Below are 56,129 nucleotides of genomic sequence, written 5' to 3'. Positions count from 1 at the left end.
CAATGCCGCGCGCATGGTGGGGCCGGCGGTGGCCGGGCTGGTGATCGCGGCCACCGGGCCGGGCGAGGCCTTCCTGCTCAATGCGCTGTCCTTCGTGGCGGTGCTGACCTCGCTGGCCTGCCTGCGCCAGGGCGAGCTCTATCCGCGTCACGGCACGGCGGGGCGCAACAAGGGCAGCCTGATGGAGGGCTTCCGCCATGTCTGGCGCCGCCCCGACCTGCGCGCCCTGCTGGCCATGCTGTTCCTGGTGGCCACCTTCGGCCTGAACTTCCCCATCTTCATTTCCACCATGTCGGTCGGCGCCTTCCACGGCGGCCCCGGCCAGTACGGCCTGCTCTCTTCGACGATGGCCATCGGCTCGGTCACCGGCGCGCTGCTGGCGGCGCGCCGCGCCCAGCCGCGTTTCGGCCTGCTGCTGGTGGGATCGGCGGTGTTCGGCTTCGGCTGCCTGGCGGCGGCGCTGATGCCCAACGTGGTCGGCTTCGGCATCGCCCTGGTCGTGACCGGCGCGGCGGCGCAGACGCTCACCACCTCGACCAACGGCATGGTGCAGATGTCCACCGACCCGGCCCTGCGCGGCCGCGTCATCGCCATCCTGCTGGCGATCCTCCTGGGCAGCACGCCCATCGGGGCGCCGATGGTGGGCTGGGTGGCCGATACCTTCGGCCCGCGCTGGGCCATGGGCGTGGCGGCCGCCGCGGGCTTCGGCTCCCTGGCGATCGGCCTGCGCTACCTGTTCAGGCACCACGGCCTGCGATTGCGACTCGAAGGGCGCCGGCTGCGCTACAGCTTCGTGCCGCCCCCGCCCTGAGGTCCGAGTCCGCCGGCGCCGCGTCTGGACGGACAATATGCGCTGTCGAGACAACCGCCACACGCGCCACCATGGACCTCAGCAAATTCCCCAAGGACCTGATGCACGCCATCGGATTCACCGAAGTGCTTCGCGTCGACCACGAAGCCGGCATCGCCCGCGTTCGCTACACCGCGCGTCCCGAGTTCGCCCACACGAAGGGCACCGTGGTGCAGGGCGGCCTGATCACGGCCTGGCTCGACAGCGCGATGGCCTTCGCCGTCATAGCGCGCGATCCCGATGCCAGCCTGGCGAGCCTGGAGCTCAAGGTGTCGTTCCTCGAGCGGGTCGGGGTCGCCGCCTACGAGGTCGAGGCGCGGGTGCTGCGCTGGGGCCGCAGCGTCGTCTTCCTCGAGGCCGATCTCTTCTCCGAGAGCGGTGTCCTGCTGGTGCGCGCCTCGTCGACCGGGAAGCTGCTGAGAACGGCCCGCGCATGAGCCTGCTGCAAAGCGTCGAATTCGGCAACGCCGGCGACCTGGACACCCACGGCACCGGCTGGTTCGTCGGCTTCGGCGAATGGACCCACGGCCCGGCGACGGCCCTGCGCCATGTGGCCGACGGCACGACGTCGAGCGGACCGTGCATCAAGTACTTCCGGCATCCGGCGGGCCATCCGAACGGCGACCCCAAGCCGCTCAGCGAAGGCCGGACCCTGTCGATGCTGGTCGATGCAGAAGGCGAGTTCCGCATCGAGTTCTCGACCCGCGCCGACTTCGCGCCCGCGGACAGCCTCGCGCACACCCTGCGCCGCCACGGCGACTTCGTGATCTGGGGCCCCGGCATCCATCACCGCGCCTTCGGCATCCAGGCCGCGTGCATCCTGACGGTGCGTTGGGCATAGCCCCTCGATATGGACACTTCGTTTCGCATCCGCCCCGTCTCGGAGCCCGACTTCGCGGCCTGGAAGCCTCTCTGGGACGGCTACAACGCCTTCTATGGCCGCAGCGGTCCGACCGCGCTGCCGGCCGAATTCACGGCCACCACGTGGTCGCGCTTCCTGGACCCCGCCGAACCGGTGCACGCGCTGGTCGCGGAGGGTGCCCACGGCCTGCTCGGCCTGGCGCATTTCCTCTACCACCGCAGCACCACCCAGATCCGCATGAGCTGCTACCTGCAGGACCTGTTCACGGTCGAGGCGGCCAGGGGCCGGGGCGTCGCGCGCGCCTTGATCGAAGCGGTATGCGAACGTGCAGCGGCGGCCGACTCGCCACGGGTGTACTGGCAGACCCACGAGACCAACACCACGGCGATGAAGCTCTACGACAAGGTGGCTGAGAAATCCGGCTTCGTGGTCTATCGCAAGCTGCTCTGACGCGCGCCTGTCCCGCCGCCGCGCCGCGGCGGTCAGCGTTCGACCGGCGCCGTCTCGGCGGCTTCCTCTGCCTGCGCAGCGCCGTCCCTGCGCAGCATCGTGATCAGTTCGTCCAGCGCGGCCACGGCACCCTCGGCGTCCCGCGCCCGCAGGCACTGGACCACCTTGCGCCGCAGCGGAAACACGTCCGGCCTGGGCCGCACCGGGATCACGTGCGTCATGCGCTCGCGCAGCACGGTGGTCATCGTCTGGGCCATGAGCCGCAGCGCTTCGTTGTGTCCGGCCAGGCTGATCGATGAGAAGAAGCGTGCCGTCGCCTCGATGCGCCGCGGCAGCGCGTCCGCGCCCTGGTGCTGCTCGATCTCTTCCACGGCGGCCTCGATCGCGTCCACCTCCTCGGGAGTGGCCCGCTCGCAGGCCAGCCGCAGCAGCTTGCCGTAGAGCGCGCGGTAGGCCTCGTCGATGTCGACCGTACCCAGCTGCCCTTCGAGCACCCGCTGGCGCAGCGACTCGGCCAGCATCATGTAGGCGCCCTTGTAGAACACCAGCGCATGGTCGGCGCAGCCGCTGCGCATGTGCTTGACCTCGCCGATGAAGATCTCGTGGTCGCCGGCCTCGTGGCGGGCATGGACCCGGCACTCGAAGCTCGCCAGGCAGTCGTCGACCAGCGGCGTCCCCAGCGGGCCGGGACGCCAGGCCACGCCCTCGAACTTGTCGGCGATCCTGCTCGATGCGAAACGCCCGGACAGCTGGTCCTGGCTCTGCGACAGGATGTTGATGGCGAAGCTGTCGGCCTCGACGAAGGTGCCCAGCAGGCTGCTCGCCTTGCGCAGGCTGAACAGCACCAGCGGCGGCTCAAGCGAGACCGAACTGAAGGAGTTGCAGGTCAGCCCCACGGGCGTGCCGTCCGGCGTGCGGGTCGTGATGACGGCCACCCCGGTGGGGAAGCAGCCCAGCAGCTGGCGGAACAGCTTGGGATCGATGGGCTCTGCGTGCGGCGTCGGCTGGTTCATTGCTTGCTCCCCTGGCGCTTGAAGAGTTGGACGATGTTGCCCTCGGGGTCGCGCAGCGACAGCACCGCGCCATGCGCTCCCATGTCGCGCACGCCGAGCACCTCGCCGCCCGAGGCGGCGACCCGTTGCGAGGTGGCGGCGAAGTCGTCGACCTCGAACACCATGACGACGCCGGAGGTTGCCGGCACGGCTTCTTCACGGCAGGCCAGCGCAACGCTGGTGTTGCCCACCCCGTACTGGATCCAGCGGTCCTGGTCGCGGAACTTGAGCTGGAGCCCGAGCGCCGATTCGTAGAAGGCATGGAGCTCGGCGGGCCGTTCGGCCACCACGAAAACGTTCTGCAGCCGCTTGGGCGATTCGATGGCGGGGTTCATTGCGAGCTTCCGTAGAGATTGTTCAGCGATGCCTTCAGGAAGCCGCCGTCGACCACGATGTCCTGCCCGTTGACGTACGCGGACGCATCGCTGGCGAGGAAGCACACGGCATCCGCGATATCCGCCGGCAGGCCGAGTCGGCGGGCGGGAATCCTGGCGGTGCGGGCCGCCAGCGCGCCTTCGTCGCGGTAGTGCGGCTCCGACAGGGGCGTGCGGATCATGCCGGGACTGACCGCGTTGGCACGGATGCCGCGCGGGCCCCATTCCACGGCCATCTGGCGGGTCAGCGCCTGCAGCGCCGCCTTGGTCGGCCCATAGGCACCGACCCGCGTGGGCACCTGCGCGGCGATCGACGCCACGTTGACGATGCTGCCCGCCTCGCGCTCGAACATCATCGGCACCAGGGCCTGCGCGCACAGCAGGGCACCGCGCAGGTTGACCCGGAAGATGCGGTCCCAGAGGTCGATCGGGAGGTCCTCCAGGCCCACCGGCGCCCCGCTGATGGCCGCGTTGTTGACCAGCACGTCGCAGCGGCCGAAGCGCGAACGCGTCAGCGCCGCCATCGCGGCGACGGAGGCCGGCTCGGCGATGTCGCAGTGCACCGACAGCAGGCCATCGGCCTCGGTCGGCGTGGCCGCATGGCTGATGTCGGCCTGCACCACCTGCGCGCCGATCGCGCGCAGCTGCTGGCAGATGGCCAGGCCCAGGCCGCCGGAGGCGCCGGTGACCACGGCCACCCGGCCCTGCAGGGCAGCGTTGTCGAAAGCGAGGGGAGCGCGCATCGGTGACGGTGCCTCAGGCAGCGACGGCATGCATCGATGCGACTTCCTTGCGGATCGCCGGAATGATCTTCTCGCCCCACAGCTCGATCTGGCGCAGCATGGTCTTCTGGTCGCAGTCGCCCAGCTGGGTCTGCAGCGCGATGTGCTTGGGCCGCAGGATGGCGATTTCTTCCAGCATCTTGTCGATCACCTGGTTCACCGAACCCACCGGCAGGTTCTTGCGGAGCTGCTCGAAGCTCGGGTCGGTGGGCGACGGCACTTCCTTGACCATGTAGCCGTCGTCCGATTGGGCGCGGCGGAACTTGAGGCTCTCCGAGATGCGGCGCTGGAAGCGCGCGTTGTCCAGGTAGGCGTCGATCTCGGAGGCCTTGTCGGAGGCGAAGGCGCAGCGCAGGAAGCCGAACTTCACGTCCTCGTCGAGGTCGGCGCCGTTGTCCGCCGCGACCTTGTCGAGCCGCTGGCGCAGCGCCACGATCGCGTCGGTGCCGTTGAGCAGCGCGGTCACGAACAGGTTGTGGCCTTCGCGCACGCCGCGGCCCAGCGTGACGGGGTTGCCCGAGGTGATCCACAGCGGCGGCATCGGGTCTTGCACCGGACGCACGGCGATCGAGCTCGGCGGCAGCTTCAGGTACTGGCCGTCGTATTCGACGACCTTCTGGGTCAGGCCCTTGGGCAGGATGTCCAGGAACTCGTTGTAGATCGCGCCCGACTCCTCGATCTTCACGCCGAAGCGCTCGAACTCGAACTCCTGGTAGCCCGATCCGATGCCGAGCTCCAGGCGGCCGTTGGACACCGTGTCCACGAAGCCCACCTCGGCCAGGAAGCGCGCGGGGTGGTACAGCGGGAGAATGCACACGGCCGATCCCAGGCGGATGCGCCGGGTCTTGGCCGCCATGTGCGCGATCATCATCAGCGGCGAGGGCGACAGCGAGTAGTTGTTGAAGTGGTGCTCCGCATACCAGGCGGTGTCGAAGCCGGCCTGCTCTGCGACCACGCTCTGCTCGATCGAGTTCTGGATCACCTGCTGCGAAGTCTGGTGATAGCCGCGCTGCTGCGCCAGGATGAATACGCCGAATTCCATGTCTTGCCCCGCTTCCGAAGAGTGATGTGCGATGCAGGAATTCTCCGGTCGCACCTGTCGTTCGGGAATACGGCCGGCGCGCGATTCAGTCCTGCAAAAAAGCGCAGGATCGACCGCCGGAGGCAAAAAAAACGGGGCCCAGAGGCCCCGTTTATCGTCGCTTGCGCGCTGCTTATTTTTCGCTCAGGTCGGTCACCTTCGCGAGGCCCTGCCAGATGGCGGCGTCCTTCTTGACCGAGGCGGCGAACTGCTTGGCCGAGCGGCTCGGCGGCACGATCATGTTCTGGCCTTCGATCTTCTGGCGCACCTCGTCGGTCTTCTGCAGGCGGTTGATCTCCTCGTTGAGCCGGTCGATGATGGCCGTCGGGGTTCCGGCCGGGGCGAACACGCCGTACCAGCCGTCGGCCTCGAACTTGTAGCCCTGTTCGGCCAGCGTCGGCACGTCGCGCGTGGCCGGCCAGCGCTGCGAGCCCGTCTGGCCCAGCGCCACCAGCCGCCCATTGCGCATGTGCGGAATGGGCGATGCGATGTCGGTGAAGGCGACGCTGATGTTGTTGGCGATCAGGTCGGTGACTTCGGTGACGATCGTCTTGTACGGCACGTGGGGCATGTCCAGTCCGTAGTGCGCCTTGATGCCTTCCATGGCCAGGTGGCCGGACGAGCCCGTGCCCCACGAGCCGTAGGCGAGCTTGCCGGGATGCGCCTTGGCGTAGGCGACCATGTCGGCCAGATTCTTGAAGCCGGTGCTCGGATTCGTCATCAGCAGGATGCCCGCCGCGCCGACCTGCGCGACCGGCACCAGGTCCGTTTCCGCGTTGTAGGGCAGCTTCGGGTGAATCACGGGATTGATGAGGATGGACGACGACGGCGCGAACAGCAGCGTGTAGCCGTCGCCCGGCGCCTTGGCCACCGTGTCGCACGCGATCAGGCCGTTGGCGCCCGGCTTGGCGTCGACCACCACCGGCTGCTTCAGCGTCTTGCCCAAGGGATCGGCGATCAGGCGGGCGAAGATGTCGCCACCCGCGCCGGCCGAGCCGGCCACCACCAGGCGGATCGGTCGCGAAGGCCACGGCTCCGGGGCGGCCATGGCCTTGACGCCGGCGCCGAGCAGCATGCCGCCGAGCAAGACCGTGCGGCGCTGGATGAGTGTGTTGTTCATGGTTGTCTCCTGATTCGACTGCGCGAAGCGTTGGGGGATGGGGGTCGCCGTGCGCGACCCGGTGCAGGCGCCCCGGGCCAGAGGCGCGCCGATTGAATTCGGGTCAGGCAGCCAGTGCGTCGATCGCCGGCTGCTGGCGTCCCAACTCCTTCTGGATGGCGGGGATGATTTTTTCACCCCACAGGTCGATCTGCCTGAGCATGGTCTTCTGGTCGAAATCGCCCAGCTGGGTCTGCAGTGCGATGTGCTTGGGACGCAGGATGCTGATCTCCTCCAGCATCTTGTCGATGACCTGGTTGACCGAGCCCACCGGCAGGTTCTTGCGCAGCTGCTCCATCGTGGGGTCGGTCTCGGACGGCACTTCCTTGATCATGTAGCCGTCGTCGGACTGCGAGCGGCGGAACTTCAGGCTCTCGGAAATGCGGCGCTGGAAGCGCGCGCAATCCAGGTAGGCGTCGATCTCGGCCTGGTTGTCGGAGGCATAAGCGCAGCGCAGGAAGCCGAACTTGACGTCGCGGTCCAGGTCCTTGCCGTTGTCGTCGGCCACCTTGTCGAGGCGTTGGCGCAGTCCCTGGATGGCCTCGTTGCCGTTGAGCAGCGCGGTCACGAACAGGTTGTGGTTCTCGCGCACGCCGCGGCCCAGCGCGACCGGATTGCCCGAAGTGATCCAAACCGGCGGCATCGGGTCCTGGACGCAGCGCACCGCGATCGAGCTGGGAGGCACCTTCAGGAAGCGGCCTTCGTACTCGAAGATCTTCTGGGTCAGGCCCTTCGGCAGGATGTCCAGGAACTCGTTGTAGATCGCGCTGGCGTCGGCGATCCGGACGCCGAAACGCTCGAACTCGAACTCCTGGTAGCCCGAGCCCACGCCCAGGTCCAGGCGGCCGTTGGACACCGTGTCCACGAAACCGACCTCCGCCAGGAAACGGGCCGGCTGGTAGAGTGGAAGAATGCAGACCGCCGTACCCAGGCGGATGCGCGTCGTCTTGGCGGCCATGTGGGCGACCATCATCAACGGCGACGGCGAGAGCGAATAATTGTTGAAATGATGCTCCGCATACCAGGCATTGCAAAAGCCGGCCTGCTCCGCAGCGACAGTCTGCTCGATGGAGTTGTTGATGACCTGCTGCGAAGTCTGGTGATAGCCCCGTTGCTGGGCGAGAATGAATATTCCGAAATCCATGTGTGCTGTCTCCGCGAAAAATCGGGCCCGCGAGGGGTCAGCAAATTCTCGGGCAGACCAGCTGAATTGATAATGGATGAAATTGCAGATCTGAACTGCGGAGACTGGAGGACTGATGGATAGATTGCGCGCCATGGAGCTGTTCCTGTCCATCTCCCAGACCCGTAACTTTTCCGAGACCGCGCGCCGCTTCGGGATCTCCGCCACTGGCGTGTCGCGCATGATCACCGACATCGAGGACGAGCTGAAGGTCAAGCTCCTGCTGCGCTCCACGCGCCAGGTCGCGCTGACCGAGTCGGGACAGGAATACGCGCGCCAGCTGGAGGGCATCCTGTGGCGCATCAACGAGCTGCAGGCCAACATCACCGCCATCAGCAGCGCGCCGCAGGGCCTGCTGCGCGTGCATTCGCGCATGATGTTCGGCCTGGGCGTGCTGCCGCACCTGATCGCATCGTTCCGCAAGCTCTACCCGGAGATCCACATCGAGCTCACGCTGGGCGAGACCGCGGCCGACCTGCGGCGCAGCCAGATCGACATCGACTTCCGGATCTCGCCCCCGGTGGAGGCCGGCGTCAAGCGCCGCATGCTGTTCCAGAGCGATCGCTACCTGGTGGCGGCGCCCGCCTACCTGGCCGGCAAGCCCGCCCTGCAGGCGCCCGAAGACATCCTGGCGCACGAGTGCCTGGCCTACCAGCTGCCCGGCGACGAATACACCTGGCTGTTCAAGCAGCCGGCGCAGACCAGCGCCATCGCGTTCAAGCCGCGGCATGTCAGCAACAACGGCATCGCCTTGCTCGAGCTCGCGCGCCTGGGCGAAGGCCTGGCGCTGCTCGACGACTACACCGTGCACAACGACCTGCGCCAGGGCCGGCTGGTCCGGGTGCTGGACGACCATCGCATCAGCAACAAGGGCTTCGACGAGGGCATGTACGCCACCATCCTCGACACCCCCATCATCCCGGCCAAGATCCGCCTGTTCCTGGATTTCGTGGCCGAGCACGTGGCGGGGCCGGAGCTGCGCTTCTCCGCCCACAGCAAGCCCGCCGGGCTCGACGCCCCGCCCGCGGCCTGAGCGCCGCGCGGCCTACAGCGGCATCCGGCACTCGGGGCGGGCCGCGCCGCTGAAGCCCAGGCCGGTCAGCTTGAGCACGGCGCCGTCCAGGGGCCCGGAGGCGCTCAGGCGGCCGCTGTCGCTGATGGTCGTGACGAACAGATCGTCCATCGCCGGCCCGCCGAAGCACAGTGCGCTCGGGTGGGCCACCGGCAGCGCGACCTGGTGGGTGAGCCGGCCCTGCAGATCGAAGCGAGCCAGCGCCCCCACGCGCACCAGCGCCGTCCACAGGCCCCCTTCGCTGTCGAAGCAGCAGCCGTCCGGTCCGGAGTCCTGGGCGTCGGTGCGCACGAACACCTGCTTGTCGGCCAGGCTGCCATCGGCTGCGATCGCATACGAATAGACGACCCGTGCGGCGCTGTCGGCCACGTGCAGGCGGCCGTTGACCGGGTTCACGCAGGGGCCGTTGGTGATGCCCAGGCCGTCGTCGAGCTTGTGCAATTGCAGCCGGGTATCGAGCCGGTACAGGCCGCCCAGGGGCGGCTCGTCGGCCTCGCGGAACACATGCATGGTGCCGACCACGAAGCTGCCGTCGGCCAGCGCGATGCCATCGTTCAGCCGCAGGTGGGGGTGGCTGTGCTCGATGCGCGCCAGCGGGCGCAACTGCCCGCTGCGCAGGTCCAGCGCCGCGATCTCCTCCTTCAGGGCCAGCACGATGCGGTCGTGGCCGTTGAAGGCGAACGCGCCCAGGGGCGCGGGCGCCTGGTGGCGCGCCGTCACCGCCCCGGTGTCGGGGTCCAGCGCCAGCACCATGCCGGCGCGGCAGTCCAGCAGCCAGAGCTGCTGTCCATGCCACACCGGGCATTCGCCCAATGCGGTTTTCAGATCTCCGAGGCGCTGGATATTCATTTTTCACTCGTTAATTGAATTGGATCGGCCAAATCAATTCAATTGCACAAATAAGAATGGCGATCCATGAACAGGATGAAGCCCATGTTAGCGACCCTCTGCCGGCCTACCCAACAGCGAATCCTTCATTTTTTGCAGAACACTCTCCCGGAAAAACGAGAAATCAAATTCAATGCGATTTCTATAATCGATCGAGCGTATTAAAACCGGGACAAACGTCTTTTTATCGAAGAGGTGGCGTATGAGTGATGAATGGGTTCGTCTGGAAGTCGAAGGCGGCGTGGGACTGGTCACCATGGACCGCAAGCCGGTCAACGCGCTGAGCCGCGAGATGCGCCACGCGCTGGTGGCCACCTTCGACGCCATCTCCGAGCGCACGGACATCCGGTGCGCCGTCCTGACCGGCGCGGGCAGCGTGTTCTGTGCCGGCGCCGACCTGAAAGACCGCCCCGACGCCGAGGTCGCCGGCGACTTCCTCGCACACAACCGCATCACCCGCGAAACCGGCAACGCGATCCGCGAGTGCGCCAAGCCCGTGATCGCCGCCATCAATGGCGCGGCGCTGGGCGCCGGCTTCGGCCTGGCGGCCGCCTGCGACATCCTGTATGCCTCCGAAAACGCGACCGTGGGCATGCCCGAGATCAATGTCGGCCTGGCCGGCGGCGCCTCCATGCTCAAGACCCTGTTCGGCCGCTCGACCCTGCGCCGCATGTTCTTCACCGGCCAGCGCCTGAGCGCGCACGACCTGCTGAAGCGCAACGTGGTCGACGACGTGCTGTCCGAGAAGGACCTGCTGCCCTTCACGATGGCACTGGCGCGCGAGATCGCATCCAAGGCCCCGCTGGCCATCGCCTACGCCAAGCGCGCGGCCAACATGGTGGATGTGATGCCCCAGCGCGACGCCTATCGCTTCGAGCAGGAGTTCACCATGGCCCTGTCGAAGACCGAGGACGCCCGCGAAGCGCGCATGGCCTTCCTCGAGAAGCGCGCGCCCGTCTTCAAGGGACGCTGAAACCATGCTGACCCAGGTTCAAGCCGCCCCGGGCACCGGGCTCGACGCCTTCTTCAAGGCCGACGGCGTGGCCGTCATCGGCGCCTCCGACGACATCACCAAGATCGGCGGCCGACCGGTGCAGCTGCTGCGCAAGTACGGCTACGCCGGGCCGATCTATCCGATCAATCCCAAGGGCGGCACCCTCCAGGGCCTGCAGGCCTACGCCTCGATCCTGGACACGCCCACGGCGCCGGAACTGGCGATCCTGGCGGTGCCGGTGGAAGCCACGCTGCAGGCGGTGCGCGACTGCGGCAGCCGCGGCGTGCGCGGCGTGATCGTGCTCACCGCGGGCTTCGCAGAGGCCGGTCCCGAAGGCGCGGCGCTGCAGGCCGAGCTGGTATGGGTCGCGCGCAACCATGGCATGCGGCTCCTTGGCCCGAACTGCCTGGGCACCGTCAACGTGGTCGACCGGCTGGTGGGCTCGTTCTCGATCGCGCTGGAACAGAGCCTGCCGCCGGCCGGGCAAGTGGGCATCGTCTCGCAGTCGGGCAACATCGGCAGCTTCACCATGCGCAACATGGCCGATCGCGGCCTGGGCGTGAGCCGCTTCATCGCGACCGGCAACGAAGCCGACGTCGACGTGGCCGACGGCATCGCGGCGCTGGCGCTGGACGACGACACCCGCATCATCCTGTGCGCCATGGAAACCTGCCGCGACGCCGGCCGGCTGTTCGAGGCGCTCGACCTGGCGCGCCGGCAGCACAAGCCGGTGATCGTGCTCAAGATCGGCGCCACCGAGCAGGGCCAGGCGGCCGCCGCCTCGCACACCGGCGCGCTGATGGGCTCCGACGCCGTGTTCGACGCCGTCTTCCGCCGTCACGGCGTGCTGCGCGTGCGCTCGTTCGAGGAACTGCTCGATGTCGGCCATGCCGCCGCCCTGCTGGGCCGGCAGCGCCTGCCCGCCACCGACGCCGTGACGCTGGTGGCGGCCTCCGGCGGCTTCGGCATCATGATGGCCGACGCGATGGTGCAGGCCGGGATGACCTTGCCGCAGCTCGCCGAGAGCACCCGGGCCCGGATCCGCGAGGCCGTGCCCACCGCCGGCACGAACAACCCGGTGGACGCGTCGGCGCAGATGTCGGCCCGGCCCGACATCCTGCTGAAGATGCTGAGCGCGCTGCAGGACGACGCCAATGGCAGCACGCTGGTGCTGCTGCTGGCCCTGTCGCTGTACAACCCGCGGCTGCGCGGCGTGTACCTGGAGGCGCTGTCCAAGGTCCGGGCCAGCCATCCCGATCGCCTGCTGGTCATCATCAGCCAGGGCCCTCCCGATGCGGTGGCCGAGATCAATGCGCTGGGCATCCCGGTGTTCCCGAGCATTCCGGCGGCCGCCATCGGCCTGGCGGGCCTGGTCCGGCTCGGCCAGCTCGGCACCCTGCCCGCGGCCGCCGCCTACGACGGTCCGGTCGACAGCGTGGATGCGGCCGTGTTCCGCAACGAGTTCCATGCCAAGAAGGCGCTGGCGGCGGCGGGCATCAGCGTGCCGCGCGAGGAGATCGTGGCCTCGGCCGACGAGGCCGTGCGCAGCGCCCGTGCCACCGGCTACCCGGTGGTCCTCAAGATCGCATCGGAAGACATCGCCCACAAGACCGAGATCGGCGGCGTGGCACTGGGCCTGCAGGACGACGACGCCGTGCGCCAGGCCTATGACCGCCTCCTGGCCAACGCCCGGCAGCACGCGCCCGAGGCACGCCTGGACGGTGTGCTGGTGGCGCCGATGGTCCGCGGCGGCGTGGAGCTCATCGCCGGCGTTTCGCGCGACCCCGTCTTCGGCCCGGTGGTCATGGTCGGGCTGGGCGGCATCTATGCCGAGATCCTGAAGGATGTCGCGGTGCAGGTGGCGCCGGTCTCCGAGGAAGAAGCCCTGCGGATGATCCGCAGCCTGAAGATGTTCCCGCTGCTGGACGGCGCCCGCGGCCAGCCCAAGGCCGACGTGGCCGCCGCGGCGCGCACCGTGGCCCGGCTGTCGGCGTTCGCCTGCCGCCATGCCGCCGACGTGGCCGAGATCGACATGAACCCCATCCTGGTCAAGCCGCAAGGCGAAGGCGTCCTGGTCCTGGACGCCCTGATGGTTCCCACCTCCCGCAACCGCCCTGCCCCCTGAGGCCTCTCATGCACATGGAAAAGAACCCGGCCATCCCGGACGCTGCAGCGGGTCCGGCCGTCTACCGGCAGTACGCCCGCCAGTGGCTGGGCGCCCACCTGCCCGCGCACATGCGCGCCGACAGCGTCGACTACCGCACCCCCACGCTGGACGAGTGCCGGGCCTGGGAGGCGTCGATGTACGACGCCGGCCTCGCGGGCATGACCTGGCCCAAGGCCTATGGCGGCCTCGGCCTGAGCTTGCGGGAGCACCTGGTCGTCAACAAGGAGGTCGGCGCGCTGGCCATGCCGGAGAGCGTGAGCTCGATCGGCAAGGAGCTGGCGGGCCCGATCATCCAGACCGTCGGCACCGAAGAACAAAAGCAGCTGTTCCTGCCGCGCATCCTCGCCATGCGCGACTACTGGTGCCAGGGCTTCTCCGAGCCCGACGCGGGCTCGGACCTGGCGCGCCTACGTACCAAGGCCGTGCCGGAAGGCGAGGCCTGGCGCATCAACGGCCAGAAGATCTGGACCAGCGGCGCCGCCAAGGCGCGCTACTGCCTGCTGCTGACCCGCACCGGCACGGTGGCCGACAAGCACCGCGGCCTGCTGATGTTCGCCGTGCCCATGGACACGCCCGGGATCCGGGTGGTGCCGATCAAGTCGATCGATGGCAAGGTGTCCTTTGCCGAGGTCTTCTTCGACAACGTCGTGGTGCCGGACAGTGCGCGCCTGGGCGCACCGGACGAGGGCTGGAACGCGGCCATCCGCGTGCTGTCCATCGAGCGCGCGACCAACCGCATGTACCGTGCATGGCGCTTCGACTGCGAGCTGCGCCAGCTGGTCGCCGCCTGCAAGTCCGATCCGCAGTTGTCGAGGCTGCTGGACGACGGCAGCTACCAGCGCCGCATCGGCGACGTGGTGGGCGAGATCGATGCGCTGAAGGGCCTGGTCGAGCAGACCGTGAACCGGATGATGGCCGGCGACAAGATCGGTGCCCGGGGTTCGCTCACCAAGCTGTATTGGTCCGAGTGCCACCAGGCCTTCGCAGGGCTGGCGCTCGCGCTCGTGTCGCACGTGAACCCGCGCTCCAGTGCGCTGGCGCAGCGCGCGCGCAAGCACTTCACCACGGCCTACTTCTATTCGCGTGCCGAGACCATCTACGCCGGCACCACCGAAGTGCAGCTGGACATCATCGCCCAGCGCATCATGAATCTTCCGAAGGACCTCTGAGATGACCACGTCGGACAACGATCTCAAGCCCGAAGACTTCGCCCAGGCCGCGGCCGAGGCGATCAAGGATGCGCAGACCCGCGGCTTCCGTGACGCCGCCCGGGTGCTGGCCGCGGCGGGCCTGTGCGGCATCTGCGCGCAGGAGGACGCCGGCGGACTGGCGCTGGGCATCGCGTTCGCGCTGCCCATCGCGACCGAGGCGGGCAAGCTGCGGCTGCACTGGCCGCTGCTCGAAAACCTCCTGGTCGCCAAGGCGCTGGGCGACTCGCCCCTGGCGGCCCAGCTGGCCAGCGGCGAACGCGTGGCCACCTGGGCGCTGCAGGGCAGCCTGCAGGACGGGCTGGCCGGCCAGGCGCGTGGCGCCAGGGACTGCGACTGGGTGCTGGTCGCGGATGGCCGGGGCGGCGGCGCCCTGCTGGACTTGCGAAGCATCGAGATCCAGGAGGACGAGGCGCTGGACCCGGAGCATCCCCAATCGTGGCTGGCGCTGGACGGTGCCGAAGTGCTGGCGCAGCTGGATGCCGCGGCCTTCGCCGCCCTGCAGCGCGACAGCCACATCCTGATCGCCGGCTTCGTCAACGGGGCGGCCGAGTCGGCCCTCGCCACCACGGCCGGCTACATGTCGACCCGTGTGCAGTTCGGACGCCCGCTGTCGGCGAAGCAGGCCGTGCGCCACCTGCTGGCGCGCATGCGGCTGCAGCAGGAGGCCTCCAGCGCCGGCATCCAGCGCGTGCTCGACACCGACGAATACGGCCGCGTGCGCGCGACGCGGCCGGTGCTGGCCAATGCCCTGGCGAGTGCGGCCTTCGTGCTGGAGAAATCCATCCACCTGCACGGCGGCATGGGCTTCACCTGGGAGGTGCCGCTGCACTACGCCCTGCGCGAAGTGCGCAAATTCGATGCCGCCTTCGGCTCGGGCGCGCTGGCCAGCCAGGTCGGCCGCGACTTCATCCAGTCAGTGTGAACCAAGGAATGCGAATGAACCAGGATCTGCTCGGCCGCGTGGCCCTCATCACCGGCGCCGGCGCCGGCATCGGCCGCGAAACCGCGCTGCAGATGGCCGCCCGCGGTGCCATCGTCTGCGTCAACGACCTCAAGGAAGAACTGGTCATGCCGGTGGTCGACGAGATCCGCTCGCGCGGCGGCCAGGCCCATGCGGTGGTGCAGAACATCGCCAGCCGCGAAGGCATCCGCGAGGCCATCCAGCGCGCGCATGCGCAAGGCGGCGGACGCTTCGACATCCTGGTGAACAACGCCGCCTGGGTGCGCTACCAGGCCATCCCCGAGATCATGTCCGAGACGGTGGAGCGCATGCTGGACGTGGGCTTCAAGTCCGTCATCTGGAGCCTGCAGGAGGCGGTGGCCCTGATGGACCCCGAACGCGGCGGCGCGATCGTGAACGTGGCGTCGGTCGCGGCCCTGCGCTCGGCCGCCAACTCGGTGGTCTATTCCGGCATCAAGGCGGGCATCCTGGGCATCACCCGCGCCGCGGCCGCCGAGCTGGGCGCGCGCAACATCCGCGTCAACGCCGTCTGCCCGTCGGCCGTTCCGACCGAAGGCACGCAGCGCAACCGCAATGCCGAGCGCGACGCCAACCGCATCGCCCGCACGCCGATGGGCCGCCTGGGCACGGTGGAGGACATCGCCCGCAGCATCTGCTTCCTGGCCAGCGACGATGCGGCCTTCATCACGGCCCAGGCGCTGGTGGTGGATGGCGGCATCACGCTGACCAACATCTGAGACGCGGGCGGTGTCGCGGATGCAGACCGTCCTGATCACCGGTGCGGCTTCCGGCATCGGACGAGACACCGCACGGCTGTTCGCCGGCGCGGGCTGGCAATGCGTGCTCGTCGACCACAACGCACCGGCCTTGCAGCAGCTGGGTCGCAGCCTGCCAGCGCCGGCCTCCGCCCCGCATCAGCTGCGCGCCGCCGACCTGACCGACCCGGTGCAGATCGCATCCCTCGGCGATGACACGCCCCGGCTGGATGCGATCCTCAACAACGCCGGCATGTCGGATGCCTCCAACACGCCCCTGGCCGAGCAGGACGCGGCGCAGATGGCACGCCTGCTGGCGCTCAACCTGGCAGCGCCGGCGGCGGTGGTCGATGCCTGCGGACCGCTGCTGAAGCCGGGCGCGCGCATCGTGAACGTCGCATCGGGCGCCGGCCTGCATGCCATTCCCTGGCGCGGCGCCTACAGCCCGAGCAAGGCGGGACTCATCGCCCAGAGCCTGGCGCTGGCGCAAGCGCGGCCCGACCTGTGCGTGACGGTGCTGGCGCCGGGATTCGTCCGCACCGAACTGGTGGACGGACTGATCCAGGCCGGCCGCCTCAAGCCCGAGGGCGCCCTGGGCAAGATCCCGCTCGGCCGCATGGCCGCGCCCGAAGAGATGGCGCAGGCGCTGTACTTCCTGGCCAGTTCCGGTGCTGCGCCGCTGCGCGGCCAGATCCTTGCCGTCAATGGCGGCTCGTCGGTCCATGGCGGCAGCCAGCCCTTGCCGCCTGCGACACTGCCGCCGCTGCCGCTGGACACGCCCTTGCAACTGGAGGTCTGCGGCGGTGAGGGCGAAGCCTGGCAAGGGGTGGCGCCGACGGCGGCCGAACAGCCGCACTATGCGGCCTGCCTCGATCTGTCGCCGCTGCACTGCGCATCGGCCGGCGTGCTGCAGGCCGTGCATGCAGCCGCTGCACGTTTCGCCGCGCGCTACACGCAGCAGGCCAGCCTCACCCTGCTGCTGCCCTCGGCACAGCCGCGCCGCTGGCAGGATGCAGGCGACGGGGCCGCGGCTCGAATGATGGTCTCGACCCTCGCCTGCGAGTGGGGCAGCCGCGCCCTGCGCATCAATGCGCTGGAAGTGCCGAGCGGCGTCGATCCGCAGACGCTGCATCCGCTGCTGCGCTTCGTCTGCGGATCGGCCGCGCAGTACCTGACCGGTCAAACGCTGGTCTGCAGCGTGGCCGCGCCGGGGACGCCGCGATGAGCGATCCCGAACGCGCGCGGATCAAGGCGTACTTCATGGCCGAGCGCGGCTATTGGCGCCCCTGGACCGAGACCATGCTCGACGCCTGCCCCGGCTTCGTGCAGCATTACGCGCGCTACGCCGGCCATCCCGCGCGCTCGGGGCCGCTGAGCGAACGCATGGTGGAGTTGATCTACGTGGCGCTCGACACGTCGTCGTCGCATTTGTTCGAGGCCGGCCTGCAGACCCACATGAAGCGGGCGCTCGAGGTCGGCGCGAGCCGGGCCGACATCTTCGACGTGCTGCACCTGGTGGCCGTGCAGGGCATCGCCCGCGTGGGCCAGGCCGCCGACATCCTGGGCGAGTTCATCGACCTCGGCGGGGTGCCGGCCATCGATGAAAAGCTCCAGGTCCGGATCGACAGGCTCGGTGCCCCGCACGCCCTCGCCCTGCGCGGCGTGGCACGGCTCGACCCCGGCTATGCCGAGGTGCTGCTCGACTTCGTCGAGCAGGGCGGCCCCGGCGCCGGGCTGAGCCTGGCGGAGCGCAGCCTGGTGCAGCTGGCGTTGCATGCGTGCTTCACGGCCTTTGACCCGGATGCGATCCGGCGGATCGTGCCCACGGCCCTGTCGCAAGGCCTGGCAGCCGCCGAATTGCTGCAAGCCATCCAGTTGGGCGCGCATCTGGCGGTGCATGGCACCGCACTGGGCGCCAACGTCTACCGGCAAGTGTCGGGAACGGCTGCAGAGTGAAGAAGGCCGTGCCCCGCGCGTTCAGTCCTTGCTGAATGCCCGCGCTGCCTCCGCCGTGTCCAGTGCTTCGCGAAGCAGCTTGATTTTTCCTCCCTCGGCAATCAGCAGGCCGGCATAGGTTTGGCTATAGAGCTTGCCGGTGTCGATCACGTGTGCCTCGACGGCGTATTCGCCGAACACCCTGTCGGGCGTATCGATCCACAACTTGAAGTCCTTGAATCGGAAGTCCGGTATTTTCGCCAGCAGCCCGGAGATCAGCTTCTCGATGGCCGCATGCCCCTGGGCGTGCGCCTTGACCGTTGGAAGTTCGAGTACGCCGTCCTCCGCAAAGAGGGCTGCGGCTGCGGCCGGGGTGCGGATGCTGGCTTGATAGGCTTCAAGCAATTCGAGCGCGGTCTTCATGATGGCTGCCTCAGACTTGGGCCATGCCGCCATCGGCGAAGAGCTCGATGCCGTTGATGAAGGACGAGTCGTCCGAGGCGAGGAAGACCGCTGCCTTGGCCACATCGTCGGGTTGCCCGATGCGCCCGACGGGAATTTGCGAGGTCAGGTAGTCGAGCAGCCCTTGCTGCTGCGTGGCGTCCGGCCCGGCAAGGTCGACCAGGCCCGGCGTGTGGATCGGCCCTGGCGACAGCGTGTTGACGCGGATCGCACGGCCTTTGAGGTCCAGCACCCAGCTGCGGGCGAGGTTCCGGACCGCTGCCTTGGTGGCGCTGTAGATGCTGAAGTTCGCGGTGCCCGAGATGCCTGTCGTCGAGCCGGCCAGGATGACGGACGCACCGTTGGCCGCCTTGTCGAGCAGCGGCAACGCCTTCTGCACCGTGAACACCACACCTTTGACATTGCGATCGAAGGTCTGGTCGAAGTGCGCCTCGGTGATCGCCCCCAGCGGCAGCATCTCGCCGCCGCCTGCGTTGGCGTACAGCACGTCGATGCGGCCATGCTGCGACCCGACCATCTCGTACAGGCGATCCAGGTCGTCGAGCCGGGTCGAGTCGGCCTGCACACCGATCGCCCTGGCGCCGATGGCGGCCACGGCAGCGTCGAGCTCGGCCTGGCGGCGGCCTGTGATGTAGACGAATGCGCCTTCCGACGCGAAGGCCTTGGCGGCGGCCAGGCCGATGCCGGTGGTGCCGCCTGTGATGACTGCGACCTTTTCAGAGAGTTTGTTGCCCATGTCTGGCTCCGATGTGTTGAGGTGAGCCAAGCTTATTAAGTTCACACGAATGAATAAATATGACAATCTTGACTTCTTAATTCACATATCTGAATAATCAGCCGCACCATGGACCAACTGCTTGCCTTGCGCGTCTTCGTGCGGATCGCCGAGTCGGGCACGTTCTCGAAGGCTGCGGATTCGATGAACATTCCGCGCCCGACGGTGACCAAGCTCGTGCAGGACCTCGAGCGCCACCTCGCCACGAAGCTGCTGCATCGGACGACGCGGCGGGTCAGCGTGACGCCGGAGGGCGCGGCCTACTACGAGCGCGCCACGCGCCTCATCGGCGACCTCGACGAGATGGACGAAAGCGCCGGCCGCGCACGGGCTCAGCCGCGCGGCCGCATCCGCGTCGACGTCGGCTCGGTGCTGGCCAACATGATCCTGATCCCGGCGCTGCCGGGCTTTCGTGCGCGCCATCCGGAGCTGCACATCGACCTGGGTGTCAGCGATCGGCCGATCGACCTGATCGGCGAAGGGGTCGACTGCGTGATTCGCGGCGGCGAACTGGCCGACACGTCTCTGGTCGCGCGACGCATTGCCGACCTCGATTGGGTCACCTGCGCGAGCCCTCTCTACCTCGGCGCGCGTGGCGTCCCGAAGCATCCTTCGGAGCTGCTGCCCCGCGAGCGGGGACACGCCATCGCCGGCTACTTCTCGTCACTGACCGGCCGGGCCTTCCCGCTCGAGTTCCGCAAGGGCGACGAGCAGATCCTGGTGCAAGGGCAGGTCGTCGTCGCGGTCAACGAGAGCACGGCTCACCTGAGCGCGTTGCTCGCGGGCGTCGGCCTGGGGCAGGCGTTCAAGTTCATGGTCTCGCCGCACCTCCAGAGCGGAAGGCTTCGCACCGTGCTCGACGACTGGCGCCGTCCGCGGCAACCGCTTCACGTGCTCTATCCGAGCAACCGGCATCTGAGTGCCAAGACCCGGCTGTTCGTCGACTGGGTGGCGGAAGTTTTTGCGCCGTTCGACGACCGCTGAGACAGGTCGAGCTCCGCCGGGGTCCAGCCGAATGGCCGCCGCCATCGTGTGGGCGGCGCGCGACAAGATGCCAAGGCTTTTGCATTGCGTGTGAAATTGCTCGCGCGCCACTGCCGCGCGCACCGCACAATTTCGACATGTCCAGCCATCGCCTGCCGCCGCTCTATCGCCACGCCTGGTGGCTGCCGGGCGCGTGCTCTGCTCTCGCGGTGACCTTGGCGGCTGCTGCGCTTCATCCGAGCGAGCAAAGCGTCCTTCTGGCGGTCGCGATCCTGTGCGCCCTCCCCTGGTCGCTGGCCCTTCTGCTCCTCGACCTGAGCCATGGATTCGCAGATCGTGCGGCACTGGTCGTCTCGCTGGGTCTGTTCGCGAACGCGATCCTGATCTGGGTGTTCACGGCATTCCTGCGTGCGCGCTTGCTCCGCCGTCTTCTGAACGAATCCTGAGTCGTCGCGGCGCCATTCATGCGCCGGGCCGTCACAAAAACGAGTCGGCCATTCGGCCGAGTGTCAACCTACGTTTTTAGGTTGACAGCAACTATCCGCCTGCCGACCATGCGCAGGTTGGCCGAATAATGTCACACCGCCTCGCCGTGAGGAAAGGACGTCATGTCTACGACCTCCGAAGCCGCGTCGCTCTATCTCGCCGTGCTGCCAGCCAGTAACGGTCTGGCGGTGTCACTCACGGATCTCCATCTCGTTGTCAGGCTGGATACCGTCGGGGTGCACGGCGATGTGCTGGCACACCTTCAGTGCCAGGTGACGCAGCTTCACGCGGCGAGCGGCCAGCCTGATCGCGATGAGCCCGGCCTGCGAGAATTCGGCCAGCGCCTGCTGTCGACCCTGCTGCCTGCCAGCATCGCCGCATTCCTGCGCGAGGCGCCAATGTGCCAGCTCACGATCCAGGTCGACGCCTCGCTGCTTTGGGTGCCATGGGAACTGGGCTGGGACGGCGAGAAATTCCTGGGTGAGCGCTTCCGGCTTTGCAGACGCATCGTCTCGACTGCGGGCCCGCTCGGCACGCCGCAACGACGCACACCCCAGAGCGGCGGACTTAGAGTGCTGATCGTCGCGGACTGCAGACGTAACAAGACCCGGACGACGACCATGCCCTGGCTCAACACGCGCTTGCGCAGCATGGCGAGCCTGACCGTGAGCACGGTCCATTCCAGCGACATGGGGCGCGACGAGCTGCTGAGGCTGATCGGAGCCAACGATGTCGTGCACTGCATGGGAACCCTGTCCACACGCCCATCCGTCGAAGGCGCAGTCAGCTGGCCATGCGAACCGCACGCACTCGACCTGGGCAGCATCGCGTCGCTGCAGACGCCGCCGCGATTGATTGTTTCGCAAGGCGATACGTCTGCTCAGGACCTCAGTCCTGGCCTGGCACTGGCGCAAGCCGCCAGCGCGCTCGGACTGAACCTGCTGTCCTGCGAGTCGGCGGACACGGCCTATGGCCAAGCCTTCATGGAAGAGCTTTACGGTGGGCTGCAGCGGGGCGCGGCGCTCGCCGAGGCTGTGCGCTCGGCGCGCGCCCGGCTCCTGGCTACCGATGGCGGTGTGGCATTGGCGAAGCTGCGGCCCGAACTCTATGGCGACGGCGGCGCCGTGCTCAAGGAGCGCCGCACGCCCGCCGACGACACGCTGCGCCAAGTGACAATCATGTCGATCGACTTGGTTGAATCCACGCGCCTGCTGTCGCTGCTCGGCGCGGAAAAGTACAGCGAGCTGCTCAGCCATTACCACGAGCGCTGCACGGAGATCCTTCGTTCCTTCGGCGGCGTGCCGGACGACTTCCAGGGTGACGACGGCGCCATGTGCTACTTCGGCGTGCCAGTCGCCAGCGAGGACGCGGCCGCGCAATCACTGCGCGCCGCCCTCCAACTCGTCGATGCCGTGCGGGACCTGGGGTTGGGTATCCGCGTCGGGGTGTGCACCGGCGAAGTGGTGGTGCGCAATGGGCAGCCTATCGGCTCGGCGGTCCACTTGGCCGCCAGACTCCAGGCCGTGGCTGCACCGGGCACCGTGGCGGTCAGCGAGTCGACACGGCGTATCGTCAAGGACCGCTTCCAGTTTCAGCCGCTGGAGCAAATCGGGTTACTCAAGGGCTTCGACCACGAGCAAGTGTTTCACCGCCTGATAGGGCCCGCCGCAGTAGGTGGACCCGGGTCATCGTCGGGCATCACCGGCCCCGCCTTGACGCCGATGGTCGGACGCGGCGAAGAACTCCAAATGCTGCAGGAGCACTGGGTGGCGGTGAGAGCAGGTTCGCAGAGACTGGTGCGAATCCTCGGCGAGGCAGGCATCGGCAAGTCCCGCCTGGTGCGCGAATTCAAGCAGTTGCTCACGGATTCGGGCCACGAGGTCTTCGAGAGTCGCTGCTCGCAGGAGCATGCGAACAGTGCCTTCCATCCGCTGGTCGAATCGTTGCGCCATGAGATCGGCGTCGGCAGCGACGCGTCCGGCGATGCACTCCTGCAGCGCCTGCGCGAAATGATGTCGAACAGCCGTCCACTCGACGAAGCCGCGACCGCGCTGCTGGCCGACCTGCTCGCACTACCGCTGCCCATGCGACATCCGGTGCTTGAGCAAAGCGCGGAACGTCGCCGCCAACTCACTGTTGACCTGCTGGTCGCCTTGGCGCGTCAACGTATCAGCCTGGCGCCCGGCTGTTGGCTCGTAGAGGACATTCATTGGCTCGACCCCTCCACCGCGGAATTCCTGGATCGTCTGGCGATGGCCACGCGCGACCTGCCGCTGCTCATCCTCGTGACCGCGCGCTCCGACGTCGAATTGCGCTGGCAGCCCCGTCTCGCAGTCCACGAAGCTGAGCTGAAGGGCCTGTCGCCCGAGCAGTCCCGCACCATGGTCAACCGCGCGAGCGGCGAGCGGCGATTGCCCGGCGAGATCGTTCAGCTGATCACAGCTCGGGCCGACGGCGTCCCGCTATTCATCGAAGAATCCACTCGCATGATGGTCGACCTCGGCGACGGCACCGACGACCTCGATCCGCGCGCCCTGCCGGTTCCCGCCACCGTGCTGGACCTGCTCACCACAAGGCTGGACAGGCTGGGCGGCGCCAGGCTGGTGGCCCAGATAGGCGGCACCATCGGGCGCGAGTTCCCGCTGCCGCTGCTTCAGGCCGTGATGCAGCATCCGGAATCGCCCATCGAGATGCGCGAGTTCGAGAAGCCGCTGGCCGAGTTGGTGCGCGCTGGCATGCTGGTCGCCAAGGACGGCGAAGGTACGCGTTTCGCCTTCAGGCATGCGTTGATGCGCGATGCTGCCTACGGCTCCCTGCTGGAGCGCGACCGCCAGGCGCTGCACCAGGTGATCGCGACCGTCATCGTCGATGGTTTCGACGAGATGGTGCAGCGCCAACCCGAGTTGCTCGCCTTCCACTACACCGAGGCGGGCATGGATGCGGAGGCACTGCGCTATTGGGACGCGGCGGTCCGGAAATCGGCCTCGCGGTCGGCGCATGTCGAGGCCATCGCGTACGTTGGCAGCGCGCTCTCGGTGCTGGCGCGCATGCCGGTGGGCGAAGAGCGCTCGCGGCAGGAACTGCGCATGCAACTGGTGCTTGCGGCCCGCCTTATCGCCACCCGGGGCTACGGCGCCGAGCGAGTGGAACGTGCCTATGTCAGGGCCATGGAGCTTGCCAGGCTGCTGCGGGACGAGGTCGCTGTCATGCGAGTCCTGCTCGGGCTGGAGAGCTATCACTTCATGCGCGCGGACTTCGAAAGGGCGCGCTCGTACGCACTTGATGCCGCCGAGCGAGCAAACCGCACGGGCGGGGCTATTCAGCGAATTCAGACGCAATGGGCCCTCGCAAACATCCGGATGCACCAGGGTGAGATGGCTCAGGCGGTGCGCGAGATGGATGACTGCCGCGCCGCGTATGAGCGGCTCGAGCATCGGTCCGAGGCCGTGCAGGACCCAGGCGTCATGTGCATGTGCTATTCGGCGTGGTCCCTTTGGGAACTGGGCTTTCCGGACGAGGCTTTGGCCCGGGCGACGACGGTCACAGCTCACGCGGAGCGGCTCGAGCATCGGTTCAGCATGGGCGAGGCGTTCGGCTTCAGAGCCGCTGTTCAGCACTTCCGGGGTGAGAACAAGGCTGCGCTGGTGTCTGCCGATCGCGCAGTTCAGGTCTGCGAGGATGGCGGCTTCACGGTATGGCTCGCCCACGCACGAGTGATGCGCGGCCGAATTCTTGCCGATCTGGGTGAGCCCGAGGCCGGCGTTGAAGAGATGCGGCAAGGCTACGCACTCTGGGCCAACTCTGGCGCGGTCGTCACCACTCCCTTCTACCTGACGCTGCGCGCGGAGGGGGAGATGCTGTGCCGGCGCCTGGATGAAGCCTGGGCTCTGCTCGAGCAGGCATTGGCTGTTGTGACGCGCACGGGCGAGCGCTATTACGAAGCGGAGATCCGTCGCCTCTTGGGCCGGTTGGCCGCGCAACGCCCAGGACTTCATGGGGCGGACCCGGCAGCGGAGGCCGAGGCTTGGCTGATGCAGGCCCTGGCGTGCGCACGCCAGCGCGAGCTGGCATCACTTCACCTGCGGGCAGCCACCGACTTGGCACGGCTGTGGCAATCGCAGGGTCGAAAAAGAAAGCAGGCCATCGACCTGCTCGACGGCGCAAGGCGCTGGATTCAAGGGGGCGAAGGAACACGCGATCTGGTCGATGCGGGAGCCTGTCTCGAGAGACTGCATGCCTTGCACTGAGGGAACAGAGAAGACGCACGGCCGGATGGCCGGTATGGGAGGGAAACATGACTGCGAACCAACTCCTCGGGATCCGAAGCGAAGGCAATGCGCTAAGGCAGAACCGCTTGCTATTCGATGCGCTGCGCGACGACACGGCACGAGAGGCGCTTTATGAAGAACTAAGACAGGACCGTTTTCGACCCCTTGCGTTCAAAAGCGTGATCCGCCACGGAGGGGGCAGCTCAAGCTGGCCAGACGTGCCAGCCTTTCTGCTGACTTCGGCCAAGGACGTGTCGAAGGCCCTCCAGCATGGCAGCGTCAAGCCGTACTCGGAACTGGACAGCGGTGGACGCTTCATGCTGGGGTTGGACGACCGGTGCCCTCACATGCGCCAGAGGCAGAACGGATTGGAGGCACTCGATTTCGATGCGCATGTCCTCGACAAGTGCGCCTGCGAGGCGGTCGTCCGCGCGATGGTACTGCCCACCAAGAACCGCGAGTTCGACCTCGTGACCGACGTGGCCGAGCAGGCAGCCGTGCGATACATTGCCATCCTGTTCGGGCTGAGGGCCAAGTCGCATGTCCTGCTCGAACGGGCCATGCGTGCCGGCTACATCCGCCTCACCTTCCAGATCATCGGCCGCCATTTCGTGTCCGACGACGGACTGCCCCCTTCGGAATCGAAGCTGGCCGTCGAGCTTCGCGACAAGCTGGAAGCAGACCTGAAAGAGGCCGTCGAAGGGACTGCCGTGCCGGAGTGGTGGGATCACAAACTTCTCCGGGCTGCACCGGCAGCGGTGCAACTTGGCCAACTCTATCGGGACGACCCAGAGATGGCGCGCGTGGTGGTCAAGGGTCTCATGGCGGGCACTGTCGGAAACATCACGTCGGCCATTGCCAACGTCTTCGACCACTTCTTTCGCGCACAGGCCGATGGCAGCTTCCTGGTCGACGAAGCCTCTGCGCTGGCACGGCGCAAGGATGGCACGAGGCAGCTCAACGACTTGATCCGCGAAGCCCTCCGTCTGCAGCCGGCCGCGCCGTTCCTGGCTCGCACGACGCTCGAACCGATGGCATTCGGCGAAGGCGGTGCCACGGTGCAGGTGCCGGCCGGTGCTGAACTGTTGCTCGCGATGGGCGCAGAAACCCCCATCGATCTCGACCTCATGTTCGGTGGCAACCTGCAGGACAAGGAGTATCCGCACAGCTGCGTCGGACGCCACCTGGCCTGGCCGCTTGTCGAGCGGGTGGTGCGTGAGGTGCTCCTGCTGCCGGGACTGACCCGTCGCCTCGATCCGGACACTCGCGAGGTCATGCCACCGGTCAGGCGATGGGGTGCGATCTGGGAGAGCTTTCCGCTCCAATTCCAACGCGACCGGCGGCTCAACCAGCAGCCCTTGCTTTTCGTGCTGAAGATCAAGGAGCCGGTGGCCGAAAACGCTCAGAAGCTCATGCGACTCACGCGCGCCGGTGCCGCCGTCGTGGAGCGCGCACTGCAGGATGCCAGCAACGTGCACTTCGCTTGGTTCATGCTGATCGAGAACAGCACGCACCTGGCCTTCTTCACGGTCTATGACGGCGATTTCGATGCCTATGTCGAGCACTTCGCGCTCAAAGTCCCTCTGTTCGACAAGCAGTTCGAATTTCTCGAGGATGCGCCGCCGACGCCGATTCAGAAGTTTCCGAAGGAGTTCGTCGACACCATTCGCAAGTACAACCGGAAGCCCTTGGCCGGCTACTTCTACAGCGCCTACCCGCGCTCCAGCGTCGCCGACATCCACAACGAAGGACTGGCGCAGTCATGAGCGCCGATGTACTTTCGCCGGAACTGAAGGGCGAGGTGCAGAGCCTCGCCCTGACTGGGTTCGACGACATGTGCGTGCGGCACCTCCTTCTGCAGGTGCGGGATCCGGGTCAGGCTCGCAGCTTCATTGGCGAACTTGTGAACGGAAATCTGGTCGCTTTCGGCGAGAGGGACCGGCCCGGCGAGGTCGCGGCATGCAAGGTCAACCTCGGCTTCAGCCACGAGGGATTCGTGGCGCTCGGCGCACCGACCGCCCTGCTCGCACACCTGAAGGACAAGTCGCCCGCCTTCTGCGAAGGTGCGGTCCGGCGCGCCAGTCAGCGCCTGGGAGACACGGGAGCAAGTGCGCCGGACCGATGGAATCCCGTCTTTCAGACTGATCGGGCGCACACATGGATCTCCATCCACGGTCCTACGGCTGAACGGATCGACGAAACCGTGGCCGCGATGCGCTCGATTCCCTCCTCGGCGGGGCTGGAGGGCTGGGATGATCCCGGTCTTCGCGGTGAGCACATCGTGGAGATGCAAGGGCTCAAGAAAGTCAAGAAGGTCCACTTCGGCTTTCGCGACGGCATCACCAAGCCTCGCATCGACGGACAGAAGCACAGTCCGAGGCCCGGCGAACTCCTGATGGGGTACTTGAACAACGACAAGGTCGACCTCTGGACGTCGCCGCAAGAAACCAGCGCCGAGTTGTCCGAATTCCTGCGCCACGGCAGCTTCGGAGTGTTGCGGCAGATCCGACAGTTGGAGCTCGCGTTGGACACCTTTCTCAGAGAACGGGCTCGCGATCTCAAAGACGAGCATCCCTGGATCGCGCCGGACTACCTGAAAGCGAAAATGTGCGGTCGCTGGCCCGACGGCCAACCCGTCGTTCCACTCGGTCAGAGCCCGTCGCCGATTCAGGATGAGTCGCAGCTGCAGGCCATCAACTTCAAGAACGATCCCGAAGGACTGGGTTGTCCATTTGGTGCTCACATCCGCCGCGCCAATCCGCGCACCGATGCGATCGTGCCGAAGGATCTGAGCATCCATACCCTATTCCGCCGTGGCGTTCCCTATGGAAGGCCCGTCGATCTGGAGAACGAGAGACTCCAGAACAGCGAAGTCGATCGCGGGTTGTTGGGGGTGTTCTTCTGCGCGCGCATCGAAGATCAGTTCGAGCGTCTCATCTCGGAATGGATCGAGAAGAATCCCATGGGGCCGCCCAATCGTGGCCGTTCGAAGGATCCGCTGGCAGGGCAGCACGACGAGCCGGACGCTGCGTACATCATTCCCCTGCCGGATCGCGATCCTATCGAGTTGAAGGGATTCCAGCCATTCGTGCAGACACGGGGGACGCTGTATGCCATGTTCCCGAGCCAGCAGGCGCTGCGCGCAATGTCCGGATGGAGCCAGGACACCGTCGAACCGCAGGCACATGCACAGGAACAGGCAAAGGTGTCTGCACCGGCCCAGCGCCAGTCTGCTGCCGCGAAAGTGCCCCCTGGGGCGGCCGCGATGGCCGCGCATACCGCGGGTCCATCGGCGGCCACAGCGGCAGACCCTGTCGATCCCGACTTCATGGATGTGCCGGCGGACCGCTTCTGCGACGTCGTAATGGAAGGCGGCATCACAAGCGGCGTCATCTATGCCTCCGCCGCAGTCGAACTGGGTCGACACTACCGTATCCGCAACATCGGCGGCAGTTCGATCGGCGCATTTGCCGCCGCGCTGGCAGCCGCGGCGGAATTCCGGCGCCGCAACGGTTCCGGCGAGGGCTTCGCGCGCTTCGGGGAGCTGCCACAGAAGCTTGCGGAGACAGACGATGGAAAGACACTGCTGGAACGTTTGTTCGTGCCGAGCAACAAGACCCGCCGGCTGTTCAGCATCTTCCACGCGTCGCTGGAGCGGTCGAGCGTTGCTTCGTTGCTGTTTCACGGCCTTGGTGCCGCGCTTTCGCAGTACCGCCGACCGGTGTTTTGGACCACCTTCCTTCTGCTGGTGCTGACATTGGCAGGGCCCGCATCGACTCTGGCCACCTGCGCCTGGGGTCAAGCAGTTCCGTCCTGCCTGTTCGGCTTTGGGTCTTGGGCCATGGCACTTCTGTTGGCGGCGCTGGTCGGCATCGTTGGCGCGCTGCTGGCTGGCATCGCTTGGGATCTCGCCCACGGGCTCGTGCCCAACGGGTTCGGGCTATGCCGAGGCTGGAGCCCCGATTCGAACATCACCACCGTGGACCTGGCCGCATACCTTCACGGGGCCATCCAGGAGGTGGCAGGCCGCCATCCGATCGACGATCCGCCACTGACCTTCCAAGACCTCTGGGACGCGCCCGGCGCGGCGGCGCAGGCCATGGGCTTCAAGGTGCATGGCGCGGATGCCGCGCGCTCCATCAACCTGGAGGTCTATGCCAGCAACCTGGCGCACAGCCGCCCCTACCGATTCCCATTGGAGGAGACCGAAGACATGGGAAGGCTGTTCTTTCGCACAGAGCAAATGGAGGAGTACTTTCCGAAGGGAATCGTCCAGTACATGCGCGCATTTGCGAAGAGCTACGAAAAGAGAAGCGAGGCCGATCCGTCGAAGGAGTTGATCGGTCCCGGCTACTTCGAGCTTCCGGTCGGGCAATTGCCCGTCGTGATCGCAGTCCGGCTGGCCATGAGCTTTCCGCTGCTGATCTCGGCAGTGCCACTGCATGCCATCGACCACGCTCGCCGGAGCATGCAACCGTGCTGGATGTCCGATGGGGGGCTGTGCTCCAACTTCCCGATCCACCTGTTCGACAGCTTCGTGCCCAAGTGGCCAACATTCGGTATCTCGCTGCAGGAGCGCCACGAGCAAAGCAAGTCAGACAGCACATCCAACGTCTGGCTACCAGAGTTTCATACCAGTGGCCGGGGCGAGATCTGGGACCGCGGGCCCACCGAGAGCCGCTCCGGACTTGGAAAGGTCGGCGCGTTCTTGGTCAGCCTCTGGAAGACCACCTGGCGATGGAACGACAACACCATGATGCGCATGCCGGGCGTGCGCGACCGCGTGGTTCGTGTCTATCTCGAGAAGGATGAAGGCGGGGTCAATATACGCATGAAGTCAGACAAGATCACACGACTAAGCGACCGCTACGGCAAGGCGGCCGCCAAGGCGTTCATCGAGAAGTTCGAGACGCCGGACAGCGTCGGCTGGCAGGAGCATCGCTGGGTGCGCTTCTGCTGCATGACGCTTTCGCTGAGGAACCGCGTGATGGGTATCGGCGAAGCAATCCGCCTGAACCGGCACACCATGCCGATGGAAGAGCAGATTGAACAGGCATTGAAGGTCAAACCGCTCTCAAAACCGGACCGTCGCGACCGGATCTGGCCGTCTGAGACGCCGCTTACGCCAGAACAGGCCAAGGAGCTACAGGACCAACTCGACGCCCTCTGCGCCCTGGAAGACGCCTTTGCAGGGGCCGGCGACCACAAGCCCTACCGTGCCATTCCCCGGCCCAACATGCGCATCCGGCATCCGACTTAGTCCGGATGCAGCAGCATGGATGACGAATGAGGGTCCGGCGCGCCTTCGCTGGCTACGAAGACCGAGCGGGGCCTTTGCTGAATATCCAAGCGTTCTGGAACGTCAAACTGAGAGTCCGCGCCGGCCTCAGCCGAACACCACAAACGGATGATGCGCAGGAAGACCAGAAGCCCTATGTTCGCCCGGTGCGGCAAGTGAATTGCTTGGCCGTGCATCCTCGCAACGATTTAACGCGAAAGGAGCGCCCCATGGAGTTCACCGCTACGGATCACGATCTCAGAGTCGACTACAAGCTGTCCGGGAAAATCTACAACGAGCATCCCAAAGACATCGAGGCCGCCAGGGACGCAAAGCCGCATCACCCCGTCACCGCGGATCCTTTCGACTCGGAGGTGATATTGAAAGGAAAAACCTGGGTGTTGCCAGCGGGTGCCGAGGTCATTAGAAAGGTTGTCCTGTCCACTTAGCGGACGGGCACGCCTCGCGGACAAGCCCGGCTTCGCGCCAACACGCTGAGGCAACCCTTGTCCGACCGACCGGAGTATCGAATGACCAACGAACTGACCGACCGCCTCGCCATCCGCGATCTCATCGAGAACTGGGCCGTCTGGCGCGACGCAGGCGACTGGGAGCGGTTCGCCACCGTGTGGCACGACGACGGCGTCATGAACGCGACCTGGTTCCAGGGCCCGGCCTCCGAATTCATCCGGGTGACGAAGGAGGGCTGGGCCAAGGGGGTCAGCATCCTGCACTTCCTCGGCGGGACTTCTATCGACCTGGCCGGCGATCGCGCCATCGCGCAGACGAAGATGACGATCTCGCAGCGCGGCGATGTGCAAGGCGTCGCCTGCGACGTGGTCTGCACGGGACGCTTCTACGACTTCGTCGAGAAGCGCAACGGCCGCTGGGGCGTCGTCGTTCGTCAGCCGATCTACGAGAAGGACCGTGTGGATCCGATCGACCCGAGCGCCAGGCTCGAAATCGACCAGGCTGCCATCTCGAAGTTTCCGGCCGGCTATCGGCACCTGGCCTATATCCAGACGCAGATCGGCTACCAGGTCAAGCTCGACATGCCACAACTGGAGGGAGCCGAAGTCGAAAAGCTGTACGCCCGCGGCAAGGCATGGCTCGCCGGCAAGCCGCTCACATGATCATGGAATTCGAGGGCGGCCAAGTGGTTCGGGACACGCAGTCCTTCGGCGCGCCGTTCGAGCCGAGCCCCTCGCGCGCCCAGTGGGTCGAGCGCATGCGCTAAGGGGCGGGTAATCCCTGCGCTTGATTGCGCCCAATTCCACGCATCTTTTGCTGATAATGCGGATTAGCAATCTAGTCATACGCATCAGCATCTCATGCCCGCCAGCCGCCGCCTGACCCAGCAAGACATCGCCAAGCTCGCGGGCGTGAGCCAGGCGACCGTGTCGCTGGTCCTCAATGGCGCCGACAACGCGCTGGCGCGCATTCCGCCCGAGACCCGGGAGCGGGTGCAGAAGATCATTCGCGAGACCGGCTACGTGCCCGATCCGATCGCGCGCCGGATGGCCAAGGGGTCGAACCGGATCCTGGGCGTGTTCACCTACGAGCCGGCTTTCCCGAATGCGCACGCCGACTTCTTCCTGCCCTTCCTGTTCGGCATCGAGGAGGAAGCGCAAGCGCGCGGCTACGACCTGCTGCTGCTGACCGGCACCGGCCAAGGCCCGAACCGCAAGCTGTTCGCCGAGGAGAGCCGGCTGCGCATCGCCGACGGCTGCATCGTGCTGGGCAAGACCTTCGATCGGGCGGAACTCGCGCGGCTGGTGGCGGGCGACTATCCCTTCGTGGCCATCGGCCGGCGCGAGGATGCGGGCGGCCCCGTGCCCTTCGTCGGCGGCGACTACGCCACGGCCACCGGCGCGCTGGTGCGGCAGGCGCGCGAACTGGGGCACCGGCGCCTGGCCTGGCTCGGGTCGAACGGCCCGGCCGAATCGCCGCAGGACCGCTGGCGGGGCTTCACCGCGGCACTTGGCGACGACATGGAGCTCGTGCTGCGATTGCCCGACCCGCCGGCCGACGATGGCCAGGCGCTCGACGCCTTGCTGGCCAGTGGCGCCACCGCGGCCTTCTGCGTCGAACTGGCCGATGCCGTGCGCCTCGAGCGCGCCGCCAGGGCACGCGGGCTGGGGCTGCCGGCGGATCTCTCGCTGGTCGCGCTGGGCTCGCACATCCGCACCGAAGGCAGCGGCACGCGCTTCGCCTCGTTCGCGATTCCGCGCGAGGAGATGGGCCGCCAGGCTACCGCAATGCTGGTGCGCCGCGTCGAGGGCGGCACGGCGCAGGCAGTACAGCAGGTACTGCTCCCCTGCGAGCCGATCCGCGGCGACACCCTCGGCCCCGCGAAGCCGTCCTGAACCCATCCATTGGAACGACACAGCATGCGAGAACTGAAGACGGACATCCTGGTGGTCGGCGGCGGCCTCGGCGGCGTGGCCGCGGCGCTGGGCGCGCTGGAGGCCGGCCGCACGGTGGTGATGAGCGAGGCGTACGACTGGATCGGCGGCCAGCTCACCAGCCAGGCGGTGCCGCCGGACGAGCACAGCTGGGTCGAGCGGTTCGGCGTCACGCGCCGCTACCGCGCGCTGCGCGACGGCATCCGGCGCTACTACCGCGACCACTATCCGCTCACCGCGGCCAGCCGCGCATGGGACGAGCTCAACCCGGGCGCGGGCTGGGTCAGCCGCCTCTGCGCCGAGCCGCGCGTCGGCCTGGCGGTGCTCGAAGCCATGCTGGCGCCCCATCGCGGCGCCGGCCGCCTGACAGTGCTGCAACCCTACCGCCCCGTCTCGGCCGACACCCAGGGCGACACGGTCCGCGCCGTGACGCTGCGCCATCGCGACACCGCCGACGAGATCACGGTAGAAGCCGCCTTCGTGATCGACGCGACCGAACTGGGCGACCTGCTGCCGCTCGCCGGCTGCGACTACACCACCGGCTTCGAAAGCCGGGCCGACACGGGCGAGCCGAGCGCGCCGCCCGAGGCCCAGCCGCACAACGTGCAGGCGGTGTCGATCTGCTTCGCGATCGACCACGTAGCCGGCGACCACACCATCGACAAGCCACGCAACTACGATTTCTGGCGCAGCTACCAGCCGCATTTCTGGGGCGGGCCGCTGCTGGGCTTCAAGGCGCCGAACCCGCGCACCCTGGAGATCAGCGAGCGCTCCTTCACGCCCAACCCGGACGACGACCCGCTGCAGGTCGATGCCGACCAGCGCAAGAGCGGCGGCGACCAGAACCTGTGGACCTTCAGGCGCATCGCGGCGCGGCGCAACTTCGTGCCGGGCGCCTACGCCTCCGACATCTGCCTGGTGAACTGGCCCATGATCGACTACATGGAGGGCACGATCATCGACGTGCCCGAGGCCGAGCAGGCGCGCCACCTGCAGTCGGCGGCCGAGTTGTCGCGGTCGGTCTTCTACTGGCTGCAGACCGAGGCGCCGCGCGTCGACGGCGGCACCGGCTTCCCCGGGCTGCGGCTGCGCGGCGACGTCACGGGCACCTCGCACGGCCTGGCCATGGCGCCCTACATCCGGGAGAGTCGCCGCATCCTGGGCGTCACGCGAATCGTCGAGCAGGACCTGTCGCATGCCGTGCGCGGCGACCAGGGCGCAGTGCGTTACCGCGACAGCGTCGGCATCGGCATGTACCGCATCGACCTGCACCCCTCGACCGGCGGTGACAACTACATCGACGTGCCCTCCTGTCCCTTCGAGATCCCGCTCGGCGCCTTGCTGCCGCGCCGCATCACCAACCTGCTGGCCGGCGGCAAGAACATCGCCTCCACCCACATCACCAACGGGTGCCTGCGGCTGCACCCGGTGGAGTGGAACGTCGGCGAGGTGGCCGGGATGCTGGCCGCTCATTGCCTGGCCCATGCCACAACGCCGCACGCGGTGCAGGCCGACGACGCGCGGCTCGCCACCTTCCAGGCCATGCTGGCGCGCGCCGGCGTCGAGACGCGCTGGCCCGACGTGCGCGCCTACTGAGACTTCGACCGCTTCGCAGAACAGACCGAGGAGACCCAGCACCATGTTCCATTGCAAGACCTTCGCGAGCTTCCGTGCCATCGCCGGCGGCCTCGCCCTGTCGCTGGCCCTGGCGGCCGGCGCGGCGGCCGAGACCCGGCTGCGCATGACCATCTGGAGCGCCAACGAGGCGCACCTGAAGCTCTTCAACGGCATCGCGGAGGGCTTCAAGAAGGAGAACCCCGACGTCACGGTCAGCTTCGAATCGCTGCCGTTCGAGAACTACACGACCGCCCTGACGACCCAGATCGCCGGCGGCAACGCACCCGACATGGCCTGGATCTTCGAGACCGCCGCCTTCGACTTCGTCAACTCCGGCGCACTGCTGCCGCTGACCAAGCCGCTGGCCGCCACGCCGGGCTACAACCTCGGCGAGCTCAGCCCGGCGGCCACCGAGCGCTGGTCGAAGGAAGGCGTGCTCTACGCCTACCCCTTCTCGACCTCGCCGTTCGCGGTGTTCGTCAACAACGACCTGATCCGCAAGGCCGGCGCCAAGACCCCGGCCGAGCTGATCGCCGCCGGCCAGTGGACCTGGCCGCAGGCGATCGCGACCGCGCAGGCGGTGGCGCAAACCGGCAAGGGCGGCCTGGTGGTGCGCGACTTCAACTACCAGGCCTGGCAGTACCTGTCTTCGGTCTGGAACGCCTGGGGCGCGGCGCCCTGGAGCGCCGACGGCAAGCGCTGCACGCTGGCCGACAAGCCGATGGTCGATGCGCTGGGCTTCATCCACGACGCGATCTTCGTCAAGAAGGCGATGCCCGGGCCGGGGCAGAACGTCGACTTCTTCGCCGGCGACGCCGCGATGACGATCACGCAGATCAGCCGCGCCTCGCTGCTGCCCAAGGACAAGCGCTTCGACTGGGACCTGGTGCCGCTGCCCAAGGGCCCGACGGGCGACTACGCGATCGTCGGCCAGGCCGGCATCGGCGTGCTGCAGTCGGGCAAGAACCCGGCCGCGGCGGCCGCGTTCGTGGCCTACATGACCAACCCGGAGAACTCGGCCAGGCTGGCGCAGTTCTTCCCCTCGGCGCGCAAGTCGCTGCTCAACGCCGAAGTGCTCGGCAAGACCAACGCCCTGCTCTCGCCGGCGCAGCTCGACCGGGTCGTGGTCGCGGGCATCGCGACCGGCAAGGTGATGCCGGCGCACACCGACTTCGCGCGGCTGCAGCAGATGGTGCGCGCCGGCCTCGATGCCGTGTGGCAGCCGAAGGCCGACATCCCGGCCGCGACGCGCGCGATCTGCGCCCAGATTGCGCCGCTGCTCGCGCAGTAGGGCGCAGCCCGCCAGCACCCGCCGCCCAGTCCACGCCATGGCCCGCCGATCCGTTTCCGCTGCCGAGCCGCCCCCGGCCGCGCCCCGGCCGTTCTGGACCATCGCACGGCGCGACACTGCGGCCGGCCTCCTGTTCGTCGCGCCGCAGCTGGCGGGCACGCTGGTCTTCATACTGGTGCCGCTGGTGCTGGTCTTCTGGTACTCACTGCACGAGTGGAACGTGCTGGCCAACACCTTCCGCTACACCGGTGCCCGGAACTACGAACTGCTGTCGAGCGACCCCAGCCTGCCCGGCGTGCTGCTGGCCTCGGCACTGTTCTCGGCCGGGCTGGTGGTCCTGAACATGAGCCTGGCACTGCTGCTGGCCGTTCTGCTGAACCAGAAGCTCGCCGGCATCGCGGTGTTCCGCACCCTGTTCTTCTCGCCGGTGGTGGTGTCGCTGGTCGCCTGGACCATCGTCTGGGGCTTCCTGCTGCAGCACAACGGCGGCATCAACGGCACGCTCAGGCTGCTGGGCATCGAAGGGCCGAACTGGCTGCGCACCCCCGCCACCGCGATGCTCTCGGTGATCGTGGTGCAGGTGTTCAAGAACGTGGGGCTCAACATGGTGCTGTTCCTGGCCGCGCTGCAGGGCGTGCCGCGCGAGCTGTACGAAGCCGCGCGCATCGATGGCGCGACGCGCTGGCGGCAGTTCCGCCGCATCACGCTGCCGCTCATCAGCCCCACCATCCTGCTGACCTCCATCATCACCATCGTCGGCTCGCTGCAGGTGTTCGCGCAGATCGCGGTGCTGACGCAAGGCGGGCCCGGCGTGTCGACCACGGTGCTGGTGTACTACCTGTACCAGCAGACCTTCCAGTTCCATCGCTTCGGCTACGGCTCGACGCTGGCGATCCTGCTGTTCGCGATCGTCGCGCTGCTGACGCTGGCCCAGTGGCAGTTGCGCAAGAGGTTCGTCTTCCATGAACGGTGAGATCTCCGCCCGCATGAAGGTCGCGCTGTACGGACTGCTGTGCGTGCTGCTGATTCCCTTCGTGTTCCCGACCTGGTGGATGCTGACCTCGTCGCTGAAGCCGATCAGCGACATCTTCGTGTTTCCGCCACAGCTTTTTCCGACCCACCCGGACTGGAGCAGCTACGCACAGGTGTTCACGGTCCAGCCTTTCGCGCAGCAGTACTGGAACTCGGCCTGGATCGCGGCCGTCGTGACGGCCGCCACGCTCGCCATCTCGTCGATGGCCGGCTATGCCTTCGCGCGCATCCGCTTCCCGGGCGCCAACGCCTTGTTCATCGTCGTGCTGACCGGCCTGCTGATCCCTTCCGAAGTGACCATCGTGCCGCTGTTCCGGATGTTCCTGAAGCTCGGCTGGGTCAACACCCACTGGCCGCTGGTGCTGATTCCGGTCTTCGGTGCGCCCAGCGTGTTCGCGACCTTCGTGATGCGCCAGTTCTTCATCGCCCTGCCGGCGGAACTGGAAGAAGCCGCGCGGGTGGACGGCCTCGGGCGCTTCAGGATCTTCCGCACCATCGCGCTGCCGCTGGCGCGGCCGGCCCTGGCGTCGGTGGCGATCTTCACCTTTCTCCACAGCTGGAACCTGTACCTGGAGCCGATCGTGTTCCTGTCGACGCCGTCCAAGTTCACGCTGCCGCAGGCGCTCACGCAGTACACCGATGCCTATGGCGGGCCGATGTGGAACATCCAGCTGGCCGCGGCGACGCTCACCGCGCTGCCGGTGCTGATCGTCTTCGTGCTGGCACAGAAGCAGTTCGTCGAAGGCCTGGCCCACACGGGACTCAAAGGCTGAGCCTCCACACCACGACCCCATTCATGGCAGAAGTCCTACTTTCCGGAATCCAGAAACGCTTCGGCGCCGTGCCGGTGATCCACGGCCTCGACCTCCACATCCACGATGGCGAGTTCGTGGCGCTGGTGGGGCCCTCGGGCTGCGGCAAGTCGACCTTGCTGCGCATGATCGCCGGGCTGGAGGCCGTGTCGCACGGCCGCATCCGCATCGGCGCGCGCGACGTGACCGACCTGGATCCGAAGGACCGGGACATCGCCATGGTGTTCCAGAACTACGCGCTCTACCCGCACATGACGGTGGCCGCCAACATGGGCTTCTCGCTGGAGCACCGCGGGCGGCCGAAAGCGGAGATCGCCGAGCGGGTGCGCTGGGCGGCCGACATCCTGGGGCTGGCGCAATTGCTCGATCGCCATCCGCGCCAGCTCTCCGGCGGCCAGCGCCAGCGGGTCGCCATGGGGCGCGCGATCGTGCGCGATCCGCAGGTGTTCCTGTTCGACGAGCCCCTGTCCAACCTGGATGCCAAGCTGCGCATCGTCATGCGCGGGGAGATCAAGGGCCTGCACCAGCGGCTCAAGACCACCACGGTCTATGTCACGCACGACCAGGTCGAGGCGATGACGATGGCGGACCGCATCGTGGTGCTCAACGCCGGCCGGGTCGAGCAGGTCGGATCGCCGCTCGAACTGTTCGACCGTCCGGCCAACCAGTTCGTGGCCGGCTTCATCGGCTCGCCCGCGATGAACTTCGTGCCGGGGCGCTGCACGCCCAGGGGCTTCGAGGCCGCCGATGCGCTGCTGCCGCTGCCCGCGGACGCCCTCGCCGCCCACGCGGGACGGGACGCCGTCTGCGGCATCCGGCCCGAGCATTTCGAGTTCTGCGATCCGGGCCAGGGCGTGGCGGCGCAGGTGCAGGTGGTGGAGCCCCTGGGCTCCGAGACGCAACTCGGCCTGCGCCTGGGTGCGGCCCAGGTGGTGGCGCTGTTCCACGAACGCCTGGCCATCGCGCCGGGCGACGTGCTGCACCTGCGGCCAAAGACCGGCGCCGTGCATTTGTTCGACCCGGCCACCGGCATGCGGATCGACGCCGCCTGAGCACGGGGCCTCGTGTCCCCGGCCGAAGCGGTGTATCGTGCCTTCCCGCCCAACCTGCACTGCCCGCGATGAACGCCGCCACCCTCGCCGTCTTTGCCCTGGTCGCCCTGGTGGCCATCGCCACTCCCGGCCCGACCGTGTTGCTGGCCCTCGCCAACGGCTCGCGCCACGGCGTGCGCCGGTCCCTGTCCGGCATGTTCGGTGCCGTGGTCTCGGACTTCGTGCTGGTGGGCGCGGTGGCGCTCGGCCTGGGCGCCCTGCTCGCCGCTTCCGAGTTCTGGTTCTCGGTCGTCAAGTGGGTCGGTGCCGCCTACCTCGCCTGGCTCGGCCTTCGGCTGCTGCGCTCCAAGGGCGGCCTGGACCTGTCGCAACTCGAAGAGCGCCGGGGCCCGATGAGCACGCGGCGGATCTTCGCGCGCTCGTTCCTGGTCGCCGTGACCAACCCCAAGGGCTACCTGTTCTGCTCCGCGCTGCTGCCGCAGTTCATCGATGCATCGGCCCCGCAATGGCCCCAGTACGCCGCCATCGCCCTGGTCTTCGCCGGCCTCGACTTCCTCGTGATGCTGGGCTATGCGGTGGTCGGCGCACGCGCCGTGCGGCTGCTGCGCCAGCGCGCGGTGCTCTGGCTGGACCGTTCCTGCGGCGCGGCGCTGCTGGCGCTGGCCGGATCGCTGGCCTTCTATCGGCGCGCCAGCTCCTGAGGCCCGCGGCTCAATGCCGCAGGATCGAAGGGATGTCGGAGTGGTCCAGCAGTTCTTCCAGCGCGGTCACGGCGCGCTGGAATTCGTCTTCGTCGACCCCCCGCGCGTGCAGCCAGCCGTGCACGAAACCGCGGAACGCCGCCTTGAAGCTGTCGTCGGCCATCCCGTGCGCGGCGAGCAGGGCAATCCCGATCACCTGGAACGTGGCCAGGCCGCGGGTGGCCTCGCTGTAGTTTTCCTCGAAACTCCGGGCCAGTCGTTCGCTGGCGGCGCCGTTCGAATTCATGGTGGGTGTGCCCCTGGTTGGCGGGTGCCATCTCGGCCGGCAAAATCTTGCGCCATCGGGACGGGTTTGTGAACTGTCTGTTCGGGTAAGCGCCTCTGCCCTTTGGTGAGGGATTCCACCAAGGCATGGCCCGGTCCGCCGCGGCGCATACTGGGGGCAGACCCGCGCCGATCCCCACCAGGCCGCGGGCGGCAGCCAGGAGACACGCCTTGCAGCGAACCGACATTGCCAACCCGACCTATTTCCACAAGGTCGTCGATTGCCAGTACGCCTGTCCGGCGCACACCCCCGTCCCCGAATACATCCGCTTGATCGCGCAACGCCGCTATGGCGATGCCTACATGATCAACTGGGTTTCCAACGTGTTCCCGGGCATCCTCGGACGCACCTGCGACCGCCCGTGCGAGCCGGCCTGCCGGCGCGGGCGGGTCGAGGAGAGCAACGCCCAGGCACCCGAGCCGGTGGCCATCTGCCGGCTCAAGCGAGTGGCGGCCGACATGAAGGAGGACGTCCGCGCGCGGATGCCGACGGTGGCGCCCCGCAACGGCAAGCGCATCGCCTGCGTCGGCGCCGGGCCGGCCTCGCTCACCGTCGCGCGCGACCTCGCGCCGCTGGGCTACGAAGTCACGGTGTTCGACGGCGAGGCCAAGGCCGGGGGCTTCATCCGAACGCAGATTCCGCGCTTCCGGCTGCCGGAATCGGTCATCGACGAAGAAACCGGCTACATCCTCGACCTTGGTGTCGAGTTTCGTTCCGGCGAGCGCATCGAGTCGATGAAGGCGCTGATGGCGCAGGGCTGGGACGCGATCTTCGTCGGCTGCGGTGCGCCGCGCGGGCGCGACCTGCAGGTGCCCGGCCGCCAGGAAGCGGCCGCCAGCATCCACATCGGCATCGACTGGCTCAATTCGGTCTCGTTCGGCCACGTGACGCGCATCGGCCAGCGCGTGATCGTGCTCGGTGGCGGCAACACCGCGATGGACTGCTGCCGCTCGGCCCGCCGCCTCGGCGGCACCGACGTCAAGGTCATCGTGCGCAGCGGCTTCGACGAAATGAAGGCCTCGCCCTGGGAAAAGGAAGACGCCCAGCACGAGGGCATCCCGATCCTCAACTTCCACGTGCCCAAGGCCTTCGTCCACGAAGGCGGCAAGCTGCTGGGCATGCGCTTCGAGATCGTCCGGGCGGAGTACGACGACCAGGGCCGCCGCACGCTGGTGCCCACCGGCGAGCCCGAGGCCTTCATCGAATGCGACGAGGTGCTGGTGGCGGTGGGCCAGGAAAACGCCTTCCCCTGGATCGAGCGCGACTGCGGCCTCGCCTTCGACAAGTGGGGCCTGCCCCAGCTCGACGAGAAGACCTTCCAGTCGTCGGTGCCGAACGTCTTCTTCGGCGGCGATGCGGCCTTCGGCCCCAAGAACATCATCACCGCCGTGGCCCATGGCCACGAGGCGGCGGTGTCGATCGACCGGCTGCTGCACGGCGAGGCGGTGTATGTCCGACCGGCGCCGATGACCAACCTGGTGTCGCAGAAGATGGGCATCCACGAGTGGAGCTACGACAACGACACCTCCAACGACCTGCGCTACAAGGTGCCCTGGGCCAAGGCCGAGGCCGCGCTGGCCAGCATCCGGGTCGAGGTCGAGCTGGGCTTCGATGCCGCCACCGCCTTCAAGGAGGCCGAGCGCTGCCTCAACTGCGATGTGCAGACCGTGTTCACCGAGTCCGCCTGCATCGAATGCGATGCCTGCGTCGACATCTGCCCGATGGACTGCATCAGCTTCACGGTCAACGGCGAGGAGAGCGAACTGCGGCCCCGGCTCAAGGCGCCCGCGCTCAATCTCGCGCAGGACCTGTACGTGTCCGGCGGGCTCAAGACCGGCCGGGTGATGGTCAAGGACGAAGACGTCTGCCTGCACTGCGGCCTGTGCGCCGAGCGCTGCCCCACGGGGGCCTGGGACATGCAGAAGTTCCTGCTCAAGATGACGCCGGCCGGCCCGCAGGCACGCGCCGCACGGGAGGTGGCGGCATGAGACGAATCGAGGCGGTCAACGATTTCGTCATCAAGTTCGCCAACGTCAACGGCTCCGGCTCGGCCTCGGCCAACGAACTGTTCGCCAAGGCGATCCTGCGCATGGGCGTGCCGGTGAGCCCGCGCAACATCTTCCCGAGCAACATCCAGGGCCTGCCGACCTGGTACGAGGTGCGCGTCACCGAGAAAGGCCACCTGGGCCGGCGCGGCGGCACCGACATGATGGTGGCGATGAACCCGCAGACCTGGGACGCCGACGTCGCCGAGCTCGAGCCCGGCGGCTACCTGTTCTACGACAGCACGCGGCCGCTGCCGCCGTCGAAGTTCCGCGACGACATCCGGGTCATCGGCATGCCGCTGACCGAGATCTGCAACGCGGTCTACCACGACCCGCGGCAGCGCCAGCTGTTCAAGAACATCGTCTACGTGGGCGCGCTGGCGATCCTGCTGGGGATCGAGCCCGAGGTGGTCGAGAAGCTGTTCGGCGAGCAGTACAAGGGCAAGGAGAAGCTGCTGGCCTCCAACGTGCAGGCGCTGCACCTGGGCTGCGACTTCGCGCGCGAGAACCTGCGCGAGCCGGTGGGCCTGCAGGTGCGGCGGGCCGACCGGGTGGGCAACCGGATCTTCGTCGACGGCAACAGCGCCGCGGCGCTGGGCTGCGTGTATGGCGGCGCCACGGTGGCGGCCTGGTACCCGATCACGCCGTCGTCCTCGGTGGCGGAGGCCTTCCAGAAGTACTGCGCCAAGTTCCGGGTCGATCCGGCGACCGGGCAGAACCGCTTCGCGATCGTGCAGGCCGAGGACGAGATCGCCTCCATCGGCATGGTGGTCGGCGCCGGCTGGAACGGCGCGCGCGCCTTCACCGCGACCTCGGGGCCGGGCGTCTCGCTGATGACCGAGTTCATCGGCCTGGCCTACTTCGCGGAGATCCCCGTCACCCTGATCAACGTGCAGCGCGGCGGGCCGTCCACCGGCATGCCCACGCGCACCCAGCAGGCCGACATCCTCTCGTGCGCCTACGCCTCGCACGGCGACACCAAGCACGTGCTGCTGTTCCCCGAGGACCCGCACGAGTGCTTCGAGCACGCGGCGGCGGCCCTCGACCTGGCCGACCGGCTGCAGACGCCGGTGTTCGTCATGACCGACCTCGACATCGGCATGAACCAGCGCCTGTGCGCGCCCTTCGCCTGGGACGACAGCCACGACTACGACCGGGGCAAGGTCATGACCGCCGAAGAACTCGAGGCCGGCCGCGACTTCGGCCGCTACAAGGACGTCGACGGCGACGGCATCCCCTGGCGCACCTTGCCCGGCACGCACCCGAGCAAGGGCAGCTTCTTCACCCGCGGCACGACCCGCGATGCCTATGCCCGCTATTCGGAGCGCGGCCCCGACTACGTCTACAACGTGGAGCGGCTGCTGAAGAAGTTCGCGACCGCCGCCGCCCTGGTGCCGCAGCCGGTGCTGCGCCCGGCGGCCCGCCCGACCGAGTTCGGCGTGATCTATTTCGGCTCGACCAGCCCGGCCATGGAAGAGGCGCTGGAGGCGCTCACCGAATGCGGCATCCACCTCGACGCCCTGCGGCTGCGCGCCTTTCCGTTCCCGGACAGCGTGGTGCAGTTCCTGGCCCGGCACACGCGGGTGTTCGTGGTCGAGCAGAACCGCGACGCCCAGATGCGCAGCCTCTTGGTCAACGAACTCGAGATCGATCCGGCGCGCCTGGTCAAGGTGCTGCACTTCGACGGCACGCCGATCACGGCACGCTTCATCGTCGAGGCCATCGGCGCCCATGTCGGGGCGCCAGCGCCCCGCGCCACCGACACCCAGGAAACCGCATGACCTACCTCGCCAAGCCACGGCTGCATCATCCGACGCTGGCCACCAACAAGGTCGGCTACACCCGGCGCGACTACGAAGGCAAGATCTCGACCCTGTGCGCCGGCTGCGGCCACGACTCGATTTCCGCCGCCATCATCGAGGCCTGCTGGGAGCTCGACATCGAGCCGCACCGGGTCGCCAAGCTGTCGGGCATCGGCTGCAGCTCCAAGACGCCGGACTATTTCCTGGGCGCCTCGCACGGCTTCAACACGGTGCACGGCCGCATGCCCAGCGTGCTGACCGGCGCCAACCTGGCCAACCGCGACCTGCTGTACCTGGGCGTCTCCGGCGACGGCGACTCGGCCTCCATCGGCCTGGGCCAGTTCGCGCACGCCATGCGACGCGGCGTGCGCATGGCCTACATCGTCGAGAACAACGGCGTCTACGGCCTCACCAAGGGCCAGTTCTCGGCCACCGCCGACCAGGGCTCCAAGAGCAAGAAGGGGGTGGTCAACACCGACAGCCCGGTCGACCTGGTCGGCATGGCGCTGCAGCTCGGCGCCAGCTACGTGGGACGCGGCTTTTCGGGTAACAAGGCGCAACTGGTGCCGCTGATCAAGGGGGCGATCAGCCATGGCGGCTCGGCCTTCATCGACGTCATCAGCCCTTGCGTCGCCTTCAACAACCACCCGGGCAGCACCAAGAGCTACGACTACGTGCGCGAGCACAACGAGGCGGTCAGCCGCATCGACTTCATCAGCGCCAGGGACGAGATCACGGTCGACATGGCGCCGGGCGAAGTGCTCGACGTGCGCCAGCACGACGGCACCCTGCTGCGGCTGCGCAGCCTGCATGCCGGCTACGACCCCGGCGACCGCTATGCCGCCATGGCCCACATGCAGCGCCACCAGGAGATGGGCGAGGTCGTGACCGGGCTGCTCTACGTCGACCCGCTGGCGACCGACCTGCATACGGCGCTCAACACCAGCGACCACCCGCTCAACGCGCTGGGGGCAGCCCAGCTCTGTCCCGGGGCGAAGGCCCTCGACCGGCTCAACGACTCCTTGCGCTGAGCCGGCACGACAGGCACCATAGCGCTTCCTCCGGAGGGCGGACCATGGCCGAACGCACTGTTTTCCAGTCCATCTCGCGCAAGCACGTGACCAGCCTGGGCCCGCAGGCCAGCGTGCGGGACGCCGCCTGCATCATGACGCGTGCCAACTGCGGCAGCGTGCTCGTCATGGAGCCGCCCGACAAGCTGCTGGGCATCCTGACCGAGCGCGACCTGATGACGCGCGTGCTGGCCAAGGGGCTCGACCCCGAGCACACCACGGCGCGCGAAGTCATGACGCCCAACCCGATCTGCGTGCCGCCCGAGACGCTGGTGTCCGACGCCGTCGTGCTGATGCTGGAGCGCGGCTTTCGCCACCTGCCGCTGGTGTCGGGCACCAAGATCCTCGGCGTCTTTTCGGTGCGCGACGCACTGCCGAGGGAGATCGGCACCGCGCTCAGCCAGGCGGAGTTCAACGAGCAGGTGAACGACGTGCTGGGCTGAAGGCGGCTGCGGCGGCTGGCCCGGTTCCGTGACATTTTCGGGGTTCGGGCGCCCGCAACGCGCGAACTCGCGTCCGGCAACCCGCCGATCGGCGGCGGCGGCGTCGACAATCGCGGGATCGCTCCGCCAGAAACCCGCCGGCCATGCCGTCCCGCTCCGCAGTCCTCCGCCTCCTGACAGGTCTGGCCGTCATCGCTGCCATCCTGCTGCTGACCCTGGTCGCCTGGTGGTCCACGCTGCCCCTGCGCGACGCGGTCATCGAGCGCGCGCACCGGGAGACGCAGCTCGAGGCGCTGAGCCTCTCCGAGCAGCTCTCCGCCGTCGCCCGCAGCGCGATTTCCAGCCTGAACGCCATCACCGAGTCGATCCAGGAGCGCGGCGGCCCGCGCCAGCTGCCCGCCGCGGCGCTGCGCGCCGAGCTTCAGCGGGAGGCCGGCGACGAGGTCGGCACGCAGGCGATGTTCGTGGTCGATGCCGACGGCAAGGTGGTGGCGAGCGCCGGTTTTCCGGAAACCCACGAAGGCCGCTCGCTGCTCGACCGCCCCACCATCGCTTATCACTTCCAGCACCCGACGGAACTCCGTGTCCGCGTCGGCCGGGCCCACTACTCCGAGCTGACCGGCGGCTGGATCCTGCCCATTTCCCGCATCATCGCGTCGCCCGAGGGAAAGATGCTCGGCGTCGTGTCGGTGGCGATCAACCTCTCGCACATGCGCGAGCTCTACGAGCAGATGGAGAACCTGCGAGAGGCGAGCCTCTCGATCATCGGGCGCAACGGAGAGATCATCTTTCGCTATCCCTTCGTCGAGCGCGCGGTCGGCTTCAAGCTGCCCGGCGGGCGTTCGTTCTCCGAAGGCACGGGCACCTACGAAGCGGCTAGCCCGATCGACGGCATCACGCGGATCCTCAGCTACCGTCAGCTCGACGACCTCGATGCGGTGATGCTGGTGGGATTTCCGCGCGACCAGGTGCTGGCGGCCTGGCGCGACGTCGCGCGCGAACGCATGGTCTGGACCGCCTCCAGCCTGAGCCTGCTCGCGCTGCTCTGCGGCGGGGCGTGGCTGGCCTGGCACCGGCAACGCCGGCAGCTGCGCATGATCACAATGGACCACGCCACCAGGGAGCGTGAGCTGCGCGAGGAAGCGCAGACCATCGAGCGTTTTTCCGTGGCGCTCTCGCAGAGCGTGAGCGAGCCGCTCAGCCATCTGCGGGGCCTGCTGCAGACCGGCGTAGGCACGGCGGCCACGGATGCGCCGACCGACGCCCGGCGGGATGTCCTCGCGTCGACGATCAGGATGGAGGCGCTCGCCAAGGACCTGCGCGCGCTCGCACTGGCGCGGGACAAGCCGATCAAGCGCGAGGACCTCGACCTCTCGTCGCTGGCCCATGCCGTCGCGCGGGCACAGCAAGCCGCGGATCCGGGGCGCACGGTCGAATTCCGCATCCAGGCGCAGATGTACACGACGGCGGATGCCCAATTGCTGCAGGTGGTGCTGGCCAGCCTCGTCGGCAACGCCTGGAAATTCACGCGAGACTGTCCGCACCCCGTGGTCACGGTCGGGGCCCACACAGGGCTGAACGAAACCACCTTCTGCGTGCGCGACAACGGGCCGGGCTTCGACCCGGCGGACGCGCGCAGTTTGTTCAAGCCCTTCCATCGGCTTTCGAATGCCGCGTCGTTCGAAGGACACGGCATCGGGCTCACGACCGCGAAGCGCATCGTCGAGCGCCACGGCGGCCGCATCTGGGCCGAGGGCCGCAAGGACCACGGCGCCGCCTTCTTCTTCACGCTGCAGCCCGCGCTGTCGATCAGCTCCAGCAGCTACCAGGCCGCCCGCAGGGAACTCCAGAACCTCGGCTGAGCCCCGGGGGCATCCGCTCGGGCCGCCATCGCGGTTCTCCCTCCCCCCTGGAGACCTTCGCTTCATCCGGAGAGGGGCGCGCGCGCCCTGCATTCAGGGTTTCTACCGGCGCTAATTTTTAGATCGCCCGTCTCTAAAAACGGTGCTTTGCGAGATCGCCCGCAGCTCCTAAATTCCGGTCACGCCACACGGCAGACGACCCGAATCCACACACCAGGAACTCCGTCATGAATCACTCTTGCGATCCCGCACGCCGCCGCCTGCTCAAGACCTCGCTTGCCGCTGGCGGCCTGGCGGCCGGGGGCTTTCTCTCGATCGACGCGCTGGCCCAGGGCAAGACGCGCATCAACATGCAGCTCGGCTGGATTCCCAGCGTCAACCAGGTCGGCGAGGTGGTGGCCAAGCGCCTGGGCTTCTACGAGCAGGAGGGCATCGACTTCGCGATCCAGCCCGGCGGTCCCAACATCGACGGCGTGGCGATCGTCGCCTCCGGCCGCTACGAAGTCGGCCAGGTGTCATCGAGCCCCTCGGTGATGCTGGCCGTGTCGCAGGGCCTGCCGATCAAGTGCTTCGCGGTCGGCGCGCAAAAACACCCCTTCACCTTCTTCTCGCTGGCGAAGAACCCGGTGCGCAAGCCCGCCGACCTGGTGGGCAAGAAGGTGGGCATTCCGTCCACCGCCGGCATCCTGCTGCGTGCGCTGCTCGCCAAGAACAAGATCGCGGAGAAGGACGTGACCGTGGTCACCGTCGGCTCGGACATGGCGCCGCTCCTGACCGGGCAGGTCGACGTGGTCACCGGCTGGCTCACCAGCACCACCGCGCTCAAGGCGCTGGGTCCGGACCGTGTCGACCTCACGCTGTGGGACGGGGGCGTGCAGCTCTATGCACTGCCCTACTACGCCACCACCAAGACCATCGAGACCCAGCCCAAAGTGCTGGAGGCCTTCGTGCGCGCCACTTCGCGCGGCTGGCAGCATGCCAAGGCCAACCGCGATCAGGCGGTGGACCTGCTGGTGAAGGAATACCCCAACCTCAAGCGCGAGGACGAGCGCGCGGCCATCGACGTGATGCTCGAATACGCACTGGGCGGCGCCGCGCAGTCCCAGGGCTGGGGCACGATGGACCCGTCGGTCTGGCAGTCGCAGATCACGACCTACGCCGAGCTGGGCCAGTTCACGGCCCGCACGCCCAAGGTCGACGACGTCATCTGGCTCGGCGCGCTCAAGGGCACGGTCGAAGCCCGCGTGAAGGCCTGAGCCATGGCTGCCGTGTTCAACGACGCACCCGCGATCTCGTGCCGCGATGTCGGCATGCGCTTCTTCACCGAGCGGCGCGACGTCACCGCGATCAAGTCGCTCGACCTGGAAGTGGCGCAGGGCGAGTTCCTGACGCTGCTCGGGCCCTCGGGCTGCGGCAAGTCCACGCTGCTGCGCGTGGTGGCCGACCTGCTGGCGCCCAGCCGCGGCAGCGTCAGCGTGCTCGGCGCCACGCCCGAGCAGGCGCGCCAGCGCCGCGACATCGGCTTCGTGTTCCAGGACGCGGCGCTGCTGCCCTGGCGCACCGCGCTGCAGAACGTGCAGCTGCCGCTGCAGGTGGGCGGCGGCGCCGGCCGCAAGGGCCGCCGGTCGCCGCAGGAACTGCTCGACCTCGTCGGCCTCAAGGACCGCGCCAACGCCTGGCCGCACGAGATGTCCGGCGGTCAGCGCCAGCGCGTCTCCATCGCACGGGCGCTGGCGAGCGATCCGAAGATCCTGCTGATGGACGAGCCTTTCGGTGCGCTCGACGAGATCACGCGCGACCGGCTCAACGAGGAGATCCGCTGCGTCTGGAAGGAGACCGGCGTGACCATCCTGTTCGTCACCCACAGCATCCACGAGGCGGCCTTCCTCGGCCAGCGCGTGCTGATGCTGGCCGCCAACCCCGGGCGGGTGCGCGAGATCGTGCCGGTCAACCTGCCGGAAGACCGCACCCTGGACATCCGCGAGACACCCGAATTCGTGCAGCTCACCGGCCATCTGCGCCGCGTGCTGGAAACCTGCTGAAGGCCGCCGACATGACCACCAGTTCCCTCGAAACCCCCGTGACGGTGCGCGCTTCCGTGGCCGCCGATCCCGAACACGCCGCCTGGGCCGCCGCGCGGCGCCGCAAGCTCTGGCGACGGCGCATCCTCCCTGCGCTGGGCATCGGCGGGCTCATCGCCCTGTGGTGGGCGGTGATCGTCGTCTTCGACGTCAAGCCCTTCATCGCGCCCTCGCCCTGGGCGGTGCTCGAGACGCTCTACGCCAAGCGCGCGGTGCTGCTCGACAACCTGATCCCCACCGCGCTGGAAGCGGCCGGCGGCTTCCTGCTGGGCAACCTTGCCGCCATCGCCATCGCGACGGTGTTCGTGCACAACAAGACGCTGCAGGACATCTTCTTCCCGGTGGTGCTGATGTTCAACGCCATCCCGCTGGTCGCGAAGGCCCCGGTGCTGGTGCTGATCATGGGCAACGGCATGGAGCCCAAGATCACGATCGCGGCGCTGGTGTGCTTCTTCCCGACGCTGGTCAACATGGTGCGCGGGCTGGAGTCGGTGAACCCGCAGGCCATGGAGCTGATGCGCGTGCTGTCGGCCAGCAAGACGGAGATCTTCTTCCGGCTGCGCCTGCTCAATTCGCTGCCGTACCTCTTCTCGGCCTTGCGCATCGCCGCCTCGATGAGCGTGATCGGCGCGGTGGTGGGCGAGTGGGTCGGCGCCACCGTGGGCATCGGCGCCATGATCCTGCAGGCCACCTTCAACTTCGACTCGCCGCTGCTCTACGCCGCGATCGTGATGAGCGCGACCTTGTCGGGCCTCTTCTTCCTGCTCGTGACCGTGGCCGAGCGTCTCGTCATCCGCTGGCAGCCCGAAGGCAGCCACTGAACCCCCAGGAGCACGGCGCGCTGCGCGCCGCTCCATTCCCCCATCAATCAAGGAGATAGTGATGAGCCGTATTGGCGATTGGATGCATGAGAGCGCGCACGATGTTCGTGTCGCAGCCGAATCGGACGTGGTGGTGGTCGGCGGCGGCCCCGCCGGCCAGGCGGCAGCCCTGGCGGCTGCGCGCAACGGCGCCAGCGTGACCCTGCTGGAGCGCTACAACCACCTCGGCGGCCTCGCTTCCGGCGGCATGGTGCTGGTGCTGGACGACATGTGGGACAGCCATCTGCAGGAGATCTCGGTGCGCGGCATCTGCCTGGAGATGATCGAGCGCATGGCCGAGCGCGGCCTGGCCGAATACCCGAAGCAGAAGGACTGGGGGAGCCTCCCCGAGTCCGTCCGCCGCTGGAAGCGCTGGGGCACCTTCGACTTCCACAGCAAGGAGAAGCCGCATCCGATCTGCTTCGCGGCCGCCTTCGACCCGGACGCCTTCAAGCGCGCCTCGCTCGAGATGGTGCTGCAGGCCAATGTGAACCTGCGCCTGCATTCCTGGTTCTCCCGCACGCTGGTGGAGGACGGCCAGGTCAAGGGCGTGATCTGCGAAAGCAAGAGCGGGCGCGAGGCGATCCTGGGCAAGGTCGTGATCGACGCCACCGGCGACCTGGACGTGGCCGCCTCGGCCGGCGCGCCGCACGTCAGCGGCGCCTACATCGTGACCACGGTGTTCCGCCTCGGCGGCGTCGACACCGAGGAAGCCGAGCGCTTCGAGCACGAGGAGCCGGCCGCCTTCCAGGCGATCGACCGCGAGGTCAAGCACCTGCTGGGCGGTGCCTGGGACAGCTGGTGGCTCAAGACCCCGCTGCCGAGCGTGGTGTGGTGCAACTGCCCGCACATGGCGGGGCTGGACGGCCTCAAGGTGGCCGACCTGACGCGCGCCGAAGTGCAGGGCCGCGCCACCATCCACAAGGTGATCGAGTTCATCCGCGCGAAGCTGCCGGGCTTCGCCGACTGCTACCTGATCGATCTCGCTCCTCAGACCGGCGTGCGCCAGACCCGCCTGCTCGAAGGCGAGTACGTGATGAGCAAGGACGACGTGACGCAGCGCCTGCGCTTCGAAGACAGCGTGGCGCGCGGCCGCGACTACTACTACCCGTATCGCTCGCTGGTGCCGCGCAGCGTCGAGAACCTGCTGGTGGCGGGCCGCCACTACTCGTCGACCTCGGCGGCACAGAAGATCTCGCGCGAAATCCCGCCCTGCATGGCGATGGGCGAAGCCGCCGGCACCGCCGCCGCATTGGCGCTCGATGCCGGCGTGGCGGTGCGCAAGGTCGACATCGCCAAGCTGCAGCGCACGCTGCGCGCGCAGGGCGCCGATCCGGGCGACCAGAAGGGTCCGAATGCCGATGTGCCCGAGATCGCCCGTTCCTTCGCGGAGGCCGCATGACACACACGACGAAGACGCTGCCGCTGGCCGGTATCCGGGTGATCGACTTCACCCAGGTGATGATGGGCCCGGTCTGCACGCAGATGCTGGCGGACCATGGCGCGGATGTGATCAAGATCGAGCGCAAGGGGGCGGGCGACCTGAGCCGCTCCACCTTCGCGCCGGTGGCGGGGCATGACAACCCGATCTTCTGCAGCCTCAACCGCAACAAGCGAAGCTGCGAGATCGACCTGCGCGACCCGGCGCAGGTGGAACTGGTCAAGGCGCTCATCGCCGATGCCGACGTGGTCACCAACAACTTCCGCGCCGGCGTGATGGAGCGCCTGGGCCTGGGCTACGACGACTGCAAGCGCCTGAACCCGCGCATCATCTACGCGGTCGGCACCGGCTTCGGCGAGAGCGGGCCGTATGCGCACAAGGGCGGCCAGGACGTGCTCGCGCAGGCGCTGACCGGTGTGATGGCGCGCCGTGCCGATGCGTCGGTGCCGGTGTCGATCTATCCCACTGCGCTGGCCGACTACACCGCCGGCATGCACATGGTGCAGGGCATTCTCTTCGCGCTGCTGCAGCGCGAGCGCACCGGCGAAGGGCAGAAGGTCTCGGTGTCGCTCTACAACTCGATGCTCGCCATGCAGATGCAGGAGGCCGCGATGATCATGATGGAGGACTCCGAAGTGAACTGGGCGGCGATGCCGCTGTCGGGCGTCTTCCAGGCGCAGAACGGCGCGCTGGTGCTGGTGGGGGCCTTCAAGGTCAATCCTCTGCGCGACATCTGCGCGGCGCTGGAGATCGATGACTTGTCGCTCGACCCGCGCTTCTGCGAGCTGCAGGGCCAGTTCAAGCACAAGGCCGAGCTGCACGCGATCTTCCGCGAGCGCTTCGCGAGCAACACCCGCGAGCACTGGCTGGCGCGGCTCGAGGCCCAGGACCTGCTCTCCGCGCCGGTGCGCGACATGCGCGAGGCGCTGGTCGATCCGCAGACCCTTCACAACGAGATGATCCTCGACGGTGGTGCGCCCGGCGGCCGTCCGCTGCGGTTCATCGCGAGCCCGATCCAGATGTCGGGCGCGACCACCGGCCTGCGCCGTGCCCCGCCGCGCCTCGGCGAGCACACGGACGAAGTGCTGGACGAAGCACGCGCACTGAGCGAGGTGGCGCAATGAGCGTCGTCTACGAAGTGCGGGAGCACGTCGCCCGCGTCACCATCGACCGGCCCGACGTGCTCAACGCGGTCGACCTGCCGACCGAAGCCGAACTCATCCGCATCTGGGACGACATCGAGCGACGCGACGACGTGCGCGTGGTGGTGCTGACCGGCGCGGGCGAGCGTTCCTTCAGCGCCGGCGCCGACCTGAAGAACACCAGCAACCTCAAGGGCGTCGAGTACTGGGCGGCCAGCCGCCCCGGCGGCTTCGGCGGCATTGCGCTGCGCGAGACGCTCGATGTGCCGGTGATCGCGCGGGTCAACGGCTTCGCGCTCGGCGGCGGCTTCGAGATGGTGCTCGGCTGCGACCTGGTCGTCGCCTGCGAGGAAGCCAGCTTCGGGCTGCCCGAGCCGTTGGTCGGTCGCCTGCCTCTGGATGGCGGCATGCTGCTGCTGCAGCGCCAGATCCCGTATCGCCAGGCGATGGGGATGATGCTGACCGGCCAGAGAGTCAAGGCGCGCCAGGCGCTGGACATGGGCCTCGTCAACGAAGTCGTGCCGCGCGTCGAGCTCGACACCGCGGTCGAGCGCTGGGTGCAGCAACTGCTGGCCTGCGCGCCGCTGTCGCTGCGCGCCATCAAGCAGGTGGTGCGCCAGACCGGCCAGTTGTCGCCCGCCCAAGCCCACGGCATGCGCCTGCCCGCACTGGTCGCCGCGTTGCAGTCGGAAGACTCCAACGAAGGCGTGCTGGCCTTCCAGCAGAAGCGCAAGCCGCGCTGGCAGGGGCGCTGAGGCCGAACGCGAAGGGACGACACCATGGCCCATGTCATCACCACCGCCTGCATCGACTGCAAGGACGGCGCCTGCGTGCCCTGCTGCCCGGTCGATTGCATCTACGAAGGCGCCCGGACTCTGTACATTCATCCGGATGAATGCATCGACTGCGGCGTTTGCGTGTCGGCCTGTCCCGTGCAGGCCATCTACGAGGAGTCTCGGCTGCCGCCCGAGCTCGCGCATTTCACGGCCATCAACCGCGAGTACTTCGGCGACGCGGTCAGCGGCCTGGGTTCGCCCGGCGGCGCGGACGGCCGGGCGAGCGCCTGCGACCACCCCGGCATTGCGAGAGCGCTGCCATCCGTCGGAGCGATGGCGTAGTGCGCAGCAGGGCAGGAGGGCCGGCTGATGCATGCCAGCGTCCTGAAGTACTTCATCGAGGTGGCGCAGTGCGGCTCGGTGCGCAAGGCGTCCGAGCGGCTCTACGTGGCGGCCAGCGCGGTGAACCGGCAGATCCACAAGCTGGAGGACGAGCTGGGCGTCGAGCTGTTCGACCGCATGCCCAACGGCCTGCGCCTGAACCCGGCCGGCGAGCGGCTGCTCAAGCATGCGCAGGAAACGCTGCACCAGTTCCAGGTGATGCGCACCGAGCTGGATGCGCTCAAGGGCGAGCGCACCGGCCACGTCAAGGTGGCGGCGATGGATTCCTTCTTCGAGGAACTGCTGCCCTCTGCGGTGGAGGAGTTCCTCCAGATCTTCCCCGCGGTGACCTACACCATCACCTCCACCCAGCCCATGGAGGTGGCCCAGATGGTCATGGCCGGGCAGGCCGACGTCGGGCTGACCTTCCTGGGACGGCTGCCGGGCGGCGTGCGGGCCATGAACGTGGCGCACCTGCCGATCGGCATCGTGATGCCGCCGGGGCATCCGCTGGCCAGCTTCGATACCGTGTCGCTCAAGGAATGCGCGAAGTTTCCCTTCCTGCGCTCCAGCTCGCATCCGGTGATCAGCGCCGCGTCGTCCCCCGAGTTCGCCAGCTTCTGGGACGACATGGAGCCGGCCGCCACCTGCAATTCAACGCCCTTGCTCAAGCGCCTGATCATGGGCGGCAAGGGCATTTCCTGCTTCTCCAAGATCGCCTTCATCGAGGAACTCAAGCGCGGGGAACTGCTCTGGCGGCCCTTCGAACTGGAGGCGCTCAACGGAATGAAGGTGGGCATCGTGGTGCCCACGCAGCGCGTGCTGCCGCACGTCACGCAGAACTTCGTCGGCCGCATGGCCCGGCGACTCACCCAACTGGAAGCCATCGCCGCGACGCTCTGAAGATGCCCGCCGTGGTGGCGTTTCCTTCAACCCCTGAAAGAGCTTCACCATGAACGATCTGAAGAACAAGGCCGTCCTCATCACCGGCGCCAGCACCGGCATCGGCGCGGCCGTGGCACGCGCCATGGGCAAGGCCGGCGCCCGCGTGGCGGTGCACTACCGCGGCAGCCGGGCGGAGGCCGAGGCCGTGGCGCGCGACATCCGGTCGGCCGGCGGCGAGGCGCTGCTGGTGCAGGCCGACGTGATGGACACGAACGCGGTCGACCGCATGGTGCAGGCGGTGCACGAGGCCTTCGGCCGCATCGACATCCTGGTCAACAACGCCGGCGGCTTCGTCAAGCGCTCGCCGATCGTCGATGCGGACGACGACTACATCGACGCGGTGTTCCGTCTCAACGCGCGCTCGGTCGTGGCGGTGAGCCGGCGGGTGATCCCGCTGATGTCGGCGGGCGGCGGCGGCGCCATCATCAACGTGACCACCCAGGCGGCGCGCACCGGCGGCGGGCCGGGCGCGGGGCTCTACGCGGCCTGCAAGGGATTCGTCTCCACGATCACGCGCACCATGGCCAAGGAACTGGTGAAGGACGGCATCCGCGTCAACGCGGTGGCGCCGGGCGTGATCGAGACGCCGTTCCACGACGGCCATTCGAGCCCCGAGGTGCTGAAGAACTTCGCCAGCGCGATCCCCATGGGGCGCCTGGGCACCGCCGAGGAATGCGTCGGCGCCTTCATGTTCCTCGCGGACGCGCAGGCCAGCGGCTACGTCACCGGCCAGATCATCGAGGTCAACGGCGGGCAGGTGATGCCCTGAGGGTCAGTGCGGCCGCCACCACCGGCTTGGCCCATTGCGGCACCTGGTCGAGCGCGATGTGCGAGACGATCTGGCCGCCCTCCATGTGCAGCACGAGCACGGGTTGCGGCTTGATGCCGGCCTTCGGATCGCCGTCGATGCTGTTGTCGTACACGCGCAGGCTGGCCAGGTGCGGCAGCAGGCGGACGAGGTTCGCGCGGCTGCTCACGTAGCGCGCGCGGATCTTGTCTTCGGGGATGTCGTGGCCGCCGGCGATCACGCGTTCGTTCACGCGCGCGATGTGCTTCTCGGGTGAATCGAGGCCCGCGTACCAGACATGGACCTGCGCGCCCTGGCGTGCGCCGGCGAGCAGCATGTCCGGCAGCGTCCGCGCGCCCAGCGTGGTCTCGAAAGCGAAGTTGAGGCCCTCGGCCAGCGCGCGTTCGAGACCGGAGCGGCCCATTTCCCAGGCCTGCGCGTTGGCCGTTTCCTGTGTGAGCGAGGGGTTGGTGTCCAGCAGCGTGCGCGCCGCGAGGTCGGGGTTGAAGCAGGGGACCTTGCGCGCCTGGAGCGCCGCGCCGCCGATGCTGCTCTTGCCGGCGCCGTTGACGCCTGCGAGAACGAAGATGCGCGCGACCATCAGCGCGGGATCACCTCTTGGCGGACTTGCCGCCTGCCGCGCGGACGGCCGCCTTGCCCAGTTCGGCCGGGGACATCGCGAATGCGTCTTCCATCGCCTCGGCGGCTGCGTCGCCCTGCATGCGGGCGAACATGTCGTCGAACTGGCGGGTGAGCGCATCCAGATCGGGTTCGGCCGCCTGTTCGAGCGCGAGATAGCGATCGATCGACATCAGCACCATGGCCGGCTCGTCGTGGCGGGTGACGACCACCGCGCCGTGCGTCATGACGGCGCTGGTGACCTTCTGCATCCCCGAGACCAGATGGGTGGCCGAGACGGCTGGCAAGCCGCGCGTGAAACGATCGATGGCCTCTGGACGCGAATCGCGCGTGATGGACATGAGAAGCTCCGTTGGATCTCCGAAATACCCGTTTTAACCGATTTGGCCATTTTAGGTATTTTCTGGGAAATCCATGGATCAGGAAGCGCCAGCCCGGCGACCTAGCTGTGAAGTTTCAGTAGGTTGTTCATCCGTCCCAGATTTGGGAAGCTGTGGTTACCAAGACACGGCTACTCAACTCAGGAGAGACGGATGAACAGCCATAAGCATGCGAGATTGACGCCCAAAGGTCGAGCCCTCCTGGTAAGCC

Annotated in this window: 52 protein-coding genes (1 of these 52 running past the window's edge); 40 read left to right on the top strand and 12 right to left on the bottom strand. The window is 67.8% G+C overall.

What is annotated here, in order from left to right; translation table 11 throughout:
* The 4 genes from AC1DF3_RS27260 to AC1DF3_RS27245 form a co-directional block, all read left to right on the top strand.
* Positions 1-811, top strand: partial view of an MFS transporter gene (locus tag AC1DF3_RS27260; RefSeq protein WP_286530673.1) — the 3' portion only. 452 nt of this gene lie to the left of the window's left edge; the window shows 811 of its 1,263 coding nt (coding positions 453-1,263); its start codon lies off the left edge, out of view; the stop codon is at positions 809-811.
* A 71-nt stretch (positions 812-882) separates the two neighbouring features.
* On the top strand, positions 883-1,287 hold the full coding sequence (locus AC1DF3_RS27255; RefSeq protein WP_286530674.1) for a PaaI family thioesterase: 405 nt from the start codon (positions 883-885) through the stop codon (positions 1,285-1,287).
* The gene (locus AC1DF3_RS27250; protein WP_286530675.1) at positions 1,284-1,691 is read left to right on the top strand and encodes a hypothetical protein; all 408 of its coding nucleotides are present in this window, start codon (positions 1,284-1,286) and stop codon (positions 1,689-1,691) included. The genes AC1DF3_RS27255 and AC1DF3_RS27250 overlap by 4 nt, the downstream gene beginning before the upstream one ends.
* Before the next feature lie 9 nt (positions 1,692-1,700).
* Positions 1,701-2,162, top strand: a complete 462-nt coding sequence (locus tag AC1DF3_RS27245) for an N-acetyltransferase family protein (protein ID WP_478141490.1) — start codon at positions 1,701-1,703, stop codon at positions 2,160-2,162.
* 32 nt (positions 2,163-2,194) lie between these two features.
* Here the strand turns inward: AC1DF3_RS27245 and AC1DF3_RS27240 are convergent, their stop codons facing one another.
* The 6 genes from AC1DF3_RS27240 to AC1DF3_RS27215 form a co-directional block, all read right to left on the bottom strand.
* Positions 2,195-3,175 (bottom strand): flavin reductase, encoded by a 981-nt coding sequence (locus AC1DF3_RS27240; RefSeq protein ID WP_478141489.1) that lies wholly within the window; start codon positions 3,173-3,175, stop codon positions 2,195-2,197.
* Positions 3,172-3,549 (bottom strand): VOC family protein, encoded by a 378-nt coding sequence (locus tag AC1DF3_RS27235; RefSeq protein ID WP_286530678.1) that lies wholly within the window; start codon positions 3,547-3,549, stop codon positions 3,172-3,174. Before AC1DF3_RS27235 ends, AC1DF3_RS27240 begins: the two co-directional genes overlap by 4 nt.
* Positions 3,546-4,331 (bottom strand): SDR family NAD(P)-dependent oxidoreductase, encoded by a 786-nt coding sequence (locus AC1DF3_RS27230; RefSeq protein WP_301815125.1) that lies wholly within the window; start codon positions 4,329-4,331, stop codon positions 3,546-3,548. The genes AC1DF3_RS27235 and AC1DF3_RS27230 overlap by 4 nt, the downstream gene beginning before the upstream one ends.
* A gap of 13 nt (positions 4,332-4,344) precedes the next feature.
* Entirely contained in the window at positions 4,345-5,412 is a 1,068-nt protein-coding gene (locus AC1DF3_RS27225; protein ID WP_301815124.1) for an LLM class flavin-dependent oxidoreductase, read from the bottom strand.
* 172 nt (positions 5,413-5,584) lie between these two features.
* Positions 5,585-6,571, bottom strand: coding sequence for a Bug family tripartite tricarboxylate transporter substrate binding protein (locus AC1DF3_RS27220; RefSeq protein ID WP_286520930.1), 987 nt, complete (start codon positions 6,569-6,571; stop codon positions 5,585-5,587).
* Positions 6,572-6,674: 103 nt separating this feature from the next.
* Entirely contained in the window at positions 6,675-7,754 is a 1,080-nt protein-coding gene (locus tag AC1DF3_RS27215; protein ID WP_301815122.1) for an LLM class flavin-dependent oxidoreductase, read from the bottom strand.
* Between the two features lie 115 nt (positions 7,755-7,869).
* On the opposite strand from AC1DF3_RS27215, the gene AC1DF3_RS27210 reads away from it, so the two are divergent.
* Positions 7,870-8,826 (top strand): LysR family transcriptional regulator, encoded by a 957-nt coding sequence (locus tag AC1DF3_RS27210; protein WP_478141488.1) that lies wholly within the window; start codon positions 7,870-7,872, stop codon positions 8,824-8,826.
* A gap of 12 nt (positions 8,827-8,838) precedes the next feature.
* Here the strand turns inward: AC1DF3_RS27210 and AC1DF3_RS27205 are convergent, their stop codons facing one another.
* Positions 8,839-9,714 carry an SMP-30/gluconolactonase/LRE family protein gene (locus AC1DF3_RS27205; protein ID WP_478141487.1) on the bottom strand — a complete coding sequence of 292 codons (876 nt, stop codon included), beginning with the start codon at positions 9,712-9,714 and terminating at the stop codon, positions 8,839-8,841.
* A 241-nt stretch (positions 9,715-9,955) separates the two neighbouring features.
* On the opposite strand from AC1DF3_RS27205, the gene AC1DF3_RS27200 reads away from it, so the two are divergent.
* Genes AC1DF3_RS27200 through AC1DF3_RS27170 form a run of 7 tightly spaced genes read left to right on the top strand, consistent with a single transcriptional unit; the run spans position 9,956 to position 17,797 of the window.
* Positions 9,956-10,726, top strand: a complete 771-nt coding sequence (locus AC1DF3_RS27200; RefSeq protein WP_286530685.1) for an enoyl-CoA hydratase/isomerase family protein — start codon at positions 9,956-9,958, stop codon at positions 10,724-10,726.
* Positions 10,727-10,730: 4 nt separating this feature from the next.
* A complete protein-coding gene (locus AC1DF3_RS27195; protein ID WP_478141486.1) occupies positions 10,731-12,872 on the top strand; it encodes an acetate--CoA ligase family protein in 2,142 nt (713 codons plus the stop codon).
* A gap of 14 nt (positions 12,873-12,886) precedes the next feature.
* On the top strand, positions 12,887-14,083 hold the full coding sequence (locus AC1DF3_RS27190; RefSeq protein ID WP_478141485.1) for an acyl-CoA dehydrogenase family protein: 1,197 nt from the start codon (positions 12,887-12,889) through the stop codon (positions 14,081-14,083).
* Between the two features lies 1 nt (position 14,084).
* The gene (locus tag AC1DF3_RS27185; RefSeq protein ID WP_478141484.1) at positions 14,085-15,047 is read left to right on the top strand and encodes an acyl-CoA dehydrogenase family protein; all 963 of its coding nucleotides are present in this window, start codon (positions 14,085-14,087) and stop codon (positions 15,045-15,047) included.
* 8 nt (positions 15,048-15,055) lie between these two features.
* Entirely contained in the window at positions 15,056-15,823 is a 768-nt protein-coding gene (locus tag AC1DF3_RS27180; protein WP_478141483.1) for an SDR family NAD(P)-dependent oxidoreductase, read from the top strand.
* 19 nt (positions 15,824-15,842) lie between these two features.
* Positions 15,843-17,066 (top strand): SDR family NAD(P)-dependent oxidoreductase, encoded by a 1,224-nt coding sequence (locus tag AC1DF3_RS27175; protein WP_478141482.1) that lies wholly within the window; start codon positions 15,843-15,845, stop codon positions 17,064-17,066.
* On the top strand, positions 17,063-17,797 hold the full coding sequence (locus AC1DF3_RS27170; protein ID WP_478141481.1) for a carboxymuconolactone decarboxylase family protein: 735 nt from the start codon (positions 17,063-17,065) through the stop codon (positions 17,795-17,797). The genes AC1DF3_RS27175 and AC1DF3_RS27170 overlap by 4 nt, the downstream gene beginning before the upstream one ends.
* Positions 17,798-17,818: 21 nt before the next feature.
* On the opposite strand, the gene AC1DF3_RS27165 is transcribed toward AC1DF3_RS27170, so the two are convergent.
* Entirely contained in the window at positions 17,819-18,199 is a 381-nt protein-coding gene (locus tag AC1DF3_RS27165) for a nuclear transport factor 2 family protein (RefSeq protein WP_301815112.1), read from the bottom strand.
* Positions 18,200-18,209: 10 nt separating this feature from the next.
* Positions 18,210-18,974, bottom strand: a complete 765-nt coding sequence (locus tag AC1DF3_RS27160; RefSeq protein ID WP_286530694.1) for an SDR family oxidoreductase — start codon at positions 18,972-18,974, stop codon at positions 18,210-18,212.
* 108 nt (positions 18,975-19,082) lie between these two features.
* Between AC1DF3_RS27160 and AC1DF3_RS27155 the strand changes: the two genes are divergently transcribed.
* From AC1DF3_RS27155 to AC1DF3_RS27090, 14 genes are all read left to right on the top strand, one after another.
* Positions 19,083-19,997, top strand: coding sequence for a LysR family transcriptional regulator (locus AC1DF3_RS27155; RefSeq protein ID WP_286530695.1), 915 nt, complete (start codon positions 19,083-19,085; stop codon positions 19,995-19,997).
* A 137-nt stretch (positions 19,998-20,134) separates the two neighbouring features.
* Entirely contained in the window at positions 20,135-20,443 is a 309-nt protein-coding gene (locus AC1DF3_RS27150) for a hypothetical protein (RefSeq protein WP_478141480.1), read from the top strand.
* Between the two features lie 162 nt (positions 20,444-20,605).
* Positions 20,606-24,730 (top strand): ATP-binding protein, encoded by a 4,125-nt coding sequence (locus AC1DF3_RS27145; protein ID WP_478141479.1) that lies wholly within the window; start codon positions 20,606-20,608, stop codon positions 24,728-24,730.
* Between the two features lie 47 nt (positions 24,731-24,777).
* Positions 24,778-26,517: a cytochrome P450 family protein gene (locus tag AC1DF3_RS27140; RefSeq protein ID WP_478141478.1), complete on the top strand. Its 1,740-nt coding sequence runs from the start codon at positions 24,778-24,780 to the stop codon at positions 26,515-26,517.
* A complete protein-coding gene (locus tag AC1DF3_RS27135) occupies positions 26,514-30,011 on the top strand; it encodes a hypothetical protein (RefSeq protein WP_478141477.1) in 3,498 nt (1,165 codons plus the stop codon). The genes AC1DF3_RS27140 and AC1DF3_RS27135 overlap by 4 nt, the downstream gene beginning before the upstream one ends.
* 248 nt (positions 30,012-30,259) lie before the next feature.
* Positions 30,260-30,478, top strand: a complete 219-nt coding sequence (locus AC1DF3_RS27130; RefSeq protein WP_478141476.1) for a hypothetical protein — start codon at positions 30,260-30,262, stop codon at positions 30,476-30,478.
* Positions 30,479-30,559: 81 nt separating this feature from the next.
* Entirely contained in the window at positions 30,560-31,162 is a 603-nt protein-coding gene (locus AC1DF3_RS27125) for a nuclear transport factor 2 family protein (RefSeq protein ID WP_286530702.1), read from the top strand.
* A gap of 198 nt (positions 31,163-31,360) precedes the next feature.
* Positions 31,361-32,395, top strand: coding sequence for a LacI family DNA-binding transcriptional regulator (locus tag AC1DF3_RS27120; RefSeq protein ID WP_286530703.1), 1,035 nt, complete (start codon positions 31,361-31,363; stop codon positions 32,393-32,395).
* 24 nt (positions 32,396-32,419) lie between these two features.
* Entirely contained in the window at positions 32,420-34,030 is a 1,611-nt protein-coding gene (locus tag AC1DF3_RS27115; RefSeq protein WP_478141475.1) for an FAD-dependent oxidoreductase, read from the top strand.
* Between the two features lie 43 nt (positions 34,031-34,073).
* On the top strand, positions 34,074-35,342 hold the full coding sequence (locus AC1DF3_RS27110) for an ABC transporter substrate-binding protein (RefSeq protein ID WP_478141474.1): 1,269 nt from the start codon (positions 34,074-34,076) through the stop codon (positions 35,340-35,342).
* A 37-nt stretch (positions 35,343-35,379) separates the two neighbouring features.
* Positions 35,380-36,315, top strand: coding sequence for a carbohydrate ABC transporter permease (locus AC1DF3_RS27105; protein WP_478141473.1), 936 nt, complete (start codon positions 35,380-35,382; stop codon positions 36,313-36,315).
* Positions 36,305-37,147 carry a carbohydrate ABC transporter permease gene (locus AC1DF3_RS27100; RefSeq protein WP_286520878.1) on the top strand — a complete coding sequence of 281 codons (843 nt, stop codon included), beginning with the start codon at positions 36,305-36,307 and terminating at the stop codon, positions 37,145-37,147. The genes AC1DF3_RS27105 and AC1DF3_RS27100 overlap by 11 nt, the downstream gene beginning before the upstream one ends.
* Before the next feature lie 23 nt (positions 37,148-37,170).
* Positions 37,171-38,238: an ABC transporter ATP-binding protein gene (locus tag AC1DF3_RS27095; protein ID WP_478141472.1), complete on the top strand. Its 1,068-nt coding sequence runs from the start codon at positions 37,171-37,173 to the stop codon at positions 38,236-38,238.
* Positions 38,239-38,306: 68 nt separating this feature from the next.
* The gene (locus AC1DF3_RS27090) at positions 38,307-38,939 is read left to right on the top strand and encodes a LysE family translocator (protein ID WP_478141471.1); all 633 of its coding nucleotides are present in this window, start codon (positions 38,307-38,309) and stop codon (positions 38,937-38,939) included.
* A 10-nt stretch (positions 38,940-38,949) separates the two neighbouring features.
* Here AC1DF3_RS27090 and AC1DF3_RS27085 read toward each other — a convergent pair whose 3' ends face one another.
* A complete protein-coding gene (locus AC1DF3_RS27085; RefSeq protein WP_286530710.1) occupies positions 38,950-39,225 on the bottom strand; it encodes a hypothetical protein in 276 nt (91 codons plus the stop codon).
* A gap of 209 nt (positions 39,226-39,434) precedes the next feature.
* On the opposite strand from AC1DF3_RS27085, the gene AC1DF3_RS27080 reads away from it, so the two are divergent.
* The 14 genes from AC1DF3_RS27080 to AC1DF3_RS27015 all read left to right on the top strand — a co-directional run bounded on the left by AC1DF3_RS27080 (position 39,435) and on the right by AC1DF3_RS27015 (position 54,881).
* Complete coding sequence (locus AC1DF3_RS27080) at positions 39,435-41,252, top strand: FAD-dependent oxidoreductase (RefSeq protein ID WP_286530711.1); 1,818 nt, start codon at positions 39,435-39,437, stop codon at positions 41,250-41,252.
* Complete coding sequence (locus AC1DF3_RS27075) at positions 41,249-43,090, top strand: 2-oxoacid:acceptor oxidoreductase subunit alpha (RefSeq protein WP_478141470.1); 1,842 nt, start codon at positions 41,249-41,251, stop codon at positions 43,088-43,090. The genes AC1DF3_RS27080 and AC1DF3_RS27075 overlap by 4 nt, the downstream gene beginning before the upstream one ends.
* Positions 43,087-44,142, top strand: coding sequence for a 2-oxoacid:ferredoxin oxidoreductase subunit beta (locus tag AC1DF3_RS27070; protein WP_286520870.1), 1,056 nt, complete (start codon positions 43,087-43,089; stop codon positions 44,140-44,142). Before AC1DF3_RS27075 ends, AC1DF3_RS27070 begins: the two co-directional genes overlap by 4 nt.
* 44 nt (positions 44,143-44,186) lie before the next feature.
* Complete coding sequence (locus tag AC1DF3_RS27065) at positions 44,187-44,624, top strand: CBS domain-containing protein (RefSeq protein WP_286507046.1); 438 nt, start codon at positions 44,187-44,189, stop codon at positions 44,622-44,624.
* A 143-nt stretch (positions 44,625-44,767) separates the two neighbouring features.
* On the top strand, positions 44,768-46,486 hold the full coding sequence (locus tag AC1DF3_RS27060; RefSeq protein WP_478141469.1) for a sensor histidine kinase: 1,719 nt from the start codon (positions 44,768-44,770) through the stop codon (positions 46,484-46,486).
* A gap of 227 nt (positions 46,487-46,713) precedes the next feature.
* Positions 46,714-47,742, top strand: a complete 1,029-nt coding sequence (locus AC1DF3_RS27055) for an ABC transporter substrate-binding protein (protein WP_478141468.1) — start codon at positions 46,714-46,716, stop codon at positions 47,740-47,742.
* A 3-nt stretch (positions 47,743-47,745) separates the two neighbouring features.
* Entirely contained in the window at positions 47,746-48,528 is a 783-nt protein-coding gene (locus AC1DF3_RS27050; protein WP_286530715.1) for an ABC transporter ATP-binding protein, read from the top strand.
* Positions 48,529-48,539: 11 nt separating this feature from the next.
* Entirely contained in the window at positions 48,540-49,388 is an 849-nt protein-coding gene (locus AC1DF3_RS27045; RefSeq protein WP_286530716.1) for an ABC transporter permease, read from the top strand.
* Positions 49,389-49,449: 61 nt separating this feature from the next.
* Positions 49,450-50,829, top strand: coding sequence for an FAD-dependent oxidoreductase (locus AC1DF3_RS27040; protein ID WP_478141467.1), 1,380 nt, complete (start codon positions 49,450-49,452; stop codon positions 50,827-50,829).
* A complete protein-coding gene (locus tag AC1DF3_RS27035; protein ID WP_478141466.1) occupies positions 50,826-51,992 on the top strand; it encodes a CaiB/BaiF CoA transferase family protein in 1,167 nt (388 codons plus the stop codon). Before AC1DF3_RS27040 ends, AC1DF3_RS27035 begins: the two co-directional genes overlap by 4 nt.
* Positions 51,989-52,765, top strand: a complete 777-nt coding sequence (locus AC1DF3_RS27030; RefSeq protein WP_478141465.1) for an enoyl-CoA hydratase-related protein — start codon at positions 51,989-51,991, stop codon at positions 52,763-52,765. The genes AC1DF3_RS27035 and AC1DF3_RS27030 overlap by 4 nt, the downstream gene beginning before the upstream one ends.
* Before the next feature lie 24 nt (positions 52,766-52,789).
* Positions 52,790-53,128 (top strand): 4Fe-4S dicluster domain-containing protein, encoded by a 339-nt coding sequence (locus AC1DF3_RS27025; protein WP_301816160.1) that lies wholly within the window; start codon positions 52,790-52,792, stop codon positions 53,126-53,128.
* Positions 53,129-53,155: 27 nt separating this feature from the next.
* Positions 53,156-54,070 carry a LysR family transcriptional regulator gene (locus AC1DF3_RS27020; protein WP_286530721.1) on the top strand — a complete coding sequence of 305 codons (915 nt, stop codon included), beginning with the start codon at positions 53,156-53,158 and terminating at the stop codon, positions 54,068-54,070.
* Between the two features lie 49 nt (positions 54,071-54,119).
* Positions 54,120-54,881, top strand: coding sequence for an SDR family NAD(P)-dependent oxidoreductase (locus AC1DF3_RS27015; protein ID WP_478141464.1), 762 nt, complete (start codon positions 54,120-54,122; stop codon positions 54,879-54,881).
* Here AC1DF3_RS27015 and AC1DF3_RS27010 read toward each other — a convergent pair.
* Entirely contained in the window at positions 54,856-55,500 is a 645-nt protein-coding gene (locus tag AC1DF3_RS27010; RefSeq protein WP_478141463.1) for an ATPase, read from the bottom strand. The genes AC1DF3_RS27015 and AC1DF3_RS27010 overlap by 26 nt on opposite strands.
* Positions 55,501-55,510: 10 nt before the next feature.
* Positions 55,511-55,879, bottom strand: coding sequence for a hypothetical protein (locus tag AC1DF3_RS27005; protein ID WP_478141462.1), 369 nt, complete (start codon positions 55,877-55,879; stop codon positions 55,511-55,513).
* Positions 55,880-56,129: the final 250 nt, after the last annotated feature.

The sequence above is a fragment of the Variovorax sp. 10N432 genome, from assembly GCF_056394465.1.
This window is presented reverse-complemented; position numbering and strand designations above follow the sequence as displayed.

Coding starts and splice junctions, on each gene's coding strand:
- AC1DF3_RS27255 (WP_286530674.1), top strand. CDS start 883: ATGGACCTCAGCAAATTCCCCAAGGACCTGATGCACGCCATCGGATTC.
- AC1DF3_RS27250 (WP_286530675.1), top strand. CDS start 1,284: ATGAGCCTGCTGCAAAGCGTCGAATTCGGCAACGCCGGCGACCTGGAC.
- AC1DF3_RS27245 (WP_478141490.1), top strand. CDS start 1,701: ATGGACACTTCGTTTCGCATCCGCCCCGTCTCGGAGCCCGACTTCGCG.
- AC1DF3_RS27240 (WP_478141489.1), bottom strand. CDS start 3,175: ATGAACCAGCCGACGCCGCACGCAGAGCCCATCGATCCCAAGCTGTTC.
- AC1DF3_RS27235 (WP_286530678.1), bottom strand. CDS start 3,549: ATGAACCCCGCCATCGAATCGCCCAAGCGGCTGCAGAACGTTTTCGTG.
- AC1DF3_RS27230 (WP_301815125.1), bottom strand. CDS start 4,331: ATGCGCGCTCCCCTCGCTTTCGACAACGCTGCCCTGCAGGGCCGGGTG.
- AC1DF3_RS27225 (WP_301815124.1), bottom strand. CDS start 5,412: ATGGAATTCGGCGTATTCATCCTGGCGCAGCAGCGCGGCTATCACCAG.
- AC1DF3_RS27220 (WP_286520930.1), bottom strand. CDS start 6,571: ATGAACAACACACTCATCCAGCGCCGCACGGTCTTGCTCGGCGGCATG.
- AC1DF3_RS27215 (WP_301815122.1), bottom strand. CDS start 7,754: ATGGATTTCGGAATATTCATTCTCGCCCAGCAACGGGGCTATCACCAG.
- AC1DF3_RS27210 (WP_478141488.1), top strand. CDS start 7,870: ATGGATAGATTGCGCGCCATGGAGCTGTTCCTGTCCATCTCCCAGACC.
- AC1DF3_RS27205 (WP_478141487.1), bottom strand. CDS start 9,714: ATGAATATCCAGCGCCTCGGAGATCTGAAAACCGCATTGGGCGAATGC.
- AC1DF3_RS27200 (WP_286530685.1), top strand. CDS start 9,956: ATGAGTGATGAATGGGTTCGTCTGGAAGTCGAAGGCGGCGTGGGACTG.
- AC1DF3_RS27195 (WP_478141486.1), top strand. CDS start 10,731: ATGCTGACCCAGGTTCAAGCCGCCCCGGGCACCGGGCTCGACGCCTTC.
- AC1DF3_RS27190 (WP_478141485.1), top strand. CDS start 12,887: ATGGAAAAGAACCCGGCCATCCCGGACGCTGCAGCGGGTCCGGCCGTC.
- AC1DF3_RS27185 (WP_478141484.1), top strand. CDS start 14,085: ATGACCACGTCGGACAACGATCTCAAGCCCGAAGACTTCGCCCAGGCC.
- AC1DF3_RS27180 (WP_478141483.1), top strand. CDS start 15,056: ATGCGAATGAACCAGGATCTGCTCGGCCGCGTGGCCCTCATCACCGGC.
- AC1DF3_RS27175 (WP_478141482.1), top strand. CDS start 15,843: ATGCAGACCGTCCTGATCACCGGTGCGGCTTCCGGCATCGGACGAGAC.
- AC1DF3_RS27170 (WP_478141481.1), top strand. CDS start 17,063: ATGAGCGATCCCGAACGCGCGCGGATCAAGGCGTACTTCATGGCCGAG.
- AC1DF3_RS27165 (WP_301815112.1), bottom strand. CDS start 18,199: ATGAAGACCGCGCTCGAATTGCTTGAAGCCTATCAAGCCAGCATCCGC.
- AC1DF3_RS27160 (WP_286530694.1), bottom strand. CDS start 18,974: ATGGGCAACAAACTCTCTGAAAAGGTCGCAGTCATCACAGGCGGCACC.
- AC1DF3_RS27155 (WP_286530695.1), top strand. CDS start 19,083: ATGGACCAACTGCTTGCCTTGCGCGTCTTCGTGCGGATCGCCGAGTCG.
- AC1DF3_RS27150 (WP_478141480.1), top strand. CDS start 20,135: ATGTCCAGCCATCGCCTGCCGCCGCTCTATCGCCACGCCTGGTGGCTG.
- AC1DF3_RS27145 (WP_478141479.1), top strand. CDS start 20,606: ATGTCTACGACCTCCGAAGCCGCGTCGCTCTATCTCGCCGTGCTGCCA.
- AC1DF3_RS27140 (WP_478141478.1), top strand. CDS start 24,778: ATGACTGCGAACCAACTCCTCGGGATCCGAAGCGAAGGCAATGCGCTA.
- AC1DF3_RS27135 (WP_478141477.1), top strand. CDS start 26,514: ATGAGCGCCGATGTACTTTCGCCGGAACTGAAGGGCGAGGTGCAGAGC.
- AC1DF3_RS27130 (WP_478141476.1), top strand. CDS start 30,260: ATGGAGTTCACCGCTACGGATCACGATCTCAGAGTCGACTACAAGCTG.
- AC1DF3_RS27125 (WP_286530702.1), top strand. CDS start 30,560: ATGACCAACGAACTGACCGACCGCCTCGCCATCCGCGATCTCATCGAG.
- AC1DF3_RS27120 (WP_286530703.1), top strand. CDS start 31,361: ATGCCCGCCAGCCGCCGCCTGACCCAGCAAGACATCGCCAAGCTCGCG.
- AC1DF3_RS27115 (WP_478141475.1), top strand. CDS start 32,420: ATGCGAGAACTGAAGACGGACATCCTGGTGGTCGGCGGCGGCCTCGGC.
- AC1DF3_RS27110 (WP_478141474.1), top strand. CDS start 34,074: ATGTTCCATTGCAAGACCTTCGCGAGCTTCCGTGCCATCGCCGGCGGC.
- AC1DF3_RS27105 (WP_478141473.1), top strand. CDS start 35,380: ATGGCCCGCCGATCCGTTTCCGCTGCCGAGCCGCCCCCGGCCGCGCCC.
- AC1DF3_RS27100 (WP_286520878.1), top strand. CDS start 36,305: ATGAACGGTGAGATCTCCGCCCGCATGAAGGTCGCGCTGTACGGACTG.
- AC1DF3_RS27095 (WP_478141472.1), top strand. CDS start 37,171: ATGGCAGAAGTCCTACTTTCCGGAATCCAGAAACGCTTCGGCGCCGTG.
- AC1DF3_RS27090 (WP_478141471.1), top strand. CDS start 38,307: ATGAACGCCGCCACCCTCGCCGTCTTTGCCCTGGTCGCCCTGGTGGCC.
- AC1DF3_RS27085 (WP_286530710.1), bottom strand. CDS start 39,225: ATGAATTCGAACGGCGCCGCCAGCGAACGACTGGCCCGGAGTTTCGAG.
- AC1DF3_RS27075 (WP_478141470.1), top strand. CDS start 41,249: ATGAGACGAATCGAGGCGGTCAACGATTTCGTCATCAAGTTCGCCAAC.
- AC1DF3_RS27070 (WP_286520870.1), top strand. CDS start 43,087: ATGACCTACCTCGCCAAGCCACGGCTGCATCATCCGACGCTGGCCACC.
- AC1DF3_RS27065 (WP_286507046.1), top strand. CDS start 44,187: ATGGCCGAACGCACTGTTTTCCAGTCCATCTCGCGCAAGCACGTGACC.
- AC1DF3_RS27060 (WP_478141469.1), top strand. CDS start 44,768: ATGCCGTCCCGCTCCGCAGTCCTCCGCCTCCTGACAGGTCTGGCCGTC.
- AC1DF3_RS27055 (WP_478141468.1), top strand. CDS start 46,714: ATGAATCACTCTTGCGATCCCGCACGCCGCCGCCTGCTCAAGACCTCG.
- AC1DF3_RS27050 (WP_286530715.1), top strand. CDS start 47,746: ATGGCTGCCGTGTTCAACGACGCACCCGCGATCTCGTGCCGCGATGTC.
- AC1DF3_RS27045 (WP_286530716.1), top strand. CDS start 48,540: ATGACCACCAGTTCCCTCGAAACCCCCGTGACGGTGCGCGCTTCCGTG.
- AC1DF3_RS27040 (WP_478141467.1), top strand. CDS start 49,450: ATGAGCCGTATTGGCGATTGGATGCATGAGAGCGCGCACGATGTTCGT.
- AC1DF3_RS27035 (WP_478141466.1), top strand. CDS start 50,826: ATGACACACACGACGAAGACGCTGCCGCTGGCCGGTATCCGGGTGATC.
- AC1DF3_RS27030 (WP_478141465.1), top strand. CDS start 51,989: ATGAGCGTCGTCTACGAAGTGCGGGAGCACGTCGCCCGCGTCACCATC.
- AC1DF3_RS27025 (WP_301816160.1), top strand. CDS start 52,790: ATGGCCCATGTCATCACCACCGCCTGCATCGACTGCAAGGACGGCGCC.
- AC1DF3_RS27020 (WP_286530721.1), top strand. CDS start 53,156: ATGCATGCCAGCGTCCTGAAGTACTTCATCGAGGTGGCGCAGTGCGGC.
- AC1DF3_RS27015 (WP_478141464.1), top strand. CDS start 54,120: ATGAACGATCTGAAGAACAAGGCCGTCCTCATCACCGGCGCCAGCACC.
- AC1DF3_RS27010 (WP_478141463.1), bottom strand. CDS start 55,500: ATGGTCGCGCGCATCTTCGTTCTCGCAGGCGTCAACGGCGCCGGCAAG.
- AC1DF3_RS27005 (WP_478141462.1), bottom strand. CDS start 55,879: ATGTCCATCACGCGCGATTCGCGTCCAGAGGCCATCGATCGTTTCACG.